The organism is Citrobacter sp. Ce006 (assembly GCF_030336535.1).
In the GTDB taxonomy this organism is placed as follows: Bacteria; Pseudomonadota; Gammaproteobacteria; order Enterobacterales; family Enterobacteriaceae; genus Citrobacter; species Citrobacter europaeus.
In genome coordinates, this window is sequence record NZ_JAOWDO010000072.1 from 372850 (window position 1) to 430520 (window position 57671).

A 57671-nucleotide genomic window follows, 5' to 3' on the forward strand; every position below is an offset into this window, starting at 1 on the left:
ATGTGTATTGCGCGGGCTGCCATGCGCCAATTCCGGCGAATCATTTTACGCTCAACGCCTGGCCTTCAGTAGCGAAAGGGATGGGCGCTCGCACCAATATCAGTGAAACCGAACTGGATATCCTGAGCCGTTACTTCCAGTACAACGCTAAAGACATGAACAAATAAGCGATAAATCAGGAGAAATCATGAAACTCACAAGACGTGACTTTATCAAGACGGCTGGCGCGGCAACCGGGACAATGGCGATTTCTTCGGTGATCCCAATGCCAGCCTGGGCCGAAGGCCAAAATGGCGGAGCGATTCTGACGGCTGCACGTTGGGGTGCGGTATACGTGGAAGTAAAAGACGGCAAAGTGGTTTCCTCAAAAGGGGCATTACCGAAAACGGTGCCGAACTCGTTACAGCAAACCGCGCCGGATCAGGTTCATACCAATATCCGCGTTAAATATCCGATGGTGCGCAAAAGCTATCTGGAAAACCCGGGTAAAGCGGATGGTAAACGTGGCAACGATCCTTTCGTGCGGGTGAGCTGGGAGCAGGCGCTGAAGCTCATTCATGAGCAGCATAGCCGGATCCGTAGCAGCTATGGGCCGTCCTCAATATTTGCCGGTTCCTATGGCTGGCGCTCCAGCGGCGTTCTGCATAAGGCGCAAACCTTACTGCAACGCTATATGAGCATGGCCGGTGGCTACGCCGGTCATACCGGAGATTATTCTACCGGGGCGGCGCAGGTGATCATGCCTTATGTCGTGGGATCGGTTGAAGTCTATGAGCAGCAAACCACCTGGCCGATGGTGCTTGAGCACAGTCAGGTCGTGGTGCTGTGGGGGATGAACCCGCTCAACACCCTCAAAATTGCCTGGAGCAGCACGGATGAACAGGGGATTGAATACTTTAATCTGCTGAAAAAATCAGGAAAAAGCGTTATCGCCATCGATCCAATGCGTTCTGAAACCATTGAGTTCTTTGGTGATAATGCCACCTGGATTGCGCCACATATGGGGACCGATGTGGCGATGATGTTAGGGATCGCCCATACGCTGGTGAAGAAAAATCTCCATGACAAAGCCTTCCTGGAAAAATACACCACCGGTTATCCGCAGTTTGAGGAATACTTGCTCGGCAAGAGCGATAAAATAGAGAAAACCGCCGAGTGGGCTTCCGGCGTGTGCGGCGTGCCTGCTGAGCAACTGGAAAAACTGGCGGAAATTTTCTCCAGCAATAAAACCATGCTCATGGCAGGTTGGGGGATTCAGCGCCAGCAATATGGTGAGCAAAAACACTGGATGCTGGTGACTCTGGCGGCGATGCTGGGGCAAATTGGTACCGAAGGCGGCGGCTTTGGATTCTCGTATCATTATTCCAACGGCGGTAACCCAACGCGCACGGGTGGGGTATTGCCAGCAATTTCCGCCAAAATTGAGGGGGGGTCATCAGCGGGTAACGACTGGGCGGTTTCCGATGCGGTAACCAGCCTGCCGGTAGCGCGAATTGTTGAAGCGCTGGAAAACCCAGGCGGTAAATATCAGCATAATGGTAAAGAGCAAACCTTCCCGGATATCAAAATGATCTGGTGGGCGGGCGGTGCTAACTTTACCCATCATCAGGATACTAACCGCTTAATTACAGCCTGGCAGAAGCCTGAACTGGTTGTCATCTCTGAGTGCTACTGGACCGCAGCGGCTAAACACGCTGATATAGTCCTGCCGATCACCACCTCGTTTGAGCGTAACGATCTGACCATGACCGGTGATTACAGTAACCAACACCTGGTGCCGATGAAGCAGGTCATCGCGCCGCAGTTTGAATCCCGCAGCGATTTTGACGTATTTGCCGATCTGGCTGAGATGCTCAAGCCGGGAGGTAAGGCGGTCTACACCGAAGGCAAAGACGAAATGGCGTGGCTGAAGCAGTTCTATGATGCCGCGCAAAAAGCCGCCCGCGCCCAACGTGTCGCTATGCCTCAGTTCAACGCGTTCTGGCAGCAGAATAAACTGATCGAAATGCGTGAGAATGAAAAGAATAACAAATATGTGCGCTACGCGGATTTCCGCAGCGATCCGGTGATGAATGCGCTGGGAACGCCGAGCGGTAAGATAGAAATCTACTCGAAAACGATTGAAGGCTATCAATATAAAGATTGTCCGCCGCATGCGTCATGGATTGAACCCGATGAATGGAAAGGAACTGCGGATAAAGATCAACTGCAACTGCTGACTGCGCACCCGGCGCATCGTCTGCATAGCCAGTTGAACTACGCGTCGCTGCGCAAAGAGTACGCTATTGCCAATCGCGAGCCGGTTACCATTCACCCGGATGACGCGAAAGCCAGAGGGATTGCCGAAGGCGATCTGGTCCGCGTATGGAATGCGCGTGGGCAGGTGCTGGTGGGGGCGCACGTTAGTGACGGCATTAAACCGGGAATTATCTGTATCCATGAAGGTGCATGGCCGGATATTGAAAACGGTATCTGTAAAAATGGCGGCGCGAACGTACTGACGGCAGATATCCCGACTTCAAGGCTGGCGAATGGCTGTGCGGGGAATACCAGTCTGGTATACGCAGAAAAATTCACCGGTGAAGCGCCAAAACTCACCGTCTTTGATGAGCCAGCCATTGTCACTATGTAACGAAGGCTGATAAACGGGAGCCGCGAGGTTCCCGTTTTTTATTGCTGTTTTGGCCATGTTTACTGTCGTTACTCTGCCAGCACAATTACATCTCCCGTTGCCGGGGCGTCAGTTCCCGGTAGCCATAATCGCCCCCACGAACCGGTGCAATGACAGCCGAGTAGTTTTTCGGGTTGCTGTTGCTTAATAAATTGTCGGGTTCGCCATAGCTTAGCGGGGGAGGCGGCACGTAAATGAAATCCACCGACGAGGGCGTAAATTTGATTAATGCCGGTAATGTTCTGGCAATGGCGTACGATATTCTCTATTCCCCGATGCCCGCATCCGGTAATGATGACTAACCCGCGCTCCGATTTATATATCAATACGCCTTCATCGCTGATGTAATCCGGTTGGGGCGTCTCCTTACTAATAACACCATAGGCCTGCGGAGTGGGGACACTGATTTCCCCGGACCACAAAAAGCGCTCGCTGATAGCCAGCGGCTCGCGGGTGTATTCCATGATGAGCCGAGAGTAGTCGTTATCACGCGAGAGTTTTTTTATTTTCCTTGTCGTTCCTGCCAGGGTTATTGAAGCGTACCGCTCGCAGGCTATTTGGGGATGGCAAATGATACGGCTGTTATCCGCAAGCCACGGCACGCCGCCGCAGTGATCGTAATGGCCGTGCGACAGTACCACGGCGGTCAATTGCGTCAGGTCTACGCCCATTTGCGCGGCGTTAAGTATGTAGCTGTCGTCCGGCCCGGTATCAAACAGTATACTGGTGGTTTCATCCTGAACTAACAGACTTAACCCAGGCTTTGCCCGTAATGATTTATCCGCGCCCGCCGCACGCCGGTTTTCAAGCAATACCGTGAGGGTTAAAGCCATACCTGTCTCCAGAATTCAAACGGCATACTGTAATGCATGGCTTTTGAGAGCGCTGTGATCGCAGCGCCCTTTGGCGTTATCCGTTATCGTGTAGAGCTTGCCTGCGCACGGTGTTTTTCCGCCTGCTGCTCATGGGCATAGGAATGAGCATTATTTGTCGACTGATGTACTACCATTGCCTTTTCATGTTCATTCATTTGTGAAAATGATTGTGCATGGGGTGACGTCTCTGCCGCATTAACGCCAGCTGAAATAAAAAACGCGATAGCTAAAAAAGAGGACATCTTATTCATCATATTTCTCCTGTATGGGTTTACGGAAGAAATTATAATTGGCGAGGTCGGTCAGCGGCGTGACTGAATTATGACGGTTGTGTCAGACAACAGGTGATGACATATATCTGTCATCACCCGGAATTATTTCGCGTGCTTGGGTAGCGTCAGAATAAATCGGGTAGCAAGCTGATCGGATGAAACCGAGACTTTTCCCTGATGGGCGATGACGATTGATTTCACTATCGCCAGGCCAATACCGCTGCCTTCGCCTTTGCGCTGTCGCGAAGGGTCTACCCGATAAAATCGGTCAAAGAGCCGGGGGAGATGCTGTGGGGGAATGGGGGGGCCAGGATTTTCCACGATTATCTGCACCTGACTGTCCGCCTCTTTCACCCGTACGGTTACCGACTCGCCTTTTGGCGTATAGCGCATAGCATTTGATAGAAGATTGCTCACCGCCCGGCGTAGCATTAACGGATCGCCCGAAACCCAGCACGCGCGTCCTTCAAAACGTAAGCCAACCTCGCGCTCTTCTGCCCAGGCCTCGAAGAAGTCGAACACTTTACCCACCTCATCAGCCAGATTAAGCGCTGTCTTTTCCGGGATGAGTTGATTGTTGTCCGCCTGCGCCAGAAACAGCATGTCGCTGACCATTTTCGACATACGACTAAACTCTTCGAGATTGGAATACAGCACATCTTCCAGCTCTTTTTGGCTGCGGGTCTGGCTGAGCGCAATTTCCGTTTGCGTGACGAGGTTAGTTATTGGCGTGCGGATCTCATGGGCAATATCCGCCGAGAAGTTCGACTGACGTTTAAATACGTCCTCAATGCGCTCGATCATGTGATTAAACGAACTTACCAGCTGTTCCAGTTCAATAGGAACAGCTTGCGGATCGAGGCGCACATCCAAATCTTTTGAGGTGATATTTTGGATGCGGCGACTGACGTTACGGATCGGTTCATGGCCTTTATAGACAGCGAACAGCACGATAAAAACAATCATCATGCTAATCAGTGATGCCGTCATAATCAGTTTGTTTTTCAGGTCGTTAATATAGTGCAGATGAAAATCGATCGATAATGCCAGATACAGCGTATATGCCGGTTTTCCATCGGGAAGCTGTCCTACAGGCAGGCGAATCATTCGCCAGTTAGACGACGCTTTCTGCCCGTGGACATGTCTGGGCGTTTGTAGCGTTGGGCCGGAGATAATAAAAACATCTCTGGCATGGGCATTTTTATCCGGTCTTGCGTTGGAAATAAATTGCCGGAGATCCGGTGCATTGGGCGAATGAAAAATGGCTTTCTGATTACTATCTTCCAGAGAAATAATGACGTTCGAGTAACCCGCTACCACGTTTTTTAGCGTTTCCAGGCGGCGTGATTCTGGCTCGTTAGGTTGGTTAATAATCCGCTCCAGCGTGGCGCTGATCTCTTGTAAATCATTGATGTCCTGCTCGGCGAAATGGACCTTTACAGAGTGGATCATTATCCAGGCAAAGGCGAAAAATGACGCGATCGTCGCCAGACTGATAAAAAATGTCAGCCGTGTCGCCAGCGAAAAAGGGCGTCGCCATCGTTTACTGGCCATCAGGAACCTCAAGCATATATCCCACGCCGCGCACGGTCTGGATCAGTTTCGGCTCAAAGTCGTTATCAATTTTGGCGCGCAGACGTTTCACGGCCACGTCGATAGCATTGGTATCGCTGTCAAAATTCATATCCCAGACCTGAGACGCGATCAGCGAGCGGGGTAAAACTTCCCCCTGATGGCGCAGGAAAAACTCAAGCAACGTAAACTCCTTGCTGGTCAGGGTGATGCGCATACCGCTGCGGGTGACTTTTCTGCTGACCAGATCGACCATTAAATCCGCGACCTGAAACTGGCTCTCGACAATCACCGCCGCACCCCGGCGTAGCAGCGTTCTGACCCGTGCCAGCAGCTCGGCGAAGGCGAACGGTTTGACCAGGTAGTCATCCGCGCCTAATTCCAGACCTTTAACCCGATGTTCAATGGTGCCCAGCGCGGTGAGAAGAAGAATTGGCATCCCTTTGTTAGCGGATCGCAGCATCCGCACGATATCCCAGCCGTTTACATCCGGCAGCATGATGTCGAGTATGAGCAGGTCGTAATCACTGGTCATCGCCAGGTGATACCCGTTCAGGCCGTTATCCGCTAAATCCACGACAAAACCCGCTTCCGTCAGGCCTTTCGTCAGGTATTCACCGGTTTTTTTCTCATCTTCGACTATCAAGACCTTCATCGCATTCTCCTTCTCGCACTGGTTGTGCGGACTTTCAATTCTAGGGAAGCGGGATCGGATAGCAATCGGTTATTGGGAAAATGACAGTTTTGTCATTTTCCTGTCACCGGTTAAACAGAGTCACTTGGTTAAAGTACAACACTATAAATTCCTACACATTTTAGGGTCATCAGTCCGGTCAGGACGAGAAGAACTATGAGCAAATTTAAGCTTCTTACCCTCAGCGCTGTATTCGTTCTCGCCGGTTGTTCATTGGCGCCGGACTATCAGCGTCCGGCATTGCCGGTGCCGCAGCAATTCTCCTTAAGCCAGAATGCGTTGGTTTCTGCGCCGATGGGATATCAGGATACGGGCTGGCGGACTTTCTTCGTTGACCCCCAGGTAAAGGCGCTGATCGGCGAGGCGCTGATTAATAACCGCGATTTACGTATGGCCGTGCTGAAAGTTCAGGAGGCGAGAGCGCAATATGGCGTCACCGACGCTGACCGCTATCCGCAACTCACGGCAGGTTCCAGCGGCACCTACAGCGGTAAATTAAAAGGCGATAGCAGCACCAACCGCGAATTCGAAGCCGGGCTGAATCTCAGTTTTGATCTCGATTTCTTTGGCAGGCTGAAGAATATGAGTGAAGCCGAGCGACAGAACTTCTTTGCCAGCGAAGAGGCGCGTCGGGCGGTGCATATCTCATTAATCTCCAGCGTGTCACAAAGTTACTTCAATCAGCGTCTGGCTTATGCGCAATTGCAAATTGCCGAAGAAACGTTGCAAAACTATCAGCGCTCATACGCTTTTGTGGAGAAACAGTTGCTGACCGGCAGCACCAACGTACTGGCGCTGGAACAGGCGCGCGGCGTAATTGAAAGCACGCGCAGCGAAATCGCGAAGCGTAAAGGTGAACTGGCGCAGGCGAACAATGCGCTGCAGCTGTTGCTGGGGACGTACGGGAAATTACCCAACGACCAGATGCGCAGCGGCGGGGATATTAAACCGGTAACGCTGCCGCCATCGTTGTCATCGCAAATACTGTTGCAGCGCCCGGATATTTTGGAAGCTGAGCACGGATTAATGGCGGCGAATGCCAATATCGGCGCCGCGCGGGCGGCATTTTTCCCGTCGATTACCCTGACCAGTTCAGTTTCCAGTAGCAGCAGCGATCTCTCCAGCTTATTTAATGCCGCCAGCGGAATGTGGAATTTTGTTCCCAAAATAGATATTCCAATTTTCAATGCCGGACGTAATCAGTCGAATCTCGACCTCGCCGAAATACGCCAGCAGCAGTCGGTGGTGAATTACGAACAAAAAATTCAGAACGCCTTTAAAGAGGTGGCGGATGCGCTGGTATTGCGCCAAAGCATTGCCGATCAAATTCGCGGTCAGCAGCGTTATCTGACCTCATTGCAAATCACCTTACAGCGCGCCAGAGCGCTTTATCAAAATGGCGCTGTTAGCTATATCGAAGTTCTGGATGCCGAACGTTCCTTATTCGCCACGCAGCAATCACTGCTCGATCTTAATTACGCCCAGCAGGTTAATGAAATTAAGCTGTTTGCTGCCTTAGGCGGCGGTTGGGTGGAGTAATCCTTAATATTAACTTTTCAGGAGCATCAATTATGAATATTACCGCCAAAGCCGTGCTGTTTAGCCTTTTTTCTCTGGTCATGTTTAACGCTCAGGCCAATGAGCATCAGCATGGCGAAATGATGGATATGCAGCCAGCGGCTCAACAGGAACAACTCATTAGCGCCACGGGAGTGATTGAAGCTGTTGATAGGGACAGTAAAAAAATCACGATTAAGCATGACCCTATTCCTGCGGTGAACTGGCCTGCCATGACGATGCGTTTTACGTTGGTTGCCGACACGAAGGCTGATGATATTAAACCCGGCGATAAGGTTGCGTTTACGTTTGTTCAGCAGGGAAATCTCTCTGTATTACGTGATATTCACATCAGTAAATAACGTTCTCGCTGGTCTCTTTTATTCTTACCCGGATTCTTCGCAATGCGGGTGAGACTATCGCGCAATGGAAATCACTATGGCGTCTTTAAATATTAAAACTACCGCGCTTATTCTCGCAGGCATGATTGCCGGTGGGGTTATTTCTGTCGGTATTTATACTTATTATTCATCCGCAAAAGCAACGGCTGAAACCGGGCAGGCTGCGCCAAAAGAAGCCAGAAAAGTTTTGTTTTGGTACGACCCCATGTACCCGAACACGCGCTTTGATAAGCCGGGTAAATCGCCATTTATGGATATGGATCTTATCCCGAAATATGCCGATGAAGAGACCGCGAGCGCGTCAGCGCCTGGCGTACGAATCGATCCCACCCAGACCCAGAATTTGGGGCTAAAAACAGAACCTGTGCGCCGTGGGCCGCTGCACTACGCGCAAACTTTCCCGGCTAACGTTAGCTATAACGAATACCAGTTCGTTATTGTCCAGGCACGCTCCGCAGGCTTTATCGAAAAGGTTTACCCGCTAACCGTGGGCGACAAAATTAAGCAAGGCGCGCCGCTTATCGACCTGACGATTCCCGACTGGGTTGAGGCGCAGAGCGAATATTTATTGCTGCGTGAGACCGGCGGTAGCGCGACACAGGTGGAAGGCATTCTGGAGAGGTTACGCCTGGCCGGTATGCCTGAAGCGGATATTCAGCGCTTAAAATCGACGCGTAAAATTCAAACCCGCTTCACCCTGAAAGCCCCCATTGATGGGGTGATCACTGCATTTGATTTGCGTACCGGAATGAACATTTCCAAAGACAATGTGGTCGCGAAAATTCAGGGTATGGACCCGGTATGGGTCAGCGCGTCGGTCCCGGAATCTATTGCCTGGCTGATTAAAGACGCCTCGCAATTTAGCATCACTGTGCCAGCCTGGCCGGACAAGACTTTCACCATCAGCAAATGGAATATCTTACCCAGCGTCGATGCCACCACGCGGACGTTGCAGATCCGTTTGCAGGTCGAAAACCGCGACGAGGCGCTCAAACCGGGGATGAATGCCTACCTGCAACTGAAAACGCAAAGTAAGCCGATGTTGCTGATCCCGTCTAAAGCGTTAATTGATACGGGTACCGAACAGCGGGTGATTACCGTTGATCATGAAGGTCGATTTGTGCCGAAGCAGGTTGCGGTATTCCATGAATCACAGGGACTAACGGCTATCCGCTCCGGCCTGACGGAAGGCGAGAAGGTGGTTTCCAGCGGTCTGTTCCTGATCGACTCCGAGGCGAATATCTCCGGCGCGCTGGATCGTATGCGCGTCCAGAATAGCGGTGCACAAGACGCAGTCGCTAGCCCAGCCCCAGCGGCCCATTCACACTGAGGATATGATAAATGATTGAATGGATTATCCGCCGCTCAGTAGCAAACCGTTTTCTGGTAATGATGGGGGCGCTGTTTCTCAGTATCTGGGGAACCTGGACCATCATCAATACCCCGGTTGATGCGCTGCCCGATCTCTCTGATGTTCAGGTGATCGTCAAAACCAGTTATCCGGGGCAGGCGCCGCAAATCGTTGAGAATCAGGTGACCTACCCGTTAACCACCACCATGCTGTCAGTTCCGGGCGCGAAGACGGTGCGCGGCTTCTCACAGTTTGGCGATTCCTATGTATACGTCATTTTCGAGGATGGCACCGATCCTTACTGGGCGCGCTCGCGCGTGCTGGAGTATCTCAACCAGGTTCAGGGCAAATTACCGGCAGGCGTTAGCGCGGAAATGGGGCCGGACGCCACGGGCGTCGGCTGGATTTTTGAATACGCGCTGGTCGATCGCAGCGGGAAACATGACCTCGCGGAATTACGTTCTCTGCAGGACTGGTTTTTAAAGTATGAGTTAAAAACGATTCCGAACGTGGCTGAAGTAGCCTCGGTAGGCGGCGTGGTTAAACAGTACCAGGTCGTTATCGACCCGATGAAGCTCACGCAATATGGCATTAGCCTGGCGGAGGTGAAATCTGCGCTGGACACGTCGAATCAGGAAGCGGGCGGTTCGTCAGTTGAGATGGCTGAAGCGGAATACATGGTTCGCGCCAGTGGCTATCTGCAAACGCTTGATGATTTCAATAACATCGTCCTGAAAACAGGGGCCGACGGTGTACCTGTTTACCTGCGCGATGTTGCGCGCGTGCAGATTGGGCCGGAAATGCGCCGTGGGATCGCCGAACTCAATGGTGAAGGCGAAGTGGCGGGCGGGGTGGTTATCCTGCGTTCCGGTAAAAATGCGCGTGAAGTTATCTCCGCTGTTAAAGCCAAACTCGACACGTTAAAAAGTAGCCTGCCGGAAGGCGTGGAGGTAGTTACAACATACGATCGCAGTCAGCTCATCGATCGCGCCATTGATAACCTGAGCTATAAGCTGCTGGAAGAGTTTATCGTTGTTGCACTGGTGTGCGCTCTGTTTCTGTGGCATTTGCGTTCGGCGCTGGTGGCGATTATTTCCCTGCCGCTGGGGTTGTGTATCGCGTTTATTGTGATGCATTTCCAGGGACTGAACGCCAATATCATGTCGCTTGGGGGAATCGCCATTGCCGTCGGGGCGATGGTCGATGCCGCGATCGTGATGATTGAAAACGCCCATAAGCGGCTGGAAGAGTGGGGGCATCAGCATCCGGATGAAAAACTGGATAACGCAACGCGCTGGAAGGTCATTACCGACGCCTCGGTAGAAGTCGGCCCGGCGTTGTTCATCAGCCTGCTGATTATCACCCTGTCATTTATCCCTATTTTCACGCTTGAGGGGCAAGAGGGGCGACTGTTTGGCCCGCTGGCGTTCACCAAAACATATGCCATGGCAGGCGCGGCGTTTCTGGCCATTGTGGTAATTCCAATCCTGATGGGATTCTGGATCCGTGGCAAGATTCCGGCGGAAAGCAGCAACCCGCTAAACCGCTTCCTGATCCGTATTTACCATCCGTTGCTGTTGAAGGTGCTGCACTGGCCTAAAACTACCCTCCTGGTTGCGGTGCTTTCAATACTGACGGTGATCTACCCGCTGAATAAAGTTGGTGGGGAATTCCTGCCGCAGATTAACGAAGGCGATTTACTGTATATGCCTTCAACCTTGCCAGGAATTTCGGCGGCGCAGGCGGCGGATATGCTGCAAAAAACCGATAAGCTGATCATGACCGTTCCGGAAGTCGCACGCGTGTTTGGTAAAACCGGTAAGGCGGAAACCGCAACGGATTCCGCGCCGCTGGAAATGGTTGAAACGACAATCCAACTGAAGCCGCAGGATCAGTGGCGTCCGGGAATGACGATGGACAAAATCATCGCCGAGCTGGACAAAACCGTGCGCTTGCCGGGGTTGGCGAATCTGTGGGTTCCGCCTATCCGTAACCGTATCGACATGCTCTCTACCGGTATCAAAAGCCCAATTGGCATTAAGGTGTCAGGTAACGTTCTGACTGATATCGACGCCACGGCGGAACAAATCGAAGAGGTGGCCAGAACCGTACCGGGCGTCTCTTCGGCGCTGGCTGAGCGTCTGGTGGGAGGGCGCTATATCAACGTAGACATCAATCGGGAGAAAGCAGCGCGTTATGGCATGACCGTAGGCGCAGTGCAGCTGTTTGTCACCTCAGCGGTGGGGGGCGCGATGGTGGGCGAAACGGTGGAAGGGATTGCTCGTTATCCTATCAATCTGCGCTATGCGCAGAGCTATCGCGATAGCCCAGAAGCGCTGCGTAATCTGCCGATTCTGACGCCCATGAAGCAGCAAATTACGCTGGCAGATGTTGCAGATGTGACGGTAGTTTCTGGTCCGTCAATGTTAAAAACTGAAGATGCGCGACCAACCAGCTGGATTTATATCGACGCCCGCGACCGTGACATGGTTTCGGTGGTGAACGATCTGAAAAAGGCTATTGCTGAAAACGTACAGTTAAAACCGGGGACCAGCGTGGCTTTTTCCGGGCAGTTCGAGCTGCTTGAACGCGCCAGCCATAAGCTCAAACTGATGGTGCCGATGACGCTGATGATTATCTTCGTTCTGCTTTATCTGGCTTTCCGTCGCTTTGGCGAGGCGCTGCTGATTATCACCAGCGTCCCCTTTGCGCTGGTGGGCGGCATCTGGTTTCTCTACTGGATGGGGTTTCATATGTCGGTTGCAACCGGAACCGGGTTTATTGCGCTCGCCGGCGTTGCCGCAGAATTTGGCGTGGTGATGCTGATGTATCTGCGTCACGCCATTGAAGCTGAACCTGCACTGGAAAATCCGCAAACCTTTACCGCTGATAAGCTGGATGAGGCGTTGTATCACGGCGCGGTGCTGCGTGTGCGTCCGAAAGCGATGACCGTGGCGGTAATTATCGCGGGTTTGCTACCTATCTTGTGGGGGACGGGAGCAGGCTCAGAAGTCATGAGCCGTATAGCCGCACCGATGATTGGCGGTATGATCACTGCGCCATTGCTGTCGCTGTTCATTATCCCGGCAGCTTATAAGCTGATGTGGCTGCACAGGCATCGCAGCCAAAAGTAATGCTCTGAAGCGCTCGCCTGCGTCGGTTTGGTCGCCGAAGCAGGCGTAGCTTTATGCTTCCAGGGCTTTCACGCGTTTGCGGTACTCGCCCGGCGTGCAGCCAAATTCCCGTAAAAAGACTTTATGGAACGACGATTCGCTGGCGTAGCCTACCGACTCGGCGACGACAATCAAAGGCTGCGACCCGCGTGACAACATCTGGGCGGCGAATTGCAGACGTAAGGTGGTTAACACCGCCAGCGGTGTGGAATTTGACACTTCACGGAATAGCTGTGCGAAGCTGGCCCGCGACATATGTGCCCGTTTTGCCAGCTCTTCAACGGTCCAGGCAAAAGCCGGTGACTCCAGCATCAGGAATACCACGGCCCCCAGTTTGGGATGCAGCAATAAATTCAACACGTTCTGTGCGGGCGTCGCTTGGGTTAGCCACTCGCGAACGGCGAGTGTGAACAGTGTGGCGCATTGTTGGCTACATACTACACTGGAGCCTGGCAGCGCACTCATGGATTCCTGTTGCATCAGTGCGATCATAGCCTTGAGCCAGTGGCTGACGGGGCTGTTTTCATCAGGCGCCAGAACCAGAACTTCCGGCAGCGCAGTTAAAAAATAACGAGAGGAAGCATGCAGTCGCAGGCTACCGCATACGATATGCGTTTGTTCATCGCCGGACTGGCACAACCGGTGCGCGGAGTTTTGCGGCAGGATAACAAGAGTGCCTGGCCGCAGGGTGAATGATGTCCCGTCGGGCATCTCCAGTAGGACCGCTCCCTGAGTAACCGTATGCCAGCGGATAACGGACAACTCTCCCGCCGCGTGTGGCAACTGCCAGTCTCTGCTCAGTAGACAGTTCTGGTCGATCGAGCCTTGCGGGTCATTAAGCATCAGTAATCGGCTAAGGGTATCCATGAAGACTCCTGAACAGTTTTATTTATTATTTGTTGAAACGGCATTATCTCTTTAATTAATTATTATTTTAATACCTTCAAAGTGTTAGTGTGTTTTTTCATTCTATAAACGTTAGTCATCTTTAATGATGATTTAGACGATTTGACAGTTAATCGCGCGTTATGGATACGTTGTTTTGTCAGGGATCAACCTATACTTCAGTTCATCAAACGAACAGTGACCTGGCGGAGAGACAGCATGAATCAGTATCAGGCGATTATTATCGGATTTGGCAAAGCAGGGAAAACGCTGGCGGCTACCCTGGCGAAAACGGGCTGGCGTGTGGCGATTATTGAACAGTCAAACACCATGTATGGTGGGACATGCATCAATATCGGCTGCATTCCAACCAAAACCCTGGTACATGATGCTGAACTTCAGCATGACTTTGCTGCGGCCATGCAGCGCAAGGCCTCCGTTGTCAGCTTTTTGCGTGATAAAAACTTCCATAATCTTGCCGATCTGGAAAACGTGGATGTGATTGAAGGGCGGGCCGAATTCGTTGATAACCATACCGTGCGGGTCATGCAGTCAACCGGCGCGATTGAGCTAAGCGGTGAGAAGATCTTTATTAATACCGGCGCGCAGTCAACGATTCCGGACGTAGAAGGATTAACGACTACACCGGGTGTGTTTGACAGCACTGGCCTGTTGAATTTGACGCAACGTCCTGAACGTTTAGGTATTTTGGGCGGCGGTTATATTGGCGTTGAATTCGCATCGATGTTTGCCAACTTCGGCAGTAAGGTCACTATTTATGAAGCAGCCCCGCAGTTTTTACCCCGCGAAGATCGGGATATTGCTGACGCTATCGCTAATATTCTACGCGACAAAGGGGTTGAGATTATCCTCAATGCCAGGGTTCAGGCGGTTTCATCCGAGGACGGCGAGGTACGGCTGCAAATGCCGGAAGGCGTACACACAGTGGATGCGCTGCTGGTGGCATCGGGTCGCAAACCTGCAACTGAAAATCTACAGTTGCAGAACGCGGGTGTGGATGTAAATGACCGTGGCGCCATTATTGTGAATAAATACCTGCGTACCTCGGCAGACAATATTTGGGCAATGGGCGATGTCACGGGGGGATTACAATTTACCTATATCTCGCTGGATGATTTTCGCATTGTGCGTGACAACCTGTTAGGCGAGGGATTACGTCATACCGGCGATCGCCAAAACGTACCGTACTCCGTCTTTATGACGCCACCGCTTTCCCGCGTGGGGATGACCGAAGAACAGGCTCGCGCCAGCGGCGCGGCGATGCAGGTAGTTACACTACCTGTTGCGGCTATCCCGCGTGCACGGGTGATGGATGATACGCGTGGTGTCCTTAAAGCGGTGGTGGATAGCGAAACGAAACAAATATTAGGCGTATCGCTGCTGTGCGTGGATTCTCATGAGATGATTAATATCATTAAAACCGTAATGGACGCGGGTTTACCGTATACCACATTGCGCGATCAAATATTTACGCATCCGAGCATGAGTGAATCACTGAACGATCTCTTTTCTCTCGTTAAATAATAAAAGCGTAGTCTGCATGTTTGCCCCGCCCGTGTGGGGCTTTTTTTATCTATTTATCGGCTGGATACTAATTGACAGTTATTCTGGCGTGATGGATGAAATGAAATAAGTCGACGTATTTTATTATATTGCTACTGAAACTACTGGTTAATGGAAATACACATGAACATATTTAAAAGTACCTTACTAATGACCGCGTTATTGACTGCGCCGGTGACATTTTCCGCATTGGCGCAAACCGAGGTTGCTCACGTTAGCGTGTCTGGCATAGCGGATTCACCTTCCGTGATAGAGGATGCTATTGCGAAACTGGCTCAGGAAAATAATGCAACTTCCTGGAAAATAACCTCAATGCGCATTGATAGCAGTACTCACGCAACGGCAATTTTGTACAAATGAGGAGAGTCTGGATGGAAAAATACCTGCATTTACTCAGTAAGGGCGATAGAATTGGATTAACCCTAATTCGCCTGAGCATTGCAATTGTTTTTATCTGGATTGGCTTATTAAAGTTTGTACCTTACGAGGCCGACAGCATTACGCCGTTTGTCGCCAATAGCCCGGTAATGTCATTTTTTTATGAACATCCAGAAGAGTATAAGCAGCATTTAACCCACGAAGGTGAGTTTAAGCCGCAGGAACGTGAGTGGCAGACTGCGAATAATACGTATACGTTTTCTAATGGTCTGGGCGTAGTCGAAGTGCTTATCGCTTTGCTGGTGCTGGCTAATCCTGTTAGCCGTTGGTTGGGATTAATTGGCGGCGTTCTGGCATTTGCTACACCAATTGTAACCTTATCATTTTTAATGACCACGCCTGAAGCATGGGTAATGCCGCTGGGTGATTTACACCACGGATTTCCATACTTGTCAGGCGCCGGGCGGTTGGTGTTAAAAGATACGTTAATGTTGGCGGGAGCAGTGATGATCATCGCAGACTCATCCCGATCAATAATTAAGCAGCGATATTGAATTTTTAACGTTGTACCCTCTGTAAGATAGTAAGCCACTATAGTTAGATTCGGTAATTACCGGGCCAGCAGGATGCTGGCTTTTTTTCTGCCTTAAGGGAAATTTATTTAATATGTATGAGTTGCAATTATTCAGTTTATAAGAATAACTAGTCAGAGCTATATTTTTGACTAATGATACAGTGTCGTAAGTATTTTTTCTTTCTTCTTGTACAAGCGTGCCACCCCGCGTACGGCATAGCCCTCCCGCCAGGATAGCTCCATTTTTCTCAAATTTTATCTATGCAATTCTTGCTATTTGTTATCTCAAAACCACACTTCAAAAAAGATTGTTATTCACTTTTGTTATAGTTAATCAACAAGTTCGTGTGGTTTTAGGCATGTCTTAAGCTAGAATTAATCCTGATTAAACGTTTTTACGTATCAATAAATGACTAAAGATAGTTAAAAACTTAATTTTTAACCAACTGTTTGACATGGAATCCACTATGGTAATTAAGCACCAGGGGTGGATGCTGATCTCGCGTTTTGTGAGTAACCAAAAGCGAGACATATCTTAAATATGGAAATAAGGGTTTTAGAATGAGCTTTGGATTAGCAAAGGAAAACAAGTTTGAAATCATAGCTACCCTTCGAGAAGAGCTGCACAAGAAAACGAAACTGGAAGTCTTATGCGAAAACAGTAGCGTTATCACGCAGTTAGAGAAGGTCGATTTCGAGCGGTTTGTGATCTCCGGGCACGAAGACATTGTTCCTGAAAAGGTCCAATACTTTATCCTGCACAGCGAAAGCGGGATTGTGAAATTTAGTGCCAGATTCGAACAAACCTCATCAGCAGGTGCGGAAGCAGGATTATCCTACCTCATCCCGGATATGATTTTCTTTGCCCAGCAGCGACAAAATCAGCGTTTTTCCTTCCTGAAGGGTTACGACTTTTTCTGTTTTGGTCGTTACAAAAACGGAGAAAACTACTCTCTGAAGATTAAAAACATCTCGCAGGGCGGTTGTGCATTAATTGTTAAAGATGTGAACTCCCGTTTTCTTTATAAAGATGCGGTGATTAAAAATGCCACACTGGATTTTGATACGTTTGGCAGTTTACAACTGGATTTAAAAGTGATCGATGTCGTCATGATCAATGAATTTGATGATGATAATCAATTGTATTCCTGTCATCAGATCTCATGCGGGTTCGATTTTAAAAACCGTCGCGAAGAGACTGAGGTCGAGAAAATTATTATTAAATTTTTAATGAGTAACAAGATTAGAAGCTTATAAGGAGCGGTGAACAGGATGTTGATGTGTGGCAGTGATAATTTTGTAGGCAACGGTCTGTTTACCTACCTGACAAGCAAACATGTACCGATACAAACATTCCCGTTTGAGGATATGTTGCATCAGACATCATTATGCCAGCATCAAACCATGGTTTTTAATATCATTGATAATGAACAACCGTGTTCAGCGATCGTGCAGTTTCTGAATAAAAACCGCTTTAAGTTTTATAATAACGTCGTGGTAATTGTTGCTGATAGCCTGGTGGCAAAATTATGCGTCGAGTTGTTATATGTTGAAAAAACAATAGTTTTGACTGAGAAATCTTCGCTGCGTGATTTCGGTCAACTGGCGTCGTTAACGGTCGGGAAATGGAATCCCCGACTATATCGTTCGCAGAAAAGATTAACCGAGAGAGAGCAGCAGATCCTGAATTTATTGGTAAGCGGTTATTCCGCTAAAGAAATTTCAGAGTTAGTTAGTCTGAACTATAAAACTATTCAGGCGCATAAGATGCGGGTCGTCGCCAAGCTGGGACTGACCAATACCTCTGAGTTAAATAAATTAATTGTCAGATTTACCCATCGTATGTCTTTTTTACCCTAAGTTGGCCATTCTTTTCTGATGTAATACACCTAATAGTAGATACAATTCGGGAGTGATGTTGACTGGTTTTTAATTTCTATGATTTATTGAGGGGGAGCGGAATGTTTAATTCCAGTGAGGTGCTAACTGCGCTTGAAAAGGCATTGAATACCAGTCAGCTTTATATGGTTTATCAGCCTATTTTTAACTTGCGTACTCAGAGTATTAGTGGGTTTGAAGCATTAATGCGTTGGAATAGCCCTCAGATGGGTATGATCTCTCCCGATGTTTTTATTACATTACTGGAAGACAGCGGCAATATCATTTCAATTGAAGATATGGTTATCCACACTCCCTGGGATGTGGCAACCTGTTGGCCAGACCCCCTTGTACTATCAGTCAATATTTCCGCGCTTGAATTTTGCGATCCTCTGTTACCCCAACGTGTCAGAAAAAACCTTACCGCCTGCGGACTGCCGCCCCATCGATGCCAGATAGAGGTCACGGAAACGTCGCCGCTGTGCGACAGTCAGATAGCGGCTAAAAATATGATGGAGTTGAAGGCGATAGGGGTCAAACTTGCCCTTGATGATTTTGGAACCGGCCACGCTAATCTTAACTATCTGTTGAAATATCCTTTTGATACCTTAAAAATTGACAAGGAATTTGTCACCGGCATTGAACCCGACACCCGCTCAACAAAGATTGTGGAGGGTATCATTTCACTGGCGCATAATTTTGGGATTGAAGTTCTGGCCGAAGGGGTGGAAACCCAGTCCGAACTGGACCGCCTGATGCAGATTGGTTGTGACAAAATTCAAGGCTTTTTCATTTCTCCTCCGGTGTTGGCAGAAGAGATCCCTACACTCTTAGTACAATATAATCATTAATCCCTCCTTTTTACGTTTCCCAAACCCTTGATTGTGCCGCGTTGTCGGTAAGTCCGCAGACCTGAAAGACAAAAAAAAGCCCCCTGTAGAACAGAGGGCGGGTAAGTTTATATCTGCTTAGAACGATTTCTTAAAGCCGATAGAGGCATTGACCGGCGCTTCAACCTGCGACTTACTGCCGCCGTTGCTGAATTGCGTACCCAATTCACCGTAGACCTGCAGGTTTCTGTCGATAGACCATGACAGACCGGTGGCAACTTCAGTGCTGGAGTACTGTTGTGAAGATTCCAGCGTGGTGGTGGCGACCGCATTGCTAAAGTGCGTTTTGTCTTTTGACCCCAGTCCCTGCCAGACGTTGACCCTACCGTACGGCTGGAATTTGCCATGGTTGGTGTCATAGTCTGCGACCAGGCGCACGCCCAGACGAGCGGTAAAGGAATCAGCGGTATCCATTTTCACTTTCGTTTGGGTCACACCATCGAGATGCCCGTTATCGAAGTCGCTGTATTGATAGATCAACTGCGCCTGAGGTTCCAGACTCCATGCGCTGGCGCCCAAACGGAATGATTTACCCACTTCTGTCGACGCCGTCAGCGTGTTGCCTCTGACGGTATACGATCCGTTATTGCCGGTCGCCGCCAGGCGGGATTTATGGTTACCGTATTGCAGGACGTTATCAACATACATTCCGTCGCCCGAGAACCAGGTGGCATAGCCGCCGACATAAAACGCGTTGTCGTCGATGTTACCGCCTTTGCCGTCGCTGCCTGTCTTCGTGCCTTTCACGTTGCTGTCGATGTCAAGAATGCTGGTATACAGTCCGGCTTTCCAACTGTCGTTAGCATACATGTCAACGCCGACCTGAATACCCATGGTATGGGAGCTGGTTTGTGTCCCGGCCGCATCATCCAGTTTGGTTTTTCCGGAGTAACCAATCATTCTTGCCCAGGCGCGATTATCTTCATCAATACCCGGTTTAACTTCGTCGCCCATACGCTGGTGCATGTTGCCTAGCAGGCTGATGTCGCCCTGACGAACGACGCTGGCGAGACCAGAATACAGCATAGTTTCTGGACGATATTCGCTTCTCAGGTACCAGTTTTCACCCTGACCTTGAGCATTACCCGCATGCAGTTGATACTCAAATGCGCCAGCAGCCATACGGTCGGCGGCAAGATGGAAGGCGTCACGCGACGTTTGGGCCGTGGTGGTCGCGCCATTGAGCGCCGTCACCACTTCGATGCCATCGCCAATGGTCGGCGCGCCGAGACCAGAGCCGTCGACATCCAGCAGCGTACTACCGCTGGCTTTACCGCCATCGATAATCAGACGGTCAGCAATGCCTGCGCCGCTACCATTCTGGATTGCCGCCATGTTGATAGTCCCTTTTTCGCCGGTGTAATCCCCTTTGACGGTTAACGTTGTGCCAGTCTGCTGGCCGATGAGTGAAACATCGCCGCCGTTGCTCAGGCCCGCTACCGTCTGGTTGTAACCCTGCGTGTTCAGGGTGGTGTCAGCGACAACGTAGTGGTGCGAAGCGCTACTAAGGGTGTTGGTATTACCCGCCTGCAGCACGCCGTTGGCAATCAGCGTTGCGCCGCTGTAGCTGTTTTCACCTTGTAGCTCCGTCACACCGCTACCGGTCTGATGCAACTGGCCTTCGCCGCTGATATTACCGGTCAGCGCCAGGGTATCGCCACGATTAACATTGAGTACGCCGTTATCAACGATATCCCCCTGAATGCTACCGATATTACCGCCGTTACCCAGCTGTAAAACGCCTTGTTCGATGGTGGTGCCACCGGTATAGGTGTTATCCAGCGTCAGAGTCAGGGAGCCTTTACCGGTTTTGGTCAACTGACCGTTACCTTCGACTTCCGTTAGCAGGGAAACGTTATGTCCGTTGGTATCGAATGTCCCGCCGCCGGAATCCAGCGTCACCTGACGGGCAGTATCAAACGCTTCGCCATATTTCAGCGTACCGCCATTAAAAGTAATTCCCGTTTCTGGCGCGCCAAGGTTGGTATCGCCCGCCACCTGCAGCGTCCCTGAAGTGATGGTGGTTCCACCGCTATAGGTATTGTCGCCAGTGAGGATGAGCGTACCAAGATCGCCTTTATTCAGGCCGCCGGTACCGCGGATCACGCTGTCGATAGTGGCGGTGTAGTTAGCGCCGTCTACTGTGCCATCGCCGACGCGAATCAGCGTGTTGGCCGTATCGGTGGTAATGGCCTCACCGCCTACGCGATAACCATCGGTAGCGAACTGTGCGCCGCTAATGATAACGTCGCCTTTGCTGTTATCGACGGTGACGTTGCCCGCTTCACCCTGGAAGACGGCAAACGCGGCATCGGTAAACGGTGCGTTCAGCGCGCCTTCTGGCGTTGATTCATCCGTAGTCCAGTTGTCGTTACCCTGGCTTGATTGCCAGATACCGTCGCCGCCGTTGATGACGCCGTTGTTTTTCAACTCGCCATTCTCACCGCCAGTGCCGTCCCAGAAGCGCAGCGTCAGTCCGGCATGGTTGACCAGGTTAACCTGGTTTTTAACCGAGGTTTGAACGTACAGGCTGTCTGCGGCTTCCGGCGCGTTGGCAATGTCCATCACATTGTTGGTCAAGGTGCCGGCGTAGTTGATGACACGATAAACGCCAACGTCAAAACTACCGCCCGGAGAGGTCTCGATATTGAGCTTACCGTCGAGCGTCAGATCGCCATTCACATCAATCAGGTCGTTGAAAGCTCCGCCAGGGGTATAGGCCTGACCAAACTGGTAATCAAGCTGTGCGTTATCGCTGAGCGTCAGTGAACCGGTAGTGAGTTTACCCACTCTGTTGATGGCGGCACCTGCGGTAATATGGCCGTCGTCCAGCACATCAACCGCGCCGCCGATAATACCGTTACCGCCGAGCGTTGCCCCTGATTTCACTGTCACCTGACCGGTTGCGGCAGACTGATTACCGTTGACCAGCAGCACACCTTCATTGACGTCCGTGGCGCCGGTCCAGGTATTATCGCCGGTCAGCGTTAATGTGCCGTCGCCGATTTTCACCAGGCTGCCGCCGTTGCCGCTGATAATGCCGCTAATGGTGTCATCAAGATGCAAATTACCCAGCGACAATTCTTTATTCCCCAGTTCAACGTTACCCGCACCGGACAACGAACCGATAGACGTAGCGCTGTCGACTGCGCTGATATCGACCTTGCCACCCGCCAGGTTTTTAACGACGGTATCTTCAGCCATCGCCTGGTCGGCTAAGGTCATCAGTCCGCTGTTATTCACCGTAGCATTGCCGCCGCTGGCGTTTTCTTCCAGCGCCAGGGTGCTGTCTTGTGACACGTTAACCTTCGCGTTGCCCGCGGTAGCGTTGTTGGTTAACACCGCTTTTGCTGCGCCCGTCAGGTTCAGTTTTGCGCTCGCAGCGGTGACGTTATCTGCCAGCGTTAACAGGCTGTCGGCAATGTTCATGGTCAGGGACTGCAGACTGGTATCCGTTCCGCTGACATTGAGCGTCGCCCCCTTATTGACGTTTACAGTGCTGCTTTCATTGCTACCAAAGGCCCCGGTTTTGCTGACGTTGACCGTTACATTGTTGGTATTTCCGGTACCGGCAATTTCGGTATCGCCTTTGTAGCTGTTCGCGCGGTCGAGCGACAGGGTGCTGCCCGCATCGCTTGAACTGCTGGTGACTTTCAGTTTACCGTCGCCGGTAATCTCACCTGTTGGCGTGAAGTGGTGTGAATTGAGGTCGAACACCGCCGCGTTATCATGTGCTCCCAGCTCAATGGTGCGATTGCTGGTCAGGTCCGCGCCCATTTGCAGCGTGGAGCCATTGTTGATAGCTAAGTCGGTTCCGCTCTGGCCGAGGTTGCTGTCGGAGGAAATCTGCAACGTACCGCCATCAATGCGCGTGCCGCCACGATACTCGTTATCGCCGCTGAGGATCAGACGACCAAGGTCGGTTTTCACCAGCGTCAGCTTGTCAGTCGTGCTGGCTTCGCGGATAACGGACTCAATGGTCGCGGTGTAGTTTTGCCCCGCGCCACCGGCGCCAACGCGCAGCAGCAGTTCACCGGTTCCAGGCGTCTGGCCTGCGTGGGTCGCGTTTTCCGTGGTGGCATAAGCGTTAAGCGCATCGCCTTTAACGACATAGCCATCGGCGTCAAACTGTGCCCCGGAGAAGTTAACTTCTCCCACGGCGTTATCAACGGTAACGGTTCCGCCTTTGGTGGTGAAGACAGCAAAGGACTTCTGCGCCCAAGGGGCGTTACCTTCACCGGTTGCTGTGGTCCAGTTGTTATCACCCTGGCTGCCGATCGCCATCCATTTGCCATCGCCACCGTCAATTTTGTTGTCGCCTTCAATGCCCGACGCGCCGTGGCTCTGATTGACGGTTGCGCCATCCCAGAACTGCAGGGTAACGCCGTTGGCGTTCACCAGGTTGACCTGTTTGTCGATGGAGGTCTGGACAAAAATATTGCTCTTATCCTGGCTATCCGGTATCGCGCCTAATTCCAGCGTCTGGTTATTCAGCGTGCCGCCGTAGTTATAGATACGGTACACACCCGGTCCGAAGTTGCCGCCCTGTGAAGTCGTCACATCCAGGGTTCCGTCCAGTTGCAGATCGCCTGCGACGTTAATCAGATCGTTTAGCGCACCGCCTGGCGTATATGCCTTGCCCAGTTCAAAAGCGGAGGTCGTTTTGCTGCCGAGCTGCAGATTACCGTTGATGGATAACGTACCCGCACCGCCGTCACCGGCGCTGAGAGTCGTGGCATCGTTCATCAGCACGTTGCCGCCGATAACGCCATTGCCGCCAAGTGTGGATGTGCCGCTGACGGTGGTGGTGCCGCGCGCCGCGCTTTGATCGCCATTGACCAGCAGCGTACCGTTAGTGACAGTGGTCTCACCGGTATAGGTGTTGTTGCCGTTCAGTCGGGTAATGCCGCTACCGATTTGCTGTAGCGCCCCGATGCCGGAGATCACACCATTGAGCAGCACGGTGTTGGCGCGATTAATCGCCAGAACGCCGTTGTCGATAATGTCAGACACGGCGCTGACTTCGCCTTCATTTCCGCCGTCACCTAACTGCAGCGTACCAGTTTGATCAATGGTGGTAGAGCCGGTGTAGCTGTTGTTAGCGGTAAATACCGTAGTACCGCCCGCCGCACGTTCGAAGTTCCCGTCGCCGCTGATGATGCCGCGATAGATCTGTGCTGCTGACGTATCCCCCTGGGTATCGAAGATAACCTTGCTGCCTGCGCCCTGGGTGGTGATATCGTAATCGCCAATGCTTGCGGCAGTACTGGTTGGCTCGACGTGGTCGCCGGTGCGCAGCGTTGCGCCATTGTTTACGGCGATGGTTTTGCTCGCCAGATTAAGGTTTTCAACTACGCGCACATCCGCATTTGACCCGCTAATGGTCAGTGAATCCCAGCCGGTGCCAATGTTGGTGCCGGTATTTAGGTTGTCGCTGGCCAGCGTACCAATCTTCGCATCTTTCGTATCGGTGAAGGTGAGGGCGTTGCCTGTACCCGCAGCGGTCATGATGTGGCGCGTTTTATCCAGCGTCACATTGCCAATGTTGGCCTTATTGTTACCACCGGTACCCGCGAAATTCACTTCGCCGGCATAGGAGCCACTGCGCCAGTTGAAGGTGTCCGTACCTTCGCCGGTGTTGATTACACCACTGGTCACACCGCCGCTGATATCAATGGTGTCGTTACCTTTACCAGACTGAATGGCTACCGCCGTGTCGTTGATAGCCTGCAGGGTTCCCGTGTTGGTAATGGTTTTGCTGCTGTCGCCGCTGGCGTCGATCACCGGTGATGTGGTGCTGGCCGAGATAATCTTGCCGCTGTTGGTTAATGCGCTGACGTTTTTCGCGATGATCGCCGAACCGCCTGCGCTATCATGCACGTTGATGTCAGCATTGGTGGTGACACGACCGTCCGTATTGGCGCGAATCCCGCTCCCTTCGCTGTTTTGTACTTCAATGGTGTAGCCTTTGCCGATAGTAAGGTCGCCCGTCACCGCATCGCCATTGCGTTGTTCAAAAGCGAAGCCGGTACCTTTACCATTGACGTTAAGGATGTTGTTCAGCCCATCTTTCATGTTCAGCGCCACGCTGGTACGGATCCCCGGGCCATCGTTGGCATTGATGGTCACGTCATTGAGCGTGATATCGGTATTGTTGGCATCGTTTTGAATACCGGCACCCGTCCCTTTAGCGCTGATAGTCACACCTTTTGCAGCCAGCTTACCCGCTCCCGTCTCGAGACGAATGCCGTCTGCTGAACCATTGGTCGTGATGGCATCGCCGGCATTACCGGTAATACTCAGGCTTGCACCATTGGTCAGCAGAACCCCTGCGGTTCCGTCATCAACGGTTACCTGGCCCAGTTTTTTAATCTGTGCGCTGGCACCTGAAGCCCGTACGCCGATGCCGTTGCTGACGTGCAGGGCGCTGGAGGCGTTATTGGTTAAACTCCCGCCTTTTTGAACATCAACACCGATGCTGTCGACGCTGGCCAGATCGATAATCGCTTTGGTATCGAGGATCAGGTTGCCCAGATTTCTCGCCACATAGGCGATAACCTTGTTGCCGCTGACTTCAGAGGTGATCTTCGCGTCCGAGGTGAGGGTGGTGCTCGTGGCATTACCCTGCGTATTGCCATTCAATTGATGCGCCTGACCATCCACAACCCCGGCAACGGTTCTTTCACCGGTCAGATTAATGGTGGTTTTATCGCTGATAGTTCCTTTCGCGCCGCCCTCGATAACCAGTGCCGCGGAGTCGGTACCCTGAACGGTGAACGTTGCTTCACCAGTATCTACGCTACTGCCAGCCCCGGTGGCGAGAACGCCAACAGAATTGTTACCGCTGAGAGTCAGATTCAGGTTGGAAGTGGACTGATCTTTCGGGTTAGTGGTATTACCGGCCAGCAATGCGCCATTGGCGATACGGAAAATGGTGGTGCGATCCTGACCGTTGTCATTCATCACCGCCTGACCAATATTGGCGGTAGCGCCTTTACCATACAGGTAATAACCAATCTGATCGGTGCTGTTGAATGACGGGCTACTCAGGCTGTCAACGTTAGCGATGGCGTTATCACGCACGTGTACGCCGATGTTACCGGCCTTATCCAGCGTGATGTTGGAGTAAACGTTGACCACTGCCTGGCCGTTAGCGCCGCCTTCCGCCCAGATGGCGTAGTTACGGTTACCGACGCCGCCTTCTCCATCCACCACGATAGAGCCTGCAGCGCTGGTGGTGACTTCGGCATTTTTGTTATTGGCGCTAACGTGGATCCCCACGTTGTTGGTGCCATTTACGTTAATCTTGCCGTCGTTGCGGATTTCCTGATTATTTTCCGCGCCACTGTCCCGTACGGAGATGCCGTAGTTTTTACTGCTACCTCCATCAGAACCGCCATTGATCACTATGTTGCCGGTATTGAGGACGTTGCCCGTGGCATTCCCGACCAAAATCCCCGCGGCGTTACGTATGCCGGTTCCCAGCGTGATAAGGCCGTTGTTAATAACTTCTTTAGCACTCTTGGTCATAATACCAGCGCTCAGGCTGGAACCGCCCGCCATGGTGACATCTTTAGACGGATCGCTTGCGTCGCGACCAAGATAAATTGAGGCATCCTGAGCGTTGGTAAAGGTGGCATTCCCGGCGACTTCTACGCCATAAGCGGTGCCTTTGGCAAAGGATGCACCGTTTTTACGCCCGTCTACGATGTTGATATCGCCGTTGTTGACCCCTTGCGCATCGTCAGACAATTGCATACCAATAGCCAGCGTCAGCGAAGAGTCGGGTACGTCTTTGCTCCAGGGATCGGCTGCCGACGCGGTACCAAAGTTATCGGTGGTGATCGCCTGGTTGATGGTGCCATTGTTCGCTATCTGGCTGGCGCCTTGCCCCTGCATGCCAAATGCGCCATAGCTGTTGACGTTTTGGTTGCCGTCTTTGTCGATAAACAGCCCGGAATTGATGATCCCATTGTTGGTTGCCGTCGCGTCTTTTGCCAGCATGCCAATCGCCAGACTCTGTCCGGTAGAAGTACGTAATGCGTTCAGTTGGCCGAGGTTGTTGATAACCCCGCCATCAATGGCTTTCATGACGCCATTAATACTGCCGTCAACGGCAATAATCGCATCTTGGTTCAGGGTGCCGGTGGTGCCTGCACCGTTGGCGTAAATAGCATGCAGCTCACCGCGGCCAGCGGTCGCGTTATTGCTATGCGACAAGCCGTCGGTCCAGACATCGTAATCCCAACTGAGCACGTCTGAGGGCTTGCTGGAGTTGATAAGATCATCAATCAGCTCGGCATACTTCGTTTGTGCGGCGGTGGAGGTAGTGACAACATTTGCATCCAGCCACAGCTGGATTTGGCTGACTTTTTCGCCTTCCGGGTTTTCTGCTGCATCGCTGCTGTTGCCCAACAGCCAGTCGTTAAAATCGGCCAGCTCCTGCGTGTTGGTAATGCTAAATGTGCGCTCACCCGTTTCGACGACATTGCCGTCTGTATCATAACCGTAGGTCATGAGCTTCACATCATCGCCAAACACAGAGGTTTGCGCCGAGCCGGCGAACGTTTTTTCAGGAATAACCGGAGCAGCGTTAAATTTTATGTAGTTATCGGATTGCCAGTTAACCTGGCTACCAGCGTCCTGAGCCTCCAGTAAGGAGGAGTCTTTGGCCAGCAACTCGATAGTATTGGCTTTGTCGCGGACATTGAGCGTGTCGTTGCCAATATCCAGATTGGCTATGGAGCCATTTGTCGCCAGCGCGATGCCAAATTGTTTATAGATTTTAGACAACGTTGGATCGTAGGTGTTTAATGCCGAATCGCCAATCTGTGATTCGGTAAGAAAATTATTTAAGTCATTGGTGTTAAAGACTTTAATAGTTGTAGGTTCGCCAGGGAAGGCCGGGTCGTTAATATCAAATTCTGTGCTTTGTGATGGCGTCGACGATTGGTTATACGTCAGGTATTCCGCCAGTTCTTCAGCGGTAGTAATCGTTTTTACGCCCTGGTCAGGGCTGGTGGCCTGCAGGGTGATTTTGCCGGTTTGCAGTAGCTCTCTGATGGTCGTTGATTCAACAACACCACTTTGGCCTGGGGCAATCGTTGGGATCGCGCCGCTGATATTGAGCGCCTGACCAGCAGTGATATCTTTATATAAGAATCCGTAGTCGTGGATACCCTCATAATCTCCAACGGAAATACCTGCCTGGTAGTCGGTGAAAATATTGTGCTCACCGATATCGATAATCGGATCAGCGGAAGCCGGCATTGAAGCAGTGCTTAATGCGCCGGCCGCCAGTACCGCGACAGTTTTACGCGAGCTGCTTTTTTTCTTTCCTTTAGTTAATTCGGAAACGACCACCCAGATACCGAGTACCGCGTTCCAAATAATGCTGTAAACTTTGTTCATATATAACCCTCGTCTACATTCCTGTTATGTATGTGTTAATACGTTGAGTTGTTGGCTATGGTTGGCACGCGGATGTGCTACCCGGTAATAGATTTCGGAAAATAGGGTTCCCTTCCGTGCGATGCGGAATTTAAAATTTGAGTAGAAAGAAAACCTTTTAAATGGTAAGCGTGATAATTGTCCTTAAATAAGTCAGTTATGGCTGGCTATAGTGGGAAATGGTGTACTTGAGTCGCGAGTTATTTTTGCCGAGTTTTCTGGCAATGTTGCTTTTGTACGCCCCGATGGTTTTTTCACTTTTTTGTGATGCTCCGGCGATTTGCGTCAGTGACCAACCCCGGGCCAGCATCATCATTACGCTGAATTCGTTTGCTGTAATTTTATTGTGTAGTTCTTTGTTATTGCTTGGTTTTTTGTTTTGTGTAATACGCGTTACGGCATGCAGTAACCGATCAAGGCTGGCGTCTTGATCGAGGAACAGCATGTTCTTCCCGCAAACGGTTTGAAAAATAGAAAAAGTAGCTTCATCTGCCAATACAATAATTCTTGTGGCAGGGCGTAAAGCCATGTTGCGGATAATCCTGGCATATTTTAAAAAATCTGTGTTGTCAGGATTAATAATGATGCAATCCGTTTCATAAGGGATTATGTTGACGGCAGAAAGCGTCTGAGAGGAGTAATACGTGATATCAATATATAATGATGAACCACGTAGGATTTCTCGCATGCCTAGCCAGGGGTAAATTGAGTCACCCAAAAAAATAGCCTTAGACATAACGATCTCCTTGAAATTTTGATGCAGGCGACCGCCTCTTTTTTTAAGAAGAAAAAGAGTTTCTTGCGACGCATGAAATGTTAATTAAATCTCGTATAACGTTCTCTGGTGTGAACGCATCCTTATTTATTACAGATTCCACAGATATTTCTGTATTAATTCGAATCATTAACTATTCTTAAAGTAGATATTACACTTTGTTAAAATTTAAGATAAATCGTTTATTTCAGCTCTGCGTAAATGATTGATAGATTTCGCTTATGGATCACGCTAATAATGATTGAGTGATATCGATAAAGACAGGGTATTCCTATTCATTATGCAGGGGATTTATATGGAAAACTTTATATTTCATACAGATACCTGTTTTTCTTGATGAGATGATTGGTGACCAGGAGAATTCTTAATCAAGACCAGGACAAAGAGAAGGGGAGCCAGGGGGAAGAGAGAAATATCGCTCAATTTGTAGTTATCGACCTGAAATTAGAATTTTCAGGTCGATAATTCTTAGTGGTGCTAAGTTTTTAGGGAATTATCCTATTTTGGGCTTTTTGTGCTTAATTTTAAAATCTCACCTGAAGAGGTTATTTTTTCTGATTGCATTGCTGATAACGCTTAGCCCGCCAACAGCTCCTGTTCAACCTGATGCACCTGTTGTTCCAGCGTATTGCGGATTTCCGTAAGCGCCCGTTGTTGATCGCAGAAGTAGGCCTCTTTATCTGTGACGGAGGTGGCAAGCCGCCAGGCGTTCTCAGCTTCCAGTTCGGTAATTTCTTTGAGCAGCGCATTAATTTGTTCTCTGAGCTGCTGTATTTTGCTGCGTAAATGCTGCAGATCGTTCAATCGGTCACTCGCCATCATCGGTTCGAGGCCACTTTGTAATTGAGTCAGTAGCGCCCGAACGGCGGCAAGATCGGCATTTTGGCGCGCCTGGTTAAGCTGAACCATCATCTGATGCGCTTTCTCTTTCAGACAATCTGCCACCACATCCGGATGACAAAGACGGCTGGCCTGACGCCACAGGCGTTTTAACTCGTTACGTTCATCAGATGAAAGTCGCTGGTCACGGTTAAAACGATGTTGCGCATCCTGCTGCTGCTCCTGAAATTCATCATATTCATGGCTGGCCTCTTCCTGAGCCTGGCGGGTTGCGCTGTCGTCCTGGCGAGAAAAGTCGTTTTCCAACTCACGAATCTCCGCCAGCAGGGCGGTAATCAGTTCCGTTTGTTGCTGAATACGTTGGCGTGTTTCCACCGATTCGCGCGAATCTGAATTAAGGTTCATCCAGTGCTGCTTGAGCCTGGCAAGTTGATCAACAGCCTGGGAAATATAGTGCTGACAGGACTGATAGTCTTTTTCCCGACGTTTTCGCTCCGCTTCCTGTTTACGCTGGGCGCTGGCGGCGAGCTGTTTACGTAACTCGAGGATCCGGCTCATCAGCGGTCCAAGGCGAAGATGATACAGATCGTTGAAATCATCGAGGATTTGAATGCGCGTGTTGCGCTTATCGATCAGGTCACGCAGCTGTGTTTCGAGCGCTTTGAGTTCCAGTTTACTGGCGGCAATGGCGGGATCCTGCCACGTAGAGACTGCCCGTTGAGATTGCAGCCAGGCTGAGATTTCACGCAGGGCATCACTAAAGCGTCGTTCTTCGATCGCCTGCACAATGGTGCCTGGCACGACGGATAAAGGCTCATTTTTCAGATGTTCTACCTGCTGGAAAATAATTTCCTCATCTTCCAGTTCAATAGCGCTTTTGACGATTTCCAGTCGTTTAATGATCTTATTCATGACAGTCGTTGCCTGGCCTGGCTCAAAAACGAGTGACTAAAACACAGCCGGTTCACCCGTTTGAAAATGTTAGAAAAACAGTAAAGCGCATTCTGTGGCCTGCGATGCCTTTTCGTCCAGAATAATTCACTGTAATTATGAAAAACCGGAAGTCGCGCGCACCTGTTTGCATCTTCAAACCTCTGTTTCATGTTTTTTATTATCGGGTAATTATTCTTGATTCAAAAAAGATAATGCGTATAGTTCTCATTCTCTTTTGTCATTAACTCTCTGTATTACTTCTGGTAAGGATCCCGACAATGAAAAAAACAACATCTGCGTTGGCATTGCTGATTGCTGCGGCGTTAAGCGGTTGTGCGGCGCACTCCACGCCAGCCAGCAACGTCAGCGTTACGGAAAAAACAGCACAACCTGCCGTTACCGATGTACAGCAACGCGCGCTGGCGGATGGGTTATATGAAATGGCGCTTAGCCCGGCAGGGGATGCGTTGTACGTTGCCAGCGCCGAAGGATTTAAAGATGTGCAGGGCGGCGTGGTTTACAAGTTGGATCCGAAAACGCTCAAAACTCTTGGATTGAGTCATACCGATATGAAAAACTTTGGTATGGCTATCTCGCCGGACGGTAAAACGGTGTATGTCACCAACTCACTGGACGGTGGCCTGAGCGCGCTGAATACCGCTGACGGCAAGGTGAAAAATCGCGTATTGTTCCCGGAACGTAACCCAGAAGGTTTCCCGTATGGTGCCCGTCAGGTGCTGTTGCATAACGGTTTGCTCTATATTGGCGCCGTGGCGGATCCGGCGGTGATTTGGGTGGTTGATGCCGAAACCCTGAAGCTGAAAACCCGCATTAAAAACACGGGTAAATGGATGACCGGACTGCATTATTCAGCGGTGACGCAGCGAATTTATGCAGCTAACGGCGGCGGCGAAATTCTCGTCATCAACCCGCGTAACCAGCGTGTTGAGAAACGCTGGCAGCCGCTGGGTGAACAACCTGCGCTGCTGCTGAATATGGCGGAGGACGCAGAAACGGGTCGTCTGTTTGTCACCGACAACTCAAAAGCGAAAACCACTCTGGTTCTGGATATTCATACGGGTAACCTGCTGAAAAAACTGGATGTGGGTGATTCGCTGGCGGTGAAATTCAACGCAAAACGCAACGAAATCTATATTACGCAGCGTGATTCAGGGAAATTGCTCAGCCTGAATGCGACCGATTACAGCGTGAAGAAAAGTTGGGATTTACCCCCTAACCCAAACAGCCTGCTGCTCTCGGCGGATGGACAAACGCTGTTTGTGACGGTGAAGCAAAAATTTAATAAAGACCACTCTACGTCTGCGCCAGATAACGTGGTACGTATTGACTTGAATAAACAATAACAACTCGCCTTCTTTCTATTGTTTTTCTCCCGAGCCTCGGTGCGTTGGGCAAGGAAGCCCGGCGCATCCAATCGATTGCGCCTTGCGACAACCAGGTTGAAATGTTAAAAGAAGCCCCTTCAATAAAAACGACACAGGGGAAGGGCGTGAAAAACGCGTCAACTGCATCTGACACCAGCGTGTCTGATGCCGCGTCGACGAACGAGCCGACGCTTCAACGAGGGTTGCAAAACCGCCATATTCAGTTAATTGCGCTGGGCGGTGCAATTGGTACGGGCCTGTTTTTGGGCATTGGTCCGGCTATTCAGATGGCGGGACCTGCGGTGTTACTGGGTTACGGCGTTGCCGGGATCATCGCTTTTTTGATTATGCGTCAACTGGGCGAAATGGTAGTGGAAGAACCCGTTTCCGGATCCTTCGCTCATTTTGCCTATAAATATTGGGGACCGTTCGCGGGTTTTCTGTCCGGCTGGAACTACTGGGTGATGTTTGTGCTGGTCGGTATGGCGGAACTGACAGCGGCCGGGATCTACATGCAGTACTGGTTGCCCGATGTCCCGACCTGGATTTGGGCCGCGGCATTTTTCGTGATCATCAATGCCGTCAACCTGGTCAACGTACGTCTGTATGGCGAAACGGAATTCTGGTTCGCGCTGATTAAAGTGCTGGCCATTATCGGCATGATTGGTTTTGGCGTGTGGATGCTGTTTTCCGGTAACGGCGGGGAACATGCAAGCATCGATAACCTGTGGCGTTACAACGGCTTTTTTGCTACCGGCTGGAACGGATTAATTCTGTCGCTGGCGGTGATTATGTTCTCCTTTGGCGGACTGGAGCTTATCGGGATTACTGCCGCAGAAGCGCAGGACCCGCAGAAAAGCATTCCAAAGGCGGTAAACCAGGTGGTGTACCGTATTCTGCTGTTTTACATCGGTTCTCTGGTGGTGCTGTTAGCGCTCTACCCGTGGGTAGAGGTGAAATCCAACAGCAGCCCGTTCGTGATGATTTTCCATAATCTTGACAGCAACGTGGTGGCTTCTGCGCTGAACTTTGTCATTCTTGTGGCTTCGCTGTCGGTGTATAACAGTGGTGTTTACTCTAACAGTCGTATGCTATTTGGTCTCTCGGTTCAGGGGAACGCGCCGAAGTTCTTAACCCGCGTCAGCCGTCGTGGCGTACCGGTGAACTCACTGATCCTCTCCGGCGCTATTACGTCACTGGTGGTCCTGATCAACTATGTTCTGCCGCAAAAGGCCTTTAGCCTGCTGATGGCGCTGGTGGTGGCGACGTTACTGCTGAACTGGATTATGATCTGCCTGGCGCATCTGCGGTTCCGGGCGGCGATGCGACGTAAGGGACGTGACACGCAGTTTAAAGCACTGCTGTACCCGGCAGGGAACTATCTGTGTATTGCTTTCCTTGGCATGATTCTGGTGCTGATGTGTACGATGGATGAAATGCGCCTGTCAGCTATCCTGCTGCCGGTGTGGATCCTGTTCCTGTTTGTTGCCTTCAAACTGTTGCGTCGTAAACCTCGCTAAGCTATGGCCGATCTCATATTAATAATGGGATCGGCCATTTTCTCTCTGTCCGGTTTAACGCTGAAACGCGCCAGACAGTGCGCGAATATCGTTTCCGGTAGGCGACTGATGAATGCGTAAACCAAACTCTTCGACCACGGCAAAGATATGGTCGAAGATATCAGCCTGAATACTTTCATATTCCAGCCAGACTACCGTATTAGTAAAGGCATAAATTTCGATCGGTAAACCGTGATCGTCCGGCGCAAGCTGGCGTACCATTAACGTCATATCTTTGCGAATACGCGGATGATGACGCAAATATTCGTTCAGATAAGCGCGGAAGGTGCCAATATTCGTCATCTGGCGGTGATTCAATACCGATTCAGGCGCATCTAATTGCTGATTCCACTCGTCAATTTCCTGGTGACGTGTTGTTAAATACGGTTTCAGCAGGTGGGCTTTATGCAGACGCTGGCGCTCATCCTCATCAAGAAAATGGATGCTGGTGGCATCGATGCTGATGCTGCGTTTTATTCTCCGCCCACCGGAAGCCGACATTCCACTCCAGTTTTTAAAAGAGTCTGAGACCAGTGACCAGGTTGGGATAGTGGTGATGGTGTTATCCCAGTTGCGCACTTTCACGGTGGTTAAGCCAATATCAATAACCGCGCCATCGGCACCATATTTCGGCATTTCCAGCCAGTCACCCAACTTCAACATATCGTTGGCTGAAAGTTGTATTCCGGCAACCAGTCCGAGGATTGGATCTTTAAACACCAGCATTAACACGGCGGCCATGGCGCCCAGACCGCTTATCAGTATTGCCGGTGACTGACCAATCAGCAGGGAAATCATCAATATTCCGACGAGAATTGCGCTGATGAGTTTGATGCCCTGGAATATGCCTTTTAGCGGTAATTGCGATGCGGCAGGGAGTTTTTGCGACAGATTGAGAATAACGTCCAGCAGGGAAAACAGGGACAGCAGGGCGTACATCATGATCCACAGCTGAGCGCAGGTCACTAATATTTCTGCTGCTTCGCTGCCTTTCTGTAGCCAGAGTGCGGCCTGTATATTGACAATGATACCCTGCAGGGTGAATGCCAGCCGGTGAAATAACTTGTTCTGCGTGATGATTTGTAGCCACAGGCGGGAGCTGGCGCTGGCACGCTTTTCAAATGCGCGTAATACCACCCAGTGCAAAATAACGTGAACAATAATGGCGGTGATAAAAATAATGCCAAAAATCATCACCAATGAGGTGGTGTGATTTATTTCAATGCCGAGTTCTTCTACCTGAGATATCAATTCCTGCATAACGTCTCCTTAATAAACAGCGGTCTATGATGACCGCTGTGCGGAGCTTATGCAAATGCGGAGGATTAGACTTCCGTCAGCGTCGTTTCCAGCGGCAGACGAGATTTCGGCAGTACGGCGTTGAAATCTTCTACGCTGTGATGACCCACCGGAACCACCACTACGCTGGTGAAACCTTTCTCTTTCAGGCCAAATTCTGCATCCATGACCGCTGAATCAAAGCCTTCGATCGGTACAGCATCCAGGCCCATAGCCGCAACGCCCAGCAGGAAGTTACCGACGTTGAGGTACACCTGTTTTGCCATCCAGTGGTTGTCATCTTTCAGCTCTTTGCGATGCATGTCGGCAAAGAAAGTACGGCCCTTATGGTTTGCGGCTTTAGCTTCAGGCGTAGCGAAACGACCATCGCTCTCTTCTTGATCCACCACGCGCTCCAGCCACGCATCGTCCATCGCCGTTTTGGCGCAGAACACCACAACGTGGGAAGCATCCAGCATTTTGCGTTCGTTGAATACAAAACCGCCGGCTGCGGATTTAGCTACACGCGCTTTACCTTCGTCAGTGCTGGCGACAATAAAGTGCCATGGCTGAGAGTTGGTACTGGACGGGCTAAACTGCAGCAGCGTTTTTAATTTTTCGGCCTGCTCAGCGGTCAGTTTTTTATTCGGATCGAATGCCTTAGTGGAGTAACGTTTTAAGGCGACAGAAACAATATCCATAACTACTCCTGGTGATTTTTCATACCCTGCGGGTGCGTTTTGTTTCAGCAGGGTACAGGGTTAGCGGGAAAAAGATAAGACAGGAAAATGCAAAAACACTTATCGAGGTTAACGATAAATCAACCTGGATGTAGACGTTTTTGATCCCGCTTCGCCAGACCGTCTACGACGCGGTGCCATGAATCATTCACCAGCTCTGCCAGTAATGACTCGGTAATGTCGTCGCCAGGGTAGACCGAGATCCAGTGTTTTTTATTCATGTGATAGCCGGGTTTAATGCTGGGGTAGATCTGCTGGTTTAACAGTGACTTCTGCGGGTCTGATTTTAGGTTAACCAGCGGGCGTCCGTGATGTTCAAACACCAGCATGAAAATTTTGCCGCCGACTTTGAAGACGTCGTATTCCGGGCCGAATGGCCAGCAGTGTTCGGTGAAAGGCTGTTCGAGCGCCAGGCGCTTCGCACAGGCATGCAGGGTCTGGCCGTCCATTATTTTTCCTCGCGGGTCAGTGCGCGCCACATGGCTTCAAACCCCATCGATATATAGTCTTTTGCGCGGGCCGCGTCGCGGGCGGCGAACTCCATGGTGGTCTCCGCCAGAGAAAGAAACAACGCATCGCCAAAGGCGCGATACTCGTCAGACATAAATTCGGGGCGTACGGAACGATGACAAAGATCGCGTAATTCCGGGAACATATCGTCAGCCTGTTGTTCTGTTTCTTTGCTGATTTTCTCGCTGACGGCCAACTGGCGAATCGTGCGATGCCCGCAGGTGTGGTTCAGGCCCCAGCTTATATAGCTGTTCCAGATGTAGTGAGTCATGGTTTTGGCATCGGTCACTGAGCGATCCAGATTTGCCATCATCGACTGACAAAGATCTTGCTTCAAAAAGAGGTAAAGCTCGTTGATCAAATCATCTTTGGTCGCGAAATAGCGAAACAAGGTTCCCTCCGCAACCCCTGCATTGCGGGCTATCACGGCGGTAGAGGCCGCAATACCTGATTGTGCAAATGCTGTGGTTGCAGCTTCCAGTAATGCCAGTTTTTTGTCTTCACTCTTCGGACGAGCCACTACACTTTACCCTTAAGTCTGTAAAAAACATGATTGAATCACGGCCTTTGCTGCACCGCAACGGCGAATGTCAAAGATTGAAAATCATCTTGACGGCGAACTTTCGATTTCTATAATGAGTGCTTACTCACTCATAATCAAGAGTCAGTCGCGCAAACCAGCGGAAAGGGGGCGCGTTTAAGGTCAGGATATGAAGCGTCTCACAGTTTGTGTGGTTGTTATTATGCTTATTGCCGCAGCTGCAAGTTTACCGTTTGTACTCAATGCCGGGTTTGGTCAGGCACCGCAAGGGGCACAACTGAGTCAGGTTGAACAGTCACCACACTATCGTGATGGACAGTTTCATAACCAGGTGCCGACACCGGGCTATACCGGCAACAAAGGTATGCTGGCGGCCTGGTGGGAGTTTCTGGTCGCTAAGCGTGAAAATGCGCGTCCGGCGCAGCCGTTACCGCTGGTGGCGACCGATCTCGCCGGGCTTGCGCCGCTGCAGGATACGCTGGTCTGGCTCGGCCACTCCTCGTGGTATTTACAGCTGGCGGGTCAGCGTATCCTGATTGATCCGGTGTTTAGCAATTATGCCGCACCGTTTTCATTCCTGAATAAAGCCTTCGCCGGAGATTATCCGTGGAGTGCGCAGACGATGCCGGAGATCGATCTGCTCATCATCTCGCACGATCACTATGACCATCTGGATCTCGCCACTATCAAGGCGCTAATGCCGAAAATTAAGCGGGTGATTACGCCGCTCGGCGTCGGATCGCATCTGCGTTACTGGGGGATGCGCAGCGAGATAATCGAAGAGCGCGACTGGAATCAGTCTGTCAGAGTGACGGATTCGCTGATCGTTCATGTGCTGCCTGCTCGTCATTTCTCGGGACGCGGTATCAAGCGCAACCAAACGCTATGGGCGAGCTTCATGTTCGAAACGCCGGAGCAGAACGTTTATTACAGTGGCGATTCCGGCTATGGACCGCATTTCAAAGCCATTGGCGAGCAGTTTGGCTCGGTTGACCTGGCGATTATGGAGAACGGTCAGTATGACCAGGACTGGAAGTTTATTCACATGATGCCGGAAGAGACGGCACAGGCCGCGGCAGATTTGCATGCGAAAGCCGTGTTGCCAGGGCATGCCGGCCGTTTCGTTCTGGCGAAACATACCTGGGATGATCCTTACAAACGACTGGCGCTTGCCAGCCGTCATCAGGATTACCGCCTGCTGACGCCCATGCTGGGTGAACCGGTAGTACTGTCCGAACCGGACCAACCGTTTACGGCCTGGTGGCAACAGGCTACTCAATGAATACAGGGGAGAGCATGATGACGATTTCTGCTCAGGTAATTGATACGATTGTTGAATGGATTGATGATAATTTGAATCAGCCATTGCGCATTGATGATATTGCGCGCCATGCGGGATATTCCAAATGGCACCTGCAGCGTCTCTTTATGCAGTACAAAGGTGAAAGCCTCGGGCGTTACATCCGTGAGCGTAAGCTGCTGCTGGCGGCGCGCGATCTACGCGATACCGACCAGAAAGTGTACGACATTTGTTTGAAGTACGGATTTGATTCGCAGCAGACCTTTACGCGTATTTTCACCCGTACGTTCAGCCAGCCGCCGGGTGCTTATCGCAAAGAAAATCATAGCCGAACGCATTAACGACGAAGAGTTCTCGCGGGCCTAATCCGCCAGCGAGAACCAGCGCCGCCAGATGAAGCGCAACAGCAAATACTCAAGCACCCCCAGCAGTAAAAACCACAGGCAATACAGCAAAGTATAAAACTGGTTGAGATCCATCAGATGAAAGGTGGTGACGACCTTTTGCGCCAACAGCAGGCCAAGCGAGGGGGCGGGTAGCAGCAGGCAGGACAAAAAAGCCAGCAGCAGGATCCCTGCGACGGTCATCAGTGATTCAAGCGGATGTTTCATAGCATTGTTAAACTTGAGTTAAAAAGCCATTGTCCGGGATCTCTGCGGGCAACGCAAATTCCCACGCTTATAACCCTGCCCAAATCTCACAATGCTTTTTCACCAGACCACTCAACGACCCGCCGTCGGCGACGAAATCACGCATATTTTGTGCTTCATCATGACCATTTTTAACCTGCAGGCCTATAGCTTCAATCGCGCTGGCCGCGCCCACTTTATCTGCAGAGGTAGCGATATTCTCCAGTAGCCGCAATGTGTCATCTGACAAGCGGCAGCCGTCACCGGTGTTGACGTCGGTGACGATTCCCGCCATACCAAAGCGGCAAGCCTGGAAACGGTTGAATTTATACAGCAGGTAATCACGCTCCTGGTGTTTGAACGGGCGTTTGGTGAGTAACCAGTGGGCGGTAGCCTGAATAAGCCCTGCCATATTGACTGCATGATCAAGGGTCAGCGGCGTATCCATTACCCGAACCTCTACTGTGCCAAAGTGCGGGCTGGGGCGGATATCCCAGTGTAAATCTTTAATGCTGTCAATCATGCTGGTGTAAGCCAGCCGACGGAATAGCCCCTCGAATTCCTGCCAGTTATTCACCCATGGCATCGGGCCATTATCGGGAAATCCGGAGAATATATTTAGTCGCGCGCAGGCAAACCGCGTGTCGGACGTCTGCATATAAGGTGAGGCGGCGGAGAGCGCAATAAAATGGGGAACAAACCGCGACAGCCCGTGCAGGAGATAAATGGCATCATCGCCGTTTGCGCAGCCGATATGCACATGCTGGCCGAACACTGTCGCCTGCTGGATAAGATAGCCAAAATTTTCCAGGTTGCGTCGATAGCGTTCGTCATCGCACACTTCCTGACGTTGCCATTTTTGAAATGGATGCGTACCACCACCACAGATGGCGAGGTGATGCTTTGCAGCAACCCGCGAGATTACCTGCTGCATGGCGGATAATTCAGCACTCGCCTGGTCGATATCGCGACAAACCCCGGTCGCCATCTCCAGCATACTTTCCGTGATATCGTGCTTTACTTCTCCGGCGGTAAGCAGCGGCTTTACGGCGTCAATCAACCGGGAAGAATCCTGGCTCAGGTCGTAGCCCGGAGGATTGACTACCTGCATTTCCAGCTCAATGCCTAACGTGAAAGGGTCAGAAACATGAAAATCGGGTAGTGGCATAGGGTTCTCTTCAGCGTTGATTGAATCCTTAGAGTATAGAAGCGCTGCTGATTTTCTGTTCGTTGTCAAAATCTTCTGGCGACGCTTTGAAGGCGAAATGGCCGGTGTTATAACTATTTTTTACTTCGCAAAAGGGGTTGAAAGGTGCCGGAACTAAATCTTTATGGACAGACCGTCGGCGATGTTGTGCCGGGCTGGAATGGCGCCGCCGTGCTGCCACGGGAAACGCTTACAGGGCAATATTGTCGACTGGTTCCTCTGGATGCCGACAGCCATGCTGCCGATCTGTTTGATGCCTATGCGCAGGCACCGGACGATCGCGACTGGACCTGGCTTGCCAGCTCTCGCCCCACAAGCGTTGAGGCCGCAGCTTGCTGGGTTCAGGGGAAAGCTACTGATGCATCTCTGGTTCCCTATGCCGTCATTGAGCAGCGTTCCGGACGTGCCGTTGGACTAGTGTGCTTTATGGCGATTGAACGAGAGCACGGTTCGGTCGAAATTGGTCATGTGACCTGGTCACCGCGCATGAAAAATACGGTACTCGGCACCGAAAGTATCTGGCTGCTGCTGCGCCAGGCGTTTGCGTTGGGCTATCGTCGCGTGGAGTGGAAATGTGATTCCCTGAACACGGCTTCCCGTCGGGCGGCTGAGCGCCTTGGGTTTATCTTCGAAGGACGCTTTCGCCAGAAGATTGTGCGCAAGGGGCGTAATCGCGACAGCGACTGGTTATCGATGATTGACGGCGAATGGCCCCAGTGTGACGCCGTGTTACAGCGCTGGCTGGCTGCCGACAACTTTGATGAAAACGGCCGGCAACGAAAAACGCTGGCTGCTTGTAGCGGAGAATAAATTAATGCCCGCAGCTAACCATGGCTGCGGGCGTAATGCTGTTTACCAACAGATAAATCCACCATCTACAACCAGGTCTACACCGGTGCAAAATGAAGCAGCATCGCTGGCCAGAAAGAGTGCCGGGCCCGCCATCTCTTCCACTTTTGCCATGCGCTGAATCGGCGTCTGGCTTTCAAACTCCCGCGTCTGATGAACCATTTCCGGTCGAGTGTTCATCGGCGTGGCGGTATATCCAGGGCTGATAGAATTCACGCGGATCCCTTTTCCAATCCACTCCATCGCCAGGCTTTTTGACAGATGAATGACCCCAGCCTTAGCGCTATTGTAATGGGCTTGTTCAAGACCTCGGTTAACAATAATTCCGGACATGGATGCGATGTTAATAATCGAGCCACCACCGGATTCCAGCATCAGTTCCGCTTCGGCTTTACAGGAATTCCACACGCCAGTGAGGTTAATGTCGATAACGCGTTGCCACTGCTCGCTTTCCATTTCCAGCGCTGGGTTGGCGTTGGCAATGCCTGCGGCATTGACCGCAATATCCAGACGACCAAAGCGTTCCTTCGCCAGGGCTACCGCGGCGCGAAGGTCGCTAAGCTGACGGACATCACCCGTATAGAGCGCAGCCTGGGCGCCAATAGAGGTAATAGTATCAACGGTCGCGTTCAGCCCGCCGTCTTCGCGCAAATCAAAACAGACTACGTGTGCGCCCGCGCTGGCGAGTGCGCAGGCGATAGTCTGACCGATGCCGCTGCCTGCGCCAGTAACAAAAGCGACGCGCCCCTCAAGATTAAACAGTTGTTGAGCAAAATCTTTTGCAATCATAGTGATGACTCTCTTAACAGATACCCTGGCGGGCATTAAGACATAATCAGGCCGCCATCGATGTTGATGGTTTGTCCGGTGAGATAACGCGCATCGTCAGAGGCGAGAAAAGCGACCAGCCCGGCGACATCTTCAGGTTTGCCCGCGCGTTTCATTGGGATGCCTTTAACCCATTCCGCCATCAATTCACCTTTGCCATAGCGTTTTTCATCTGTACTGAGAATCTCGCCCCAGACACGATCGTTGTAATCCCACATTTCGCTTTCGATTATCCCCGGGCAAAAGGCGTTGACGGTGATATTCCATGGCGCTAACTCATGGGCCAAACTTTGCGTAATGCCAATTACGCCCATCTTGCTGGCGGCGTAGTGTGGGGTATAGATGAAACCCTGGCGTCCCTGACCGGAAGAGGTATTTATCAGGCAGCCCTGGTTTTGCTTAACCATATATTTTGCGGCTTCCCGGCAGCAGAGCCATACGCCAGTGGTATTTACGGCGAGGACTTTTTCGAAATCTGCTTTCGGCATGCGGTCGAAATAGTCGATGGTGATAACACCCGCGTTTTGAATTGAGACATCAATGGTGCCAAAGCGCGCTGCGGCCTGCTCGTACAGAGATTGCACCTGCGCTTCATTGGTGACATCCACCTGCAAAGATAAAATATCTGCCTGATAGCGCTGACGAAGCTGTTCCGCTGTTTCGTGGACGCGCTCTGCATTAGATACCATCACCAGATTTGCGCCGTCGCGGGCAAAACGTTCGGCGATACCTGCGCCAATCCCTCGACAAGCACCAGTGATGACAATTGTCTTACCATGAAAATCACGTTGCATATTTTTATCCCCTGTATGGGCCGGGCAAAAGATGCCCGGCGGAATGTTGCTGCTTAACTGGATACGGTATTTACTGAGGGTGCTGCCGCCAGCTTTTCTTCGTGGCGACGCATCAGAATGACTTTGTTCTGCAGCTTTTGCTGGAACTGATCGACAACAACGGCGGTGACGATAACCACACCTTTGATGACCATTTGCCAGAAGTCGCTGACGCCCATCATCACCATGCCATCGGCGAGGAAGACAATTACGAAGGCACCGATAATGGAGCCGGAGACACGTCCACGTCCTCCCGCGAGGGCCGTTCCACCCAGCACAGTTGCGCCAATGGCATCCATCTCAAACATGTTGCCGGTCATCGGATGTGCGGTTTGCAGTTGTGAAGCCACAATCAGCCCAACAAAAGCGGCACACAGACCGGAGAAGGCGTAGACAAAGATCTTCGCTTTTACGATAGGGACACCCGCCAGACGTGCGGCGGATTCGTTCCCTCCAATCGCGTAGATGTAGCGGCCTAATGGAGTTTTGGTGGTTACCCAGTAGCCCAGCAGCAGGAAAGCAATCATCAGCCAGATAGGAAGATAAATCCCCAACAAAGTACCTGAACCCAGCGTGGCAAAACCGGTATTGCCCAGCGCGTCCATGCCGTTCAGATTTGGGTAAGTGCTGCCGTCGTTAAACAGAAGAGCAGACCCTCTGGCAACGTACATCATGCCGAGCGTACAGATAAACGGTGCAACGCCGAAACGGGTGATGACGGCACCGTTGACAAAACCAACGACAACGCCGAAGAGGGCAACACAGATTATGACCTCTGGTACGTTGAAGAAGATGATGTTGCCACCCCAGATGGGCAGACCGTTGGTAAGCAAGGCGCCTGCAACCATGCCGCAAATACCCGCTACCGCCCCGACGGACAGATCGATACCGCCAGTCAGTATCACCAGCGTCATACCAATTGCCAGTAAGCCTGTGATGGCGACGTGCTGGGTCATGATCAACAGGTTAGAGGTGGTCAGGAAATTAGGTACCATCACGCTAAAGAATGCGATAACCAGCAGCAGTGCGATAAACGTTCTGGCCTTCAGCAGGTACATATAAATCATATATTTCTGGTTCATGATGGATTCCAGCCTGATTAATCTTGAGGTGTAGAAGCCGCGATTAATGCCTCGCGGGTGACCGCATGACGGGGGACATCAGCGGTGATTCGGCCATCGGCCATCACCAGAATACGGTCCGCCAGCGCCATCACTTCGTCCAGCTCTGATGAAGAGAACATCACCGCCAGCCCTTGCTGCGCCATTTTGCCAATAAGGTGATACACGTCGGTTTTCGCGCCCACATCAATGCCTCGGGTAGGTTCGTCAAGGAAAACCACCTGCGGTTGCGTCATCAATGCCTTACCCAGCACCACTTTTTGCTGATTACCGCCGCTTAATGAGGTGATAGGCAATTCGGGATCGCTCACTTTGATAGCCAGTTGCTGGATCATTGCCTTCACACTGGCCTGCTCTTTGTGCGGGTTCAGCCATTTCCAGGCACGGCGAAAGCCTTGCAAGCTGAAGTCAGACAGCGTCATGTTGGACTGAATCGACATCATCTGAACAACGCCTTCACCCTGTCGGTCTTCAGGCACCAGCGCCAGCCCCTTTTTAAGACGTGACTGAAAATGGGCTTTATCAATGCATTCGCCGTTAAGCTGCACGCTCCCACTCTGGCAGGGCATGAGTCCCACCAGTCCTTTGAACAGTTCAGTTCGTCCTGCGCCCAGCAGACCATAGATTCCGATGACTTCGCCTTTACTGAGGCTAAACGTCACGTCATTAAGCTTATAGCCACCGCTCGGATGAAGGGCTGTGAGACCCTGTACGGATAGAACCGTTTCACCTTTTGGTGCGGGTTGATAATCAAAATGTTTTTTCTTATCACCTACCATTTGTTCAATGATCCACGGAATACTGGCATCATTGACTGGACGTTCACTGATAAAACGGCCGTCGCGGAAAATCGTGATGTAATCGCCAATTTCCATCAACTCTTCCAGACGGTGGGATATATAGATGATGGTGACGCCGCGTCGTTTGAGTTGCTCAATGACGTTAAACAACACTTTCACCTCAGACTGGCTGAGGGCGGAGGTCGGTTCATCCATGATTAAAACACGGGTGTCTTTGGAGAGCGCACGCGCAATCTCGACCAGTTGCTGATGACCGATCCCTAGTTCTTCCAGTGGCGTATACGGATCAACATCCAGTTCGAGTCTTTCCAGTAAGGATTTTGCCAGAGCGTATTGGTATTTTTCGTTGATTTTCCCTTTCTGAAAAAACTCGTTTGCCATGAAAATATTATCCATGACATTCATGTTTGGGAATAAATTCAACTCCTGAAAAATAATACTGATACCCAGTTTTTCGGCCTGATGGGTCGAATTTAATGTAACGGGTGTGCCATCCATAATAATGTGCCCGGAAGAAGGGCTTTCGACACCAGCAAGCATTTTCATCATGGTGGACTTACCCGCACCATTTTCTCCGATCAGCACGTTTACTTTATTCCGATATACCCGATAGTTGACGCTATCTAACGCCACTACCCCAGGGTAAACACGCGATAAATCGTGTGTTTCGATAATGACTTCAGATTCGACGGAATGAGGAGTGACGATATCTTGCTGCTGCATGTTATTGTCCTCCTACAGATTCAATTTTCGCTGGTGTAATATCCGGGATGGATCCTGGAATCTCCCACTCAGAAAAAACACCATAAACGTGTACTGACTCGCCGGTTTTAAGCTGCGCAGATTGGATCATCTTTATTGCTTGTTCGTTAATTCCCCGACCATATTCACCAAATAATACCTGGTCATTGAAATCACTATAACTTGCGCCTTTAAAGGCATCGCGTAATTGTGTGCCGCGTAGCGTCGGACCAATCTGTACAATAATGTTGTTGCCGCTTTTATCGGCGATAGTCATTTTCCCATTGCGAGAGGCGGTATCCAGAGTGCTAATTTTTCCCTCAACTTTAACGTAAAAGATGCAGGGATTCTCTTCCTGGGAACGATAGCCGAGGTTTTTACAGGCGCTATCAAAATCTTTTTCAGCTTGCAAGGCTATCAGTAAATCAGCCACCGGACGAGCCTGCCCGACAATTTGCGGGACAATTTTGTTTTGCCACGTTTGATCTATATTGGCCATGTGTGGATTCGGTGGCGACTTGAGGTCCGCAAGTTCCTGCTGCGAGACGATGCGGCATCCTCCCACGGTCAACACGACCAGCACAAGCCAGGCTTTTTTAGACATAATATTCTCCTCTGCGCCTCCTGAGAGGCGCAACAACCCGGGATCAGGACTTGATATTGAAATCCTGTACTTTATCTGCGTTTTCTTTAGTGATAAGAATTCCGCGGAACATGACGCGTTGTTTTTCTGGTTTTATGCCTTTTTGCAGGTAGTTATCCAGATCGGTAACCCCTTGTGCTGCGATAGCCTGTGCCTGGAGCATGACGGTTGCCTGTAGAGTGCCAGCCTTCACCGCATCACGTTCGTCGTTGCTGCCGTCGATACCGACCACGACCACGTCGCTGCGGTTCGCCGCTTTTAATGCAGCAATAGCGCCCAGTGCTACTGGACCGTTACCGCAGATAATACCTTTCACGTCCGGGTGAGCTTGTAGGATGCTGTCCATAATACGTTTACCGTCGATAAGCGTACCTTTGGCATCCTGTCTGGCAACACTAACCATATCCGGGAACTGATCGATAACCTGGTGGAAGGATTTGGAGCGCGTAACACAATTATTATCGGCAAGGTTACACGTCAGTTCAGCATATTTACCTTTTTCGCCCATCTTCTCGACGAAAATATTTGCAACTTCGGAACCAGCCTGGAAGTTATTGTGGGTAATTTGCACCAGTGCAACATCATCAACGGGAATTTCACGGTTGATTAATATGACGGGAATTCCAGCTTTTTTCGCTTTTTCAATTGCCGCGACGCTGGCCGTTGAATCTGCATTATCCAGAACGATACCCTGGACTTTTTTGCCGATTGCCGTATCAATCAATTCATTCTGTTTTTTCACATCTTCACTGTGCGACAAAATTGTGGTTTTGTAGCCCAGTTCCTGGGCTTTTTCACTGGCACCTTTTGCTTCTGAGGCGTAATAAGGATTATCCAGTGAATTCACCATAATCATGATTGTCCCTTTTTCCGCTGCATGAGCAGTAAAAGACAAAGCAGTCAGGGTTGCAGCAGTTAACAGCGTTAAACGTAATTTCATGACAATGTTCTCTCTGTGTTGTTATTGTCGGGTACGGTGAAACAACGTAAAGCTTGAATTTTTTATGGTCCGGTATCCTCCTGTATATGTGGTAAATAACGTCGCGCTTTTTCCCTGGTGAGGCGTCAGGCGGACGAGGCCGGTTTCCATAATGTTCTGTTTACCGCATGGCGCCATTCCTGCCATCTTTTTTGCAACCGATGATGGCGATCCATGTCGGGTTGAAATGTGCTATGTACGGTTAAAAAAGCTTTTAAATCAGTCAGTGAGCCAGGGTAAAGCGCTTTACGCGCCAGTAATGCCGCGCCAATGGCGGAAAGTTCTGGCACATCGCTACGCATAACCGGATAACCAAGCAAGTCTGCCTGGTATTGCATTAGCCAGTCGTTTTTAGTGGGGCCACCGTCAACCATTAATGCAGTTAACTTGAAATCATCGTGCTGCTGCATGGCAACTACAACATCGGCGATTTGATAGGTAATCGACTCAAGTGCGGCACGAATGAGATGTGCTCGTTTAACTCCCCGGCTGAGTCCGCAGATGACTCCACGGGCACTGTCATCCCACCATGGCGCGCCAAGCCCGGTCAGTGCTGGCACAAAATAAACGCCGAGGGTTGAATCAACGGAGGCGGGAAGGGTGTTGAGTTCGTAGGTCAGTTCGGCATCCGAAAGTTCGCTCAGACCCGTACTGTCTGCCATCCATGCCACCGCATCACCCGTGTGTGGGATATTGCCTTCCAGTCCGTATATGATGCTGTTTCCATCGTGCCAGGCAATGGTGGTAGCCAGTGCGTCAATATCACATTGGGCTGATTTGACCGGCGCCATCACCGATGACCCGGTACCGTAAGTTGCTTTAACGCATCCCATTTCGCCAAGAGCATGGCCAAACAGAGCGGCATGTGAGTCACCCACCATCGACATCACAGGAATGCCGTCTGGAATGCCATTCAGTCCACGTGTATGACCAAATAATCCACTGGAGGGTTTTATTTCCGGTAAGGCGGCGCGTGGAATGTGGAAGAGTGCCAGCATGGCTTCATCCCACTCCCCAGAGTGCAGGTTTAGCAACTGTGTGCGGGCGGCGTTGGAATAGTCACAGCAGAAGGCTTCACCAGCGGTTAAATTCCAAAGCAACCAACTGTCGATCGTTCCCAGGCAAATTTGTCCCTGCGCAGCCAGCTGTGGCCCATCGGTCACGGATTCCAGTAGCCAGCGCATTTTTGATGCGGAAAAAAGGGGAGCGATTGGCAGACCAGTGGTTGATTTTATCAGCTGTTCTTTATTTTCATGCCGCAGCTCCTCGCAGTAAGCCGCGCTGCGCGTACATTGCCAGGTGATTGCGGAATTTAGCGGTCTGCCAGTCTGACGATACCAGCCTATGGCGGTTTCACGCTGATTACTAATAGCCAGTGCCGCGACGTTTTCAGCACCAACATGATTCACAGCTTTGGCAATGACGCCAATAGAAGCATCAATCAACACCTCGCCAGATTGTTCAACCCAGCCATCCCGAGGGGTCTGAATCGCCAGTGGCTGAGAAAACTTTGCGACCACATTGCCCTGTGCATCAAGCGCGACTGCTTTGGCGTTAGTTGTGCCTTCATCCAGCGCAATAATGAACTCTTTCTTCGCTGCACACATAGATTATCTCCTGAGTCACATTGCGTCCCGGTTTGGAGGATAAAGCCCCCCTCATTGTCGCGTCATTACTACATCAGGCCTGGCTGTGACATCGTTTTTTTAATTATTGAATATATATTCGGTGTTGATTATTTATTTAATACCTTAGCTACAATCTTTCCGTTGGGCTACAGAAAAAATCATCAATTGTGCTGAGAATCACACTTACATAGACGGGATAATAACAGAAAGAAGAATAAATTAAGGCGAGGTGAAACCTTTCAGTTCATTGAAATATATAGATTTTAGTCACAGCCTTTGCTTTTTATCTTTCGTGCAAAGGCTATCAGCGAATCGAGGATCAGGAGGTGACCAGCATCCGGGCGGTAGGATAGTCGGTAATAAGCACGTCGATATAACCTCCGTTCAACGCCCCTTTAATTGCCGCGACTTTGTCTGTACCGCCAGCAAGGGCCACGACATTCGGGCATTTTTTTACCTTGTCCAGGGCCATGCCAATTACGGGATCTTCGTCATCTTGCAATACCGGCTGGCCCTTGTTGTCGTAGTAATGCAGGCAAATGTCTCCGACCGCGCCGCGATCAGCCAGTACCTGCAACATATCTTCGTGGTAGTAGTTGCCTGATGTTTTCAGCAATTGGGACGGTTCGAGGATCCCGACGCCAACAATGGCGATGTCTACGTTATCAAAGCGTGAAATCACATCGGCGACATCTTTGCTGGCAACGAGACGATTTTTCTCTTCAACCGAGCCTTCGATACTCTGCGAAGGCAGCAGCCAGGCTTCACAATTCAGATGTTGTGCCAGCGTCTGCGTCAGAATTGTGGCCTGTACGTTGCCGTTAGGACCCACGCCGCCCAACAATTGAATTACGCCGCCGGCTTTCAGGTTCTGCGTATGGACTTCATCCACCATCGCTCGGATCGTCGAACTCCATGAGGAAACGCCCACCAGATCTTTGGGGCGCAGTCGGGTTTCCAGATAGTGGGCTGCGGCAGAACCAATGGCGCGTTTGATGGTGTGGTCGCTGGCATCCTCTTCGGTATCGACCACAATGGCCTGCTTAATGCCGTAACGTTCCTCGATCCCTTTTTCAAGATTCAGGAAGATATTTGAGGGCTGGACAACGCTGATTTTCACCACCCCTTCTTTCTGACAGCGGGTGATGGCGCGGGAGATAAACGACTGAGAAAGCGAGAGAAGTTGAGCAATATCGGACTGTTTGCGTCCTTCAAGATAGTAAAGGGTAGCGATTTTAACCAATAGCCGTTGTTCGTCCTGCTTAGCCATATATTTCCTCGAAAATCATTTACGTACCGCCATTATCTTAATGCGTTTTATCATACGCGAAAATTGAAGACAGGTAAGTGTGATAAAGCTCTAACTTTAACCAATCCTCCAAAACAGCTATGGACAAATACGAAAATTAGGTTGCATAATTGAATAAAGAATCATTTGTGAATATATATTCATGGTGGTTACAGGTCAACTTATTATTACCAGCGTCAGTGTGGTCGCGGTAAGGAGGCAGAATGTTCCTGAGTATGATACAACGGCGTAAGCCTGAAGATGTGACGTATGGGAAATTCTGGTTTTTTTAGTCCCACGCGGAATAAATATTCCATATTGAAAATAAATTCAGAGGTGCTAAATGAATCCCTGGAACTATGATATCCAGACTCTTGAGCGCAAAGCGCGGGCGGTTCGCCGTCACATCGTTAGATTAAATGCTAACAGCCCTGCGGGTGGGCATACTGGTGCGGACTTGTCTCAAGTTGAGCTGTTGACGGCACTCTATTTTCGTATACTCAATGTCGCTCCGGAGCGTATCGCTGATGAGGCTCGGGATATCTACATCCAGTCTAAAGGTCACGCGGTAGGCTGTTACTACTGCGTTCTGGCGGAGGCGGGTTTTTTTCCCGTTGACTGGCTGGAAACCTATCAACATGCCAATTCCCATCTTCCCGGACACCCGGTGCGCCAGAAAACGCCGGGTATTGAACTGAATACCGGTGCTCTGGGCCACGGTTTACCTGTTGCGGTGGGACTGGCTCTGGCTGCGAAGAAAAGTAACAGTTCACGCCGCATCTTTTTAATCACAGGCGATGGCGAACTGGCCGAAGGAAGTAACTGGGAAGCGGCGCTGGCTGCTGCTCATTATGGCCTCGATAACCTGATCATTATTAATGACAAGAACAATCTTCAATTAGCCGGACCGACTCGCGAAATCATGAATACCGATCCGCTTGCCGCAAAATGGCAGGCATTTGGTATGACGGTGACTGAGTGTCAGGGGAATGATATGGCGTCGGTTGTCGCCACGCTGGAAGGACTTAAGCAGGATGGCAAACCTAACGTCATCATTGCCAATACCACGAAAGGCGCGGGTATATCGTTTATCCAGGGGCGCCCTGAATGGCACCATCGGGTGCCAAAAGGTGAAGAGATCGAACTGGCTCTGGAGGAGTTAAAAGATGAGTAATGCAGAACACCTCGCGAACGTCATGGTTCAGGCGTTCATTGATGCAGTGGAACAGGGTGTTGACCTGGTGCCGGTCGTAGCGGACTCGACATCAACCGCGAAAATTGCTCCTTTTATAAAGCAGTTTCCCGGTCGCCTGGTCAACGTAGGTATTGCCGAACAAAGCATGGTTGGAACGGCGGCAGGACTTGCACTTGGCGGTAAGGTCGCCGTCACCTGTAACGCTGCGCCATTTCTTATCTCCCGTGCCAATGAGCAAATTAAAGTCGATGTTTGCTACAACAATACCAATGTGAAGCTATTCGGTCTTAATGCCGGTGCCAGCTATGGTCCGCTGGCGAGCACTCACCATTCGATCGATGATATTGCCATTATGCGAGGCTTCGGCAATATCCAGATTTTCGCCCCATCTTCGCCACGAGAGTGCCGACAGATTATCGATTATGCGATTGGCTATCAGGGACCGGTATATATTCGTCTTGATGGAAAAGCACTGCCGGAACTTCATGACGAGAGTTACCGTTTTGTTCCGGGGGCGGTGTTGACGCTGCGTGAAGGGGAGCATGTGGCGCTGGTGGCAACGGGCTCGACAGTTCATGAAATTGTTGATGCCGCTGCGCTGTTGGCTGATGCCGGTATTCAGGCGAAGGTGGTCAGTGTACCTTCAATTCGACCATGTGATACCAAAGCCCTGTTGTCAGCACTACAGGGCAGCAAAGCGGTGATTACCGTAGAAGAGCACAACATTAATGGTGGGTTGGGAAGCCTGGTGGCAGAAGTGCTGGCTGAGGGCGGAGTCGGAGCGGTGTTAAAGCGTTTAGGCATTCCGGATGGAGAGTATGCAGCGGCAGCGGATCGTGGCTGGCTACGTCAGCATCATGGTTTTGACGCCGCAGCTATCGCTGCTCAGGCGCGAGAACTGCTGTGACGTTCACACTGTTGCCAGTGTGATTACATCATTACCCGAGAACCGCCATTGCACGCGATACGCCTGGCTGTGAGCACGTAGTATCATTTGGTTGTGTTGCAACTCAACGATTTGATACTGCGTAAATTCGGCGACTGATTGTTGTGACGCCTGGGTTGCTTTAAAGGCACTTTCTTTGGCGGAAAATGCCAGCGTGAGAGCCTGCTCCACAGACAGACCGCTATTAGCCAACCACGCTTTTTCTGTATTGGTGACAATACTACTTACCAGTTCGTTCGCCATTTGCTGCGTAAAAATAGTTTCTATATCCAGCCCGACGGGATGCGTTGATACCGCGGCCAGGGCGATTGTTCCGCTATGACTGATGCTGCCAAACAGATTTTGCGGCCACAACGGTTGGCGTTGCGCGCCGATGCCGGGTACGGTTTTGTGACCAAACTCACGCAGCGCGTGTACTGCGGCAATACGCCCAGCTAAGTGCTCAGCTTTACGCTTACGTCCACAGGACTGAAGCTGAGTGTGGTGGGGGAGCCAGAGCAGGTCGTGCTCATGGAAGCTGGCGGGATCGAACTCGACAATGTTCAGCGTGTGGTCTGCGAAAGTGAGCGGTGTGTGCGTGGTGTGCATGATAGTTATAATTTCCCTCTCCCCGCAGCGAGGAGAGGGAAAACGTTATCAGAAGTGCGTGTTAACGCTCATGAACCACGTCCGGCCCGGTTCGTTATAGGTGTATGCGCCAGCGCCCGCCATATAGTTCCCGGTTACAATATCGCCCGTGGTCTGGGCATTACCTTCACGCCACAGACGTTTGTCGAAGACGTTATCCACGCCGCCGGTCAGGCTGACGTTTTTCGTCACATCCCAGGTCGCGCTCAGGCCGACGATGCTGTACGGGCTGACTTCACTCGCCGAACTACCGGTTACCGGTTTACCCTGGTAATCGTACTTCTTCGGCTGCTGTTTGCCGTACCAGGTGAAGGTGGACTGCAGCGACAAATCTTCGCGTGCCTGCCAGCTCAGAGTCGAGTTCAGCGTGTACTCAGGAATAATCGACAGGCGTTCGCCGGTCTCTTTATTCTTACTTTGCAGCATGTAAGTGATGTTGTTGGTCCAGTTAACGGTTTCGCTAACCGGCACGTTCAACGTACCTTCCAGACCCTCAACCACCGCTTTAGGAATGTTTTCCCACTGGTAGATATCGGTGTAAGTCGTCTTCCCTTTGTTGGTGATAGACGTTCTGTCGAACGGTACCGTACCTGCTTCAATTTTGTTGCGATAATCGTTGCGGAACCAGGTTACCCCAGCCAGCCAGCCGTCGCGCTTGAACTCAAGACCAATCTCTTTGTTGATACTGGTTTCGGCCTTCAGATCGTCGTTACCCATCATGTAGCAACCAATACCGGTCGCGGAACCGGTGGCGTAGCAACCCTGCCCCTTGCTGTACAGAATGTAGTTCGGGTTGAGCTGATACAAGCTTGGCGCCTTGTAGGCGCGCGCGATGCCCATTTTCAGCGTAAAGTCGTCACCCAGACCCTGGGACAGGTTCAGGGACGGACTCCAGTTGTCGCCGACGATGCTGTGATGGTCGAAACGCAGACCTGGCGTCAGCATCGTGCTGTCGGTCAGCTCCATGTTATTTTCAGCAAACAGAGAGAAAATTTCTGCATCTGAGTACGGGCTACGGTTAGTGCTGCTGGCCCCTGGAATATCACCGCCCATAAAGGTCTGTGAATTAGATAACATGTCTTTCATGCGCTGCTGGTTCCATTCGGTACCAAGCGTCAGATTTTGGTTAACCAGCAGATCTAACGGAATGCTGACCTCACTGTGCAGCATGACGTCACTCAGGTCGGCGTCGAGATATTTTTGTGACGCATTCGGGTCGAAAATCCCTTCAGTACCACCTGCCAGGCCTTCCGGTGTACGGGAGTTACGCGTGTGTTCGTACTGCACCCAGTTGCTGGTGGTGACGCCGTTATCCCAGCCGCCGTTCCAGGTCAGAGAGTAGTTCTGGCGGTAAAGACGGTTGGTCTCTTTCCCGTAGTTATCTTTCACCAGTTGGTTGGTGTTGGTGTTTTGGGTGTCACCCGCATACAGGTTGCCCTGACGGCTATAGCCGGCTTCCAGTTCCAGTGACTGGAGCGGGGCGAAATCCCAGCGAACCACGCCGTTAATGTCTTTGTTGATTACCCCTTCACGACCGGCGGGTAAGGTGTTGGAGTAGGTGCCGGTACGTTCAGACTGATGGCCCTGGTTGATGTCCCACGCGTCGGCCTGAGTTTTATCGAGATTACCGTACAGACGGAAGCTGAAATCCCCGCCCAATGGGCCATTCAGGCTAAAGTTGGTCCGCTTGGTCGAACCTTCATCTTTGTGTTCCGGGGCGTTGAAATAGGTATCCCAGGAGCCGTGCCATTCATTGCTGCCTTTTTTGGTGATGATATTCACCACGCCGCCAGCCGCACCGTTGCCATAGCGTGCCGCGGCAGGACCGCGCAGCACTTCAATACGTTCGATCATTTCCGGTGGGACCCAGGCGGTATCGCCGCGGGTATCACGCTCGCCGCGCCAGCCCTGGCGTACGGAGTTACGGCTGGTAACCGGTTTTCCGTCGATCAGAATCAGGGTGTTTTCTGGCCCCATGCCGCGGATATCGATCTGACGGTTGTTGCCGCGCTGTCCGCTGGTTGAGTTACCGGTCAGGTTAACGCCTGGCATGGTACGGATGATTTCCGACACATCGCGAGCGGGAGGATTCTTACGAATCTCATCAGCGGTAATGGTTGAAACGCCCGGCGCCTGCAGGTTCTGCTGGGCAGCGGTAACGACGATGGTGTCTTCATGAGAGACTGCGGCGCTATCGGTTTGATCTTCTGCCATTGCTGGCAGGGCTACCCCGTAAATCCCTAAATTGACCAATAAGGCCAGTGAATGAATCTTGTTGTTCATTGTATGTCCTGCTGTTCTTTTAGCCACGAGTTCCAATGTGCCGTGTTGCGGCATTTGGCCTGATGTCGCCCGCATCCGCGTAAACTCTCCATTCCAGAAAAAGTACGCAGCGCCAGGTCGGTTTATAAGTGGTGAAAAACTGTGCGCGCTTCCCACAGCGCGACAATACGCTATTGCAAATGCAAATAGTTATCAATAATATTATCAATATATTTCACGCTAGATCATAAAATTTCACGATAAACATGGGGTTATGGCGGTGACGACGTTAAAGATGGGAAGCGAGGCGTGGTGGCAGTCAAAAAAAGGCCCGGAGTGGGAGCGTGAAGACAACGGAAATTATCGGGTAACCTTCTGGTGGCGTGACCCGCAGGGAACGGAGAAAGAGTCAGCCATTCATCACGTTTGGGTTTATATCACCGGCGTCACCGACCACCATCAAAATGCTACCCCTCAGTCGATGCGACGCATTGATGGAACGAATATTTGGTGCTGGAGTGTTTCCCTCAGCGCCAACTGGCGTGGCAGTTACTGTTTTATCCCAACAGCGCGCAACGATATTTTTGCACCGCAGGCGCTGGGCGACACCCCTGACCGAACCGCGCTGCGTGAAGGCTGGCGGCAATTACTGCCGCAGGCTATTGCTGACCCCCTTAATTCGCAGAGCTGGCAGGGCGGTCGTGGCCACGCGGTGTCTGCGCTGGAAATGCCGGAGGCACCCGTACAGCCAGGATGGGATCGACCTGAAAACCCCGATTCACCCGCAGTGTGTCTGCAATGGCGTAGCGCCAGGCTCGGCAATACGCGTCGCGTATGGGTGTTTACCACCGGTGATGCTCAACCCGAAACGCGTCCGTTGGCTATCCTGCTGGACGGACAGTTTTGGGCGCAGAGTATGCCGGTCTGGCCTGCGCTAACTTCACTTACGCATCGTGGGCACCTTCCTCCTGCCGTTTATCTCCTGATTGATGCCATCGACACGGCTCACCGTAGCCGCGAACTGCCGTGTAACGCGGATTTTTGGTTGGCGGTACAAGAGGAGCTGTTGCCGCTGGTGAAGACGACAACCGCGTTCAGTGATGACCCGCAGCGCACGGTGGTCGCCGGACAAAGTTTTGGCGGATTGTCATCGCTGTATGCCGGGCTAAACTGGCCCGCGCGCTTTGGCTGCGTACTCAGCCAGTCGGGCTCTTACTGGTGGCCGCATCGCGGTGGTTATCAGGATGGGACGATCGTTGAGCAACTGAAGAGCGGGAAGGTCAGTGCTCAGGGGCTGCGTATTGTCCTGGAAGCCGGGATCCGCGAGCCCATTATTTTTCGCGCTAATCAGGCGCTATATGCCCAGTTACCCTCTGCACCACAGTCTATTTTCTGGCGTCAGGTTGATGGCGGACACGATGCGCTTTGCTGGCGCGGCGGTTTGATGCAAGGGCTGATAACGCTCTGGCAACCGCTTACTGACACGATTTAACCGGACGACGTTCCACGACAGGAGTTGAGTATGGAATTCAGTAACCCCTTCGATAATCCGCAGGGCCAGTTTTACATTCTGCAAAATCCCCAACGTCAGTTTAGCCTTTGGCCGCGACAATGCTCACTTCCTGCTGGTTGGACGGTCGCGTGCGAACCCCAATCCCAGGAAGCCTGCCAGCAATGGCTGGATGCAAACTGGACCACGCTGACGCCAGCAAATTACGTCGATGTGCAGGAGGCTCCATGACTCAGCGTTTACCATTAGTCGCGGCTCAGCCGGGGATCTGGATGGCGGAAAAACTCTCCACATTGCCCTCGGCATGGAGCGTGGCGCACTACGTAGAATTAACCGGCGAACTGGACGCGCCGTTACTGGCAAAAGCGGTTGTGGCGGGTCTGGAGCAGGCAGATACCCTACGGATGCGGTTTAGCGAAGATAACGGCGAGGTCTGGCAATGGGTAGACCCTGCGCTCGCCTTTGCGCAACCCGACGTTATTGACTTGCGTGAAAAATCCAATCCCCATGAGGCGGCACGAGCGTTGATGCAGGCAGACCTGCAGCAGGACATACGTGCTGATAGTGGCAAACCGCTGGTTTTTCACCTGCTCATTCAGGTGGGAGACAAGCGTTGGTATTGGTATCAGCGTTACCATCATCTGCTGGTTGATGGCTTCAGTTTCCCGGCCATTACCCGCCAGATAGCCGCGATTTACCGCGCATGGCTGCATGGCGAGTCCACGCCAGAATCACCTTTTACGCCATTTGCCGAGGTGGTGGAAGAGTATCAACAGTATCGTCAAAGCGATGCCTGGCAACGCGACGGCACCTTCTGGAGCGAGCAACGAAAGCAACTCCCACCTCCAGCATCGCTATCGGATAAACCACTGCCGGGGCGCTCAGCCAGCGCGGATATCATTCGTCTGAAGTTAACCGCGCCTGAAGGGGAGTTTCGCCGACTTGCGGCACGTATGCCTGATGTTCAGCGTGCGGATCTGGCCCTCGCGCTGGTGGCGTTGTGGCTGGGACGTTTGTGCAGCCGAATGGATTATGCTGCCGGGTTTATCTTTATGCGGCGCATGGGGTCGGCGGCGCTGACGTCCAGCGGACCCGTTTTAAACGTTTTGCCATTTGGTGTGCAACTGGATGCGGCAGAAAGCTTGCCTGCGCTTGCACAACGACTGGCCGGACAGTTAAAGAAAATGCGCCGACATCAGCGTTATGATGCCGAGCAAATTGTTCGCGACAGCGGGCGCGCAGCCGGTGCTGAACCGCTGTTTGGCCCGGTGCTGAACGTGAAAATATTCGACTATCAGCTCAATATTCCCGGCGTGCAGGCGCGAACTCATACGCTGGCGACGGGGCCGGTGAACGATCTTGAGCTGGCGCTGTTCCCGGATGAAAACGGCGGTCTGAGTATTGAAATCCTGGCCAATAAACAACGTTATGAAGCCGAGACGCTGGCGCAGCATGCATCACGTTTAATCGGGCTTATCGAGCAGTTTGCCGACAATCCGGCGCTATGCTGCGGCGACGC

At 51.3% G+C, this 57671-nt stretch carries 46 protein-coding genes (2 of these 46 only partly in view); 22 read left to right on the forward strand and 24 right to left on the reverse strand.

All coding sequences use genetic code 11. The annotated features are described in order from the left end of the window. On the forward strand, positions 1-167 hold the 3' portion of the coding sequence (locus OGV94_RS16145; RefSeq protein ID WP_043015494.1) for a NapC/NirT family cytochrome c. The gene continues 928 nt to the left of window position 1, outside the view; 167 of the gene's 1095 nt are visible here — the last part of the coding sequence; its start codon lies off the left edge, out of view; its stop codon occupies positions 165-167. 20 nt (positions 168-187) lie between these two features. Further along, positions 188-2632 carry a trimethylamine-N-oxide reductase 2 gene (locus tag OGV94_RS16150; protein ID WP_043015495.1) on the forward strand — a complete coding sequence of 815 codons (2445 nt, stop codon included), beginning with the start codon at positions 188-190 and terminating at the stop codon, positions 2630-2632. Between the two features lie 68 nt (positions 2633-2700). On the opposite strand, the gene OGV94_RS16155 is transcribed toward OGV94_RS16150, so the two are convergent. From OGV94_RS16155 to cusR, 4 genes are all read right to left on the reverse strand, one after another. Continuing rightward, positions 2701-3504 carry an MBL fold metallo-hydrolase gene (locus OGV94_RS16155; RefSeq protein ID WP_047412866.1) on the reverse strand — a complete coding sequence of 268 codons (804 nt, stop codon included), beginning with the start codon at positions 3502-3504 and terminating at the stop codon, positions 2701-2703. 83 nt (positions 3505-3587) lie between these two features. Further along, the gene (locus OGV94_RS16160; protein WP_047412863.1) at positions 3588-3797 is read right to left on the reverse strand and encodes a PcoE/SilE family metal-binding protein; all 210 of its coding nucleotides are present in this window, start codon (positions 3795-3797) and stop codon (positions 3588-3590) included. Between the two features lie 123 nt (positions 3798-3920). Then, positions 3921-5372: a Cu(+)/Ag(+) sensor histidine kinase gene (locus OGV94_RS16165; protein ID WP_181230665.1), complete on the reverse strand. Its 1452-nt coding sequence runs from the start codon at positions 5370-5372 to the stop codon at positions 3921-3923. Then, the gene (gene cusR / locus OGV94_RS16170; RefSeq protein ID WP_043015499.1) at positions 5362-6045 is read right to left on the reverse strand and encodes a copper response regulator transcription factor CusR; all 684 of its coding nucleotides are present in this window, start codon (positions 6043-6045) and stop codon (positions 5362-5364) included. Before cusR ends, OGV94_RS16165 begins: the two co-directional genes overlap by 11 nt. Before the next feature lie 195 nt (positions 6046-6240). Here cusR and OGV94_RS16175 point away from each other — a divergent pair, with 195 nt between their 5' ends. From OGV94_RS16175 to OGV94_RS16190, 4 genes are all read left to right on the forward strand, one after another. Further along, positions 6241-7623, forward strand: a complete 1383-nt coding sequence (locus OGV94_RS16175) for an efflux transporter outer membrane subunit (RefSeq protein WP_043015500.1) — start codon at positions 6241-6243, stop codon at positions 7621-7623. Between the two features lie 32 nt (positions 7624-7655). Then, entirely contained in the window at positions 7656-8003 is a 348-nt protein-coding gene (gene cusF, locus OGV94_RS16180; protein WP_043015501.1) for a cation efflux system protein CusF, read from the forward strand. Between the two features lie 76 nt (positions 8004-8079). Beyond that, positions 8080-9372, forward strand: a complete 1293-nt coding sequence (locus tag OGV94_RS16185) for an efflux RND transporter periplasmic adaptor subunit (RefSeq protein ID WP_286523772.1) — start codon at positions 8080-8082, stop codon at positions 9370-9372. Between the two features lie 11 nt (positions 9373-9383). Continuing rightward, a complete protein-coding gene (locus tag OGV94_RS16190) occupies positions 9384-12527 on the forward strand; it encodes a CusA/CzcA family heavy metal efflux RND transporter (protein ID WP_047412852.1) in 3144 nt (1047 codons plus the stop codon). 51 nt (positions 12528-12578) lie between these two features. Here the strand turns inward: OGV94_RS16190 and rclR are convergent, their stop codons facing one another. Continuing rightward, positions 12579-13433 carry a reactive chlorine-specific transcriptional regulator RclR gene (rclR, locus tag OGV94_RS16195; RefSeq protein ID WP_075145031.1) on the reverse strand — a complete coding sequence of 285 codons (855 nt, stop codon included), beginning with the start codon at positions 13431-13433 and terminating at the stop codon, positions 12579-12581. Between the two features lie 237 nt (positions 13434-13670). Here rclR and rclA point away from each other — a divergent pair, with 237 nt between their 5' ends. The 6 genes from rclA to OGV94_RS16225 all read left to right on the forward strand — a co-directional run bounded on the left by rclA (position 13671) and on the right by OGV94_RS16225 (position 18716). Further along, positions 13671-14996 carry a reactive chlorine resistance oxidoreductase RclA gene (gene rclA / locus OGV94_RS16200; RefSeq protein ID WP_047412846.1) on the forward strand — a complete coding sequence of 442 codons (1326 nt, stop codon included), beginning with the start codon at positions 13671-13673 and terminating at the stop codon, positions 14994-14996. Between the two features lie 168 nt (positions 14997-15164). Further along, a complete protein-coding gene (gene rclB / locus OGV94_RS16205) occupies positions 15165-15395 on the forward strand; it encodes a reactive chlorine resistance periplasmic protein RclB (RefSeq protein ID WP_043017861.1) in 231 nt (76 codons plus the stop codon). Positions 15396-15406: 11 nt separating this feature from the next. After that, positions 15407-15967, forward strand: coding sequence for a reactive chlorine resistance membrane protein RclC (gene rclC / locus OGV94_RS16210; protein WP_100194073.1), 561 nt, complete (start codon positions 15407-15409; stop codon positions 15965-15967). A 581-nt stretch (positions 15968-16548) separates the two neighbouring features. Next, entirely contained in the window at positions 16549-17244 is a 696-nt protein-coding gene (locus OGV94_RS16215) for a flagellar brake protein (RefSeq protein WP_043015507.1), read from the forward strand. Between the two features lie 21 nt (positions 17245-17265). Beyond that, positions 17266-17847: a helix-turn-helix transcriptional regulator gene (locus tag OGV94_RS16220; protein WP_170928040.1), complete on the forward strand. Its 582-nt coding sequence runs from the start codon at positions 17266-17268 to the stop codon at positions 17845-17847. Between the two features lie 101 nt (positions 17848-17948). Beyond that, positions 17949-18716 (forward strand): putative bifunctional diguanylate cyclase/phosphodiesterase, encoded by a 768-nt coding sequence (locus OGV94_RS16225; protein ID WP_047412841.1) that lies wholly within the window; start codon positions 17949-17951, stop codon positions 18714-18716. A gap of 117 nt (positions 18717-18833) precedes the next feature. Here the strand turns inward: OGV94_RS16225 and OGV94_RS16230 are convergent, their stop codons facing one another. From OGV94_RS16230 to OGV94_RS16240, 3 genes are all read right to left on the reverse strand, one after another. Continuing rightward, the gene (locus tag OGV94_RS16230) at positions 18834-28166 is read right to left on the reverse strand and encodes an autotransporter outer membrane beta-barrel domain-containing protein (protein ID WP_286523775.1); all 9333 of its coding nucleotides are present in this window, start codon (positions 28164-28166) and stop codon (positions 18834-18836) included. Between the two features lie 196 nt (positions 28167-28362). Then, complete coding sequence (locus OGV94_RS16235) at positions 28363-28941, reverse strand: helix-turn-helix transcriptional regulator (RefSeq protein WP_286523777.1); 579 nt, start codon at positions 28939-28941, stop codon at positions 28363-28365. A gap of 615 nt (positions 28942-29556) precedes the next feature. Beyond that, positions 29557-30732 (reverse strand): coiled-coil domain-containing protein, encoded by a 1176-nt coding sequence (locus OGV94_RS16240; RefSeq protein ID WP_043015512.1) that lies wholly within the window; start codon positions 30730-30732, stop codon positions 29557-29559. A 299-nt stretch (positions 30733-31031) separates the two neighbouring features. Between OGV94_RS16240 and OGV94_RS16245 the strand changes: the two genes are divergently transcribed. Beyond that, positions 31032-32117, forward strand: a complete 1086-nt coding sequence (locus OGV94_RS16245; RefSeq protein ID WP_100194076.1) for a YncE family protein — start codon at positions 31032-31034, stop codon at positions 32115-32117. 146 nt (positions 32118-32263) lie between these two features. After that, complete coding sequence (gene pheP / locus OGV94_RS16250; protein WP_043015514.1) at positions 32264-33658, forward strand: phenylalanine transporter; 1395 nt, start codon at positions 32264-32266, stop codon at positions 33656-33658. A 54-nt stretch (positions 33659-33712) separates the two neighbouring features. Here pheP and OGV94_RS16255 read toward each other — a convergent pair whose 3' ends face one another. The 4 genes from OGV94_RS16255 to OGV94_RS16270 all read right to left on the reverse strand — a co-directional run bounded on the left by OGV94_RS16255 (position 33713) and on the right by OGV94_RS16270 (position 36745). Beyond that, complete coding sequence (locus OGV94_RS16255) at positions 33713-34957, reverse strand: mechanosensitive ion channel family protein (protein WP_043015515.1); 1245 nt, start codon at positions 34955-34957, stop codon at positions 33713-33715. A 65-nt stretch (positions 34958-35022) separates the two neighbouring features. Continuing rightward, the gene (gene nfsB / locus OGV94_RS16260) at positions 35023-35676 is read right to left on the reverse strand and encodes an oxygen-insensitive NAD(P)H nitroreductase (protein ID WP_181633996.1); all 654 of its coding nucleotides are present in this window, start codon (positions 35674-35676) and stop codon (positions 35023-35025) included. A 119-nt stretch (positions 35677-35795) separates the two neighbouring features. Next, on the reverse strand, positions 35796-36164 hold the full coding sequence (locus OGV94_RS16265) for an MmcQ/YjbR family DNA-binding protein (protein ID WP_286523783.1): 369 nt from the start codon (positions 36162-36164) through the stop codon (positions 35796-35798). Next, a complete protein-coding gene (locus OGV94_RS16270) occupies positions 36164-36745 on the reverse strand; it encodes a TetR/AcrR family transcriptional regulator (protein WP_087051593.1) in 582 nt (193 codons plus the stop codon). Before OGV94_RS16270 ends, OGV94_RS16265 begins: the two co-directional genes overlap by 1 nt. Positions 36746-36935: 190 nt before the next feature. On the opposite strand from OGV94_RS16270, the gene OGV94_RS16275 reads away from it, so the two are divergent. Beyond that, positions 36936-38048 (forward strand): MBL fold metallo-hydrolase, encoded by a 1113-nt coding sequence (locus tag OGV94_RS16275; protein WP_043015517.1) that lies wholly within the window; start codon positions 36936-36938, stop codon positions 38046-38048. 17 nt (positions 38049-38065) lie between these two features. Then, on the forward strand, positions 38066-38407 hold the full coding sequence (locus OGV94_RS16280; protein WP_003021996.1) for a RamA family antibiotic efflux transcriptional regulator: 342 nt from the start codon (positions 38066-38068) through the stop codon (positions 38405-38407). Positions 38408-38428: 21 nt separating this feature from the next. Here the strand turns inward: OGV94_RS16280 and OGV94_RS16285 are convergent, their stop codons facing one another. Together OGV94_RS16285 and OGV94_RS16290 are read right to left on the reverse strand one after the other, a co-directional pair. Continuing rightward, a complete protein-coding gene (locus OGV94_RS16285) occupies positions 38429-38677 on the reverse strand; it encodes a DUF1158 family protein (RefSeq protein ID WP_047412821.1) in 249 nt (82 codons plus the stop codon). Positions 38678-38744: 67 nt separating this feature from the next. After that, a complete protein-coding gene (locus tag OGV94_RS16290; protein ID WP_080625580.1) occupies positions 38745-39863 on the reverse strand; it encodes a YbdK family carboxylate-amine ligase in 1119 nt (372 codons plus the stop codon). Between the two features lie 144 nt (positions 39864-40007). Here OGV94_RS16290 and OGV94_RS16295 point away from each other — a divergent pair, with 144 nt between their 5' ends. Beyond that, positions 40008-40712, forward strand: a complete 705-nt coding sequence (locus OGV94_RS16295) for a GNAT family N-acetyltransferase (RefSeq protein ID WP_075145024.1) — start codon at positions 40008-40010, stop codon at positions 40710-40712. 42 nt (positions 40713-40754) lie between these two features. Here OGV94_RS16295 and OGV94_RS16300 read toward each other — a convergent pair whose 3' ends face one another. The 8 genes from OGV94_RS16300 to OGV94_RS16335 form a co-directional block, all read right to left on the reverse strand. Continuing rightward, positions 40755-41540: an SDR family oxidoreductase gene (locus OGV94_RS16300; RefSeq protein WP_043015521.1), complete on the reverse strand. Its 786-nt coding sequence runs from the start codon at positions 41538-41540 to the stop codon at positions 40755-40757. A gap of 35 nt (positions 41541-41575) precedes the next feature. Beyond that, positions 41576-42373 carry an SDR family oxidoreductase gene (locus OGV94_RS16305; protein ID WP_003831170.1) on the reverse strand — a complete coding sequence of 266 codons (798 nt, stop codon included), beginning with the start codon at positions 42371-42373 and terminating at the stop codon, positions 41576-41578. 53 nt (positions 42374-42426) lie between these two features. After that, positions 42427-43494, reverse strand: a complete 1068-nt coding sequence (locus OGV94_RS16310; RefSeq protein ID WP_003831171.1) for an ABC transporter permease — start codon at positions 43492-43494, stop codon at positions 42427-42429. 17 nt (positions 43495-43511) lie between these two features. Next, a complete protein-coding gene (locus tag OGV94_RS16315) occupies positions 43512-45056 on the reverse strand; it encodes a sugar ABC transporter ATP-binding protein (RefSeq protein ID WP_047412811.1) in 1545 nt (514 codons plus the stop codon). Between the two features lies 1 nt (position 45057). After that, positions 45058-45678: a DUF2291 family protein gene (locus tag OGV94_RS16320; RefSeq protein WP_100194079.1), complete on the reverse strand. Its 621-nt coding sequence runs from the start codon at positions 45676-45678 to the stop codon at positions 45058-45060. A 43-nt stretch (positions 45679-45721) separates the two neighbouring features. Beyond that, positions 45722-46657: a D-ribose ABC transporter substrate-binding protein gene (locus tag OGV94_RS16325; RefSeq protein ID WP_043015525.1), complete on the reverse strand. Its 936-nt coding sequence runs from the start codon at positions 46655-46657 to the stop codon at positions 45722-45724. 125 nt (positions 46658-46782) lie between these two features. Further along, positions 46783-48303 carry an FGGY family carbohydrate kinase gene (locus OGV94_RS16330; RefSeq protein WP_047412805.1) on the reverse strand — a complete coding sequence of 507 codons (1521 nt, stop codon included), beginning with the start codon at positions 48301-48303 and terminating at the stop codon, positions 46783-46785. 340 nt (positions 48304-48643) lie between these two features. Continuing rightward, positions 48644-49594, reverse strand: coding sequence for a sugar-binding transcriptional regulator (locus tag OGV94_RS16335; protein WP_003831176.1), 951 nt, complete (start codon positions 49592-49594; stop codon positions 48644-48646). A gap of 361 nt (positions 49595-49955) precedes the next feature. Between OGV94_RS16335 and OGV94_RS16340 the strand changes: the two genes are divergently transcribed. Then, complete coding sequence (locus OGV94_RS16340; protein ID WP_003831177.1) at positions 49956-50786, forward strand: transketolase; 831 nt, start codon at positions 49956-49958, stop codon at positions 50784-50786. Then, entirely contained in the window at positions 50779-51714 is a 936-nt protein-coding gene (locus OGV94_RS16345; protein ID WP_008784049.1) for a transketolase family protein, read from the forward strand. The genes OGV94_RS16340 and OGV94_RS16345 overlap by 8 nt, the downstream gene beginning before the upstream one ends. 3 nt (positions 51715-51717) lie before the next feature. Here OGV94_RS16345 and entD read toward each other — a convergent pair whose 3' ends face one another. After that, positions 51718-52341, reverse strand: a complete 624-nt coding sequence (gene entD, locus OGV94_RS16350) for an enterobactin synthase subunit EntD (RefSeq protein ID WP_286523787.1) — start codon at positions 52339-52341, stop codon at positions 51718-51720. Positions 52342-52389: 48 nt separating this feature from the next. Then, the gene (locus OGV94_RS16355; RefSeq protein WP_043015528.1) at positions 52390-54663 is read right to left on the reverse strand and encodes a TonB-dependent siderophore receptor; all 2274 of its coding nucleotides are present in this window, start codon (positions 54661-54663) and stop codon (positions 52390-52392) included. Between the two features lie 253 nt (positions 54664-54916). Here OGV94_RS16355 and fes point away from each other — a divergent pair, with 253 nt between their 5' ends. The 3 genes in view from fes to entF are tightly spaced (at most 30 nt apart) and all read left to right on the forward strand, a layout consistent with a single transcriptional unit that may run on beyond the window. Then, complete coding sequence (gene fes, locus OGV94_RS16360) at positions 54917-56134, forward strand: enterochelin esterase (RefSeq protein WP_193144634.1); 1218 nt, start codon at positions 54917-54919, stop codon at positions 56132-56134. A 30-nt stretch (positions 56135-56164) separates the two neighbouring features. Continuing rightward, the gene (locus OGV94_RS16365; RefSeq protein ID WP_047412796.1) at positions 56165-56383 is read left to right on the forward strand and encodes an MbtH family protein; all 219 of its coding nucleotides are present in this window, start codon (positions 56165-56167) and stop codon (positions 56381-56383) included. Further along, positions 56380-57671, forward strand: partial view of an enterobactin non-ribosomal peptide synthetase EntF gene (entF, locus tag OGV94_RS16370; protein ID WP_213732216.1) — the start only. It continues 2599 nt past the right edge of the window; 1292 of the gene's 3891 nt are visible here — the first part of the coding sequence; the start codon lies at positions 56380-56382; its stop codon lies off the right edge, out of view. The genes OGV94_RS16365 and entF overlap by 4 nt, the downstream gene beginning before the upstream one ends.

Excerpts from the sequence above, each read along its gene's own strand:
- OGV94_RS16190 (WP_047412852.1), top strand. The coding sequence starts at position 9,384 with ATGATTGAATGGATTATCCGCCGCTCAGTAGCAAACCGTTTTCTGGTA.
- OGV94_RS16155 (WP_047412866.1), bottom strand. The coding sequence starts at position 3,504 with ATGGCTTTAACCCTCACGGTATTGCTTGAAAACCGGCGTGCGGCGGGC.
- OGV94_RS16175 (WP_043015500.1), top strand. The coding sequence starts at position 6,241 with ATGAGCAAATTTAAGCTTCTTACCCTCAGCGCTGTATTCGTTCTCGCC.
- OGV94_RS16225 (WP_047412841.1), top strand. The coding sequence starts at position 17,949 with ATGTTTAATTCCAGTGAGGTGCTAACTGCGCTTGAAAAGGCATTGAAT.
- rclA (WP_047412846.1), top strand. The coding sequence starts at position 13,671 with ATGAATCAGTATCAGGCGATTATTATCGGATTTGGCAAAGCAGGGAAA.
- OGV94_RS16315 (WP_047412811.1), bottom strand. The coding sequence starts at position 45,056 with ATGCAGCAGCAAGATATCGTCACTCCTCATTCCGTCGAATCTGAAGTC.
- OGV94_RS16330 (WP_047412805.1), bottom strand. The coding sequence starts at position 48,303 with ATGTGTGCAGCGAAGAAAGAGTTCATTATTGCGCTGGATGAAGGCACA.
- OGV94_RS16255 (WP_043015515.1), bottom strand. The coding sequence starts at position 34,957 with ATGCAGGAATTGATATCTCAGGTAGAAGAACTCGGCATTGAAATAAAT.
- rclC (WP_100194073.1), top strand. The coding sequence starts at position 15,407 with ATGGAAAAATACCTGCATTTACTCAGTAAGGGCGATAGAATTGGATTA.
- OGV94_RS16300 (WP_043015521.1), bottom strand. The coding sequence starts at position 41,540 with ATGATTGCAAAAGATTTTGCTCAACAACTGTTTAATCTTGAGGGGCGC.
- entD (WP_286523787.1), bottom strand. The coding sequence starts at position 52,341 with ATGCACACCACGCACACACCGCTCACTTTCGCAGACCACACGCTGAAC.
- OGV94_RS16310 (WP_003831171.1), bottom strand. The coding sequence starts at position 43,494 with ATGAACCAGAAATATATGATTTATATGTACCTGCTGAAGGCCAGAACG.
- OGV94_RS16320 (WP_100194079.1), bottom strand. The coding sequence starts at position 45,678 with ATGTCTAAAAAAGCCTGGCTTGTGCTGGTCGTGTTGACCGTGGGAGGA.
- OGV94_RS16150 (WP_043015495.1), top strand. The coding sequence starts at position 188 with ATGAAACTCACAAGACGTGACTTTATCAAGACGGCTGGCGCGGCAACC.
- OGV94_RS16345 (WP_008784049.1), top strand. The coding sequence starts at position 50,779 with ATGAGTAATGCAGAACACCTCGCGAACGTCATGGTTCAGGCGTTCATT.
- OGV94_RS16335 (WP_003831176.1), bottom strand. The coding sequence starts at position 49,594 with ATGGCTAAGCAGGACGAACAACGGCTATTGGTTAAAATCGCTACCCTT.
- OGV94_RS16280 (WP_003021996.1), top strand. The coding sequence starts at position 38,066 with ATGACGATTTCTGCTCAGGTAATTGATACGATTGTTGAATGGATTGAT.
- OGV94_RS16215 (WP_043015507.1), top strand. The coding sequence starts at position 16,549 with ATGAGCTTTGGATTAGCAAAGGAAAACAAGTTTGAAATCATAGCTACC.
- rclR (WP_075145031.1), bottom strand. The coding sequence starts at position 13,433 with ATGGATACCCTTAGCCGATTACTGATGCTTAATGACCCGCAAGGCTCG.
- OGV94_RS16305 (WP_003831170.1), bottom strand. The coding sequence starts at position 42,373 with ATGCAACGTGATTTTCATGGTAAGACAATTGTCATCACTGGTGCTTGT.
- OGV94_RS16285 (WP_047412821.1), bottom strand. The coding sequence starts at position 38,677 with ATGAAACATCCGCTTGAATCACTGATGACCGTCGCAGGGATCCTGCTG.
- OGV94_RS16245 (WP_100194076.1), top strand. The coding sequence starts at position 31,032 with ATGAAAAAAACAACATCTGCGTTGGCATTGCTGATTGCTGCGGCGTTA.
- OGV94_RS16275 (WP_043015517.1), top strand. The coding sequence starts at position 36,936 with ATGAAGCGTCTCACAGTTTGTGTGGTTGTTATTATGCTTATTGCCGCA.
- OGV94_RS16185 (WP_286523772.1), top strand. The coding sequence starts at position 8,080 with ATGGCGTCTTTAAATATTAAAACTACCGCGCTTATTCTCGCAGGCATG.
- OGV94_RS16230 (WP_286523775.1), bottom strand. The coding sequence starts at position 28,166 with ATGAACAAAGTTTACAGCATTATTTGGAACGCGGTACTCGGTATCTGG.
- fes (WP_193144634.1), top strand. The coding sequence starts at position 54,917 with ATGGCGGTGACGACGTTAAAGATGGGAAGCGAGGCGTGGTGGCAGTCA.
- OGV94_RS16220 (WP_170928040.1), top strand. The coding sequence starts at position 17,266 with ATGTGTGGCAGTGATAATTTTGTAGGCAACGGTCTGTTTACCTACCTG.
- OGV94_RS16355 (WP_043015528.1), bottom strand. The coding sequence starts at position 54,663 with ATGAACAACAAGATTCATTCACTGGCCTTATTGGTCAATTTAGGGATT.
- OGV94_RS16365 (WP_047412796.1), top strand. The coding sequence starts at position 56,165 with ATGGAATTCAGTAACCCCTTCGATAATCCGCAGGGCCAGTTTTACATT.
- OGV94_RS16290 (WP_080625580.1), bottom strand. The coding sequence starts at position 39,863 with ATGCCACTACCCGATTTTCATGTTTCTGACCCTTTCACGTTAGGCATT.
- nfsB (WP_181633996.1), bottom strand. The coding sequence starts at position 35,676 with ATGGATATTGTTTCTGTCGCCTTAAAACGTTACTCCACTAAGGCATTC.
- OGV94_RS16165 (WP_181230665.1), bottom strand. The coding sequence starts at position 5,372 with ATGGCCAGTAAACGATGGCGACGCCCTTTTTCGCTGGCGACACGGCTG.
- OGV94_RS16235 (WP_286523777.1), bottom strand. The coding sequence starts at position 28,941 with ATGTCTAAGGCTATTTTTTTGGGTGACTCAATTTACCCCTGGCTAGGC.
- OGV94_RS16340 (WP_003831177.1), top strand. The coding sequence starts at position 49,956 with ATGAATCCCTGGAACTATGATATCCAGACTCTTGAGCGCAAAGCGCGG.
- cusR (WP_043015499.1), bottom strand. The coding sequence starts at position 6,045 with ATGAAGGTCTTGATAGTCGAAGATGAGAAAAAAACCGGTGAATACCTG.
- OGV94_RS16240 (WP_043015512.1), bottom strand. The coding sequence starts at position 30,732 with ATGAATAAGATCATTAAACGACTGGAAATCGTCAAAAGCGCTATTGAA.
- OGV94_RS16265 (WP_286523783.1), bottom strand. The coding sequence starts at position 36,164 with ATGGACGGCCAGACCCTGCATGCCTGTGCGAAGCGCCTGGCGCTCGAA.
- cusF (WP_043015501.1), top strand. The coding sequence starts at position 7,656 with ATGAATATTACCGCCAAAGCCGTGCTGTTTAGCCTTTTTTCTCTGGTC.
- OGV94_RS16160 (WP_047412863.1), bottom strand. The coding sequence starts at position 3,797 with ATGAATAAGATGTCCTCTTTTTTAGCTATCGCGTTTTTTATTTCAGCT.
- OGV94_RS16325 (WP_043015525.1), bottom strand. The coding sequence starts at position 46,657 with ATGAAATTACGTTTAACGCTGTTAACTGCTGCAACCCTGACTGCTTTG.